Here is a 57,671-nt window from a genome sequence, read left to right as displayed (position 1 = left end):
ACTTTTATTTCTAGTCGTTTCAGTCATAAAAGGTGTCACGGTGACGACGGTTGCCTTCTCTTTCATCGTGACCCAACTGCCGATGCTCTATCAAGCGTGGCGGCGGATGAAGCTGTTGCGCACATTCAACGAAGAAGAGGAATACCAACGCCTCGTGCGCCGAGAATTTCTTATCATCGTCGCCATGTTTGGGTCACTTGGTATATTCACCTTCCTCACGAGGTTCGTACTCGATTCGATGCAAGAACTACTCGGTGTCGCATTGATTGGTGTCATCCCGCTGCTCATCTTGTACGTGCCGATGGATCGTAAACTACGTGAAGCGGACCCGGAGCACGTGACGAATCGAGAGTTACGACAAGCACATCGTAAACAGAAAATCAGCCCTGACAGACGTCAGAGCTGATTTTTTTATGAGAATATGGAAATAAGAAAGCAGCAGACGACCATACCGATTGTATAAAAGGTGAACCGGTGTCGTTCCCAAAACGAGTCATTCATCGTGTCACCGCCACATCATCAAGTGGCGTGTCGACCATTCGAACGAACGCTTCGTCCGGGTCGGACGTTCCAGACTCGTCGAGCCAGTCTTGGAAGTCCCCTTCATATAAAACGCGTCCACCATGCAGGAAGATGACATGGGCATCAAGTTGAACCAAGTCATGTAACTGATGTGTGGAGATGAGACATGTCTTGCCCTCATCGACGAGTCGCTGGAGGCGGCGCATGATTTGAATGCGTGACGCCGGGTCGACCCCACTCGTCGGCTCATCAAATAAATAGAGAGAACGTTTGATTGAAGACAAGAGCGTCACGAAGAGCCATTTCTTCTCCCCGACCGACATCTTCCCGAGCTTCATCGTCCATAGATGTTCGAACAGTTCTTGTTCGCGAGAAGTTGAAAGGTTATTCATATACGATTCGAGTTTCTTGAAGTCGGGACGTTGCGACAGACGTCCGATGAAATAGGCGAAGTCTTTCCCCGTCAACTCATGATGGTTATACATGAGTTGTGTCAAATACAACATGTCCGTCGTCGGAACGAGATCGAGTGATGCTTTGTCAACGGGAAGGGTACCCGTCATACAATCAAACAGTGTCGTCTTTCCGGCACCGTTCAGTCCGATTAAGACATTCAATTTATTCGTTTGTAGCGTGAACGAGACGCCGTCGAGTACAGGACGTGTCGCTTTCGGATAGCGATAAGTGAGTTGGTTTACGTGCATAAGAACCTCCTAGCGTGTCATGAGTGAGACGAGACTGAAGCGTTTCAACGCAATCACTCCGATGATGAAATATCCAAGTACGGAGAGGCTTGTCGCCCATACTCCGAACGAGAGATCGACGTGAGTCGTCAGATGCAACAATCCGAGCGCGAATTGATGGAGTGCATAGAACGGATTGAGGAAGCTGAACCAGTAATCGGGTGACTTTGTCGCCAATATGAAAAGTGGGAACATCAAGATGTTCGCAAATATCGTGAGACTCGTTATTTTGATCGGAAGTGCCGTCATGGCGACACTCGCGACCGCGAACGGGATACTTCCGAGTAAAATGAGTAAAGCTGACGCGAGTAACGTGAACGAGAAGAACCCGTGAACGAGCGTGACGACCGTTGTGAATAAAAGTAAGCTAATGGAAGCGAACAAGAGCTGTGCCAAGATAACGGCGATGACATATGTCAGTTTGTTGCCGGAAATCATCACGTACGTCTTCATCAATCCATATTCGCGCATGCGAGCGAGCTCCATGCCGACACCGTTCACATATGTAGCAAGGACGATGTATACCCAAAAATAAGCGATTTGTCCGTAATATTCTGCAGGTGTCGCTTGATGAACACCTGATAATGGTGTCGTCAAAGCGATGACGAGTGGAATTCCGAGTGTCCAAAAGAATGGAACTTTATCCGTGACGACAACTTTGGCATACATAAAGAAATAACTTGTGATTTGATGCATCCTGTTCCTCCGTTTGTATGTTTGATTGTTTGTATCGTAGCACAATATACGGAAGGTGATTGGAAAAAGTTTCAAAAAAATAATCCCTCATGTTGAATGAGGGATTGAAGAGTATCATTTCACTTTGTCGCGCTTCGCGATCTTGTCGCTCACTTGCTGACCGCTGAGCGTCACCATCGGCATGCCACCGCCCGGGTTGACGGTCCCGCCGACAAAATAGAGGTTGTGATAAAGTTCGCTCTGTTTCTTATGCTTGAAGCCACCGTTTCGTTTTTTATCCGAGACTGTCCCGTAGATGGCACCTCGGTCCGAACCATACGTCCGTTCGATATCGTGAGGCGTCCATACGTCACGCGTCACCGTATGTTCACGCAACCCATCGAGCCCCATCCGTTCTAACTTATCGAGCACACGTTCCTCAAAAGCGGCATATTCTTCTTCCGTAAACGGATTGTCTTGGATATACGGGATGTGAGGCAAGATTTTTATGTTCTCATGTCCCGTTGGCGCTTGAGTCGGATCGGTCTTGTTGACGTTGACGAGGTAAATCGTCGGGTCGTCCGGAAGTTCGTGTTTCTCAAAGATTTTGTCCATCTGCTCATGTAAGTTCTCAGAGAAGAAGAAGTTATGATGTGCCAGTTGTGGATAGGCTTTTTTCACCCCGAGATGGAGGACGAATCCGGAGCTCGCCGGTTCATATTGATCGACGAGTTTGTCGACGTACTGCTCGTCCGCATCGACCATCTTCTGATAGAACGGGATGACTTCCATATTCGAGACGAAATAATCGGCGGAGCGAAGACGTCCATCTTCAAGCTCGATGGCGGTCACCTTCTCATTCACCGTATGGACACGAACCACACCTTCTCCGGTATGTAGCTTCACACCAATCTCTTCGGCGAGCTTCGTCAACCCTTCCGCAAGTTTGTGAGTACCGCCTTCGACGTACCAACAGCCTTGGGCGTACTGCATGTAAATCATCATATTGAGGACGGCCGGTGCGTTATATGGAGAGGACCCAACATATTTGACGTAATACGACAGCATGTCTCGAAGATGCGGATTACTGATGCGCTTCTTGATAGCGCTATACATCGTCGACGTCAAATCGAACCCAAAGAGCGTTGGGAAGATTCCCGTCTTCATGACGGCTTCTAATGGGGATTCAAATCCTTCAGCCAAGTAGCCCTTCTCGGTCGTCTTATAAATGCGGGCTGCGTAATTCAACAGTTCACGATATTCTTGCATGTCTTTTCGAGAGAGGGAAGGATTCGCGCGTTGCATCTGTTCGAGGTCATGGTAGAGGTCGAGGACGGTATCGTCTGGGAAGAACGAGCGCCATTCGAGCTCTAATCGTTTGATGGAAACGTAGTCCTCCATCCGCTTTCCACTTCCACGGAATAGTTTGTCGAAGATGTGGGGCATCGTTAAAATCGAGGGTCCGAGGTCGAAACCGAATCCGTCTTGTTCGAGCCGATTCACTTTCCCTCCGATATGATCGTTCTTTTCATAGAGTGAGACGTCGTAACCTTTTTGAGCGAGCGAGATGGCCGCTGACAATCCACCGAGCCCTCCGCCGATGACGATGACCGACTTATCCACTGATGGCATATATTCGCCGCCTTTCCGAAGTGTTATTTTCAAAAAACAGAATGAGTGCTACCTCTTCTATTCCCGTTTCCAAATGAATCGAACATGCTTTTACGGATTTGCCACATCCACAAAGATGTCATCCCTGAACCGGGAAAAGTTTTGTATAGTAAGGGAACAGAGACTGAACGAAAGTAGGAATCTAAGATGATCGTAAAAACAATCACGCTTCACTTTGCGAACGGCGACGAGATCAGCATCCCGTTTGATGATATTGAATCGTGTCGGATGCATGATATTCAAGACGGGATGCGTCTTGCGGCGGATGGTCAGTTGATCAAAGAAAAAGTGATGCACGGGCTCGACCTCGTGCTAAAAAACTCAGCAAACCAACTGGAATGGGATGGTCCAGGTAGACCGTTTGACCGTATCCTAGGTATGTCGGATTTACAACATCTCGTCTTCGAATTTGAAGGGATGCGAGGAAAGTCATACCGCATCGCATGGCATGATCTAGAAGCGGTGCAAAATGCTTACCAGACGACAACTGAAGCAAATGGGAACTTACACGTGCACGTTCGGGTTTCGTAAAAATAGCCTCTCGCAATATGTGCGGGAGGCTTTATTCGTTTGACTTCACACCGCCTGCGACGAGTGGTCCTTCATAGGTGATCGTATAAATAATTCGGGCGATGTCTTCCGCTGTCTCTTCCGAAGACGGATTGTTCAACCACTCGTAGATGACGCCCATGTGAGCCGAAGACAGATAGGCGACGAGATATGGAGGCGGGACCATCATCTTGTTCGGGTCAAACAAGGTTACCGGGGAGCGCTGAAACAAGGCGGCCTGCATAAATTTTCGAAGCTTTGCCTGAAACGTCGGATCTCCGTTTGGTCCGAGGAGTGGCTTCATGATGATTTGGTTGTCTTCGATGAAACGGATGAACGGAACGAGATAATGATACGACTTGTCAGTTCGCTCGTCTCCAAAGATGTGCGGGAGATGGTGAATCAACTTTTGTTCAGCCTCTTCAAAGATTTCGTCGACGCATTTCTCCATCAATTCGAACTTATCCACATAGTGACTATAAAAGGTGCCCCGATTGATGCCGGCCCGCTCGGTCAATTGCTTGACGGTGACGGCTTCAAATCCCTGTTCTTCAATGAGACCGAAGAAGGCGTCTTTGATCAGTTTTTTCGTTCGGATGACGCGTAAGTCAGTTTGTTCCATGCTTTTTCTCCTTTTCCTCAACACATTCATTGCATCTGTCGGAAAACCGACACGATGACCGATATTGACGATTGTTGCCACCGTGAACGAGGACTATACTGAACTTATAAACCAACACGGTGTCGATTATCTTGAGTATACACGATGAGGCGCCGAAAAGGAGTGACAGAAATGAACATTCAACTGCAACACGTCGAGAAGTCATTCGGTGACCAACTCGCCATCGACAACATCGACTTCACCATCCCATCCGGAGAGATTTGCTGCTTACTCGGACCATCTGGATCGGGGAAGACGACCCTCATCCGACTCATGATTGGCGCCCTCGCACCGGACAAAGGAAGTGTCCATATCGGCGAAACGAAGATGCCAAACATGGACATGCTCCAACAAATCGGATTTATGCCGCAGAACGATGGCTTGTACGAAGACTTGTCGGCCGAGGCGAACCTCGCCTTCTTCGGGTCGATTTATAAGTTAGGGAAAAAGGCGCTCCAGGACCGCATCACTGAAGTACTCAATCTGGTCGATTTGGCGAACGACCGGCATAAGCTCGTCCGCAACTTTTCAGGCGGGATGAAGAAACGTCTGTCACTAGCCATCGCCATCTTGCATAAGCCGGATGTGTTGTTTCTTGATGAACCGACAGTCGGAATTGACCCGATTTTACGTCGTCAAATTTGGGATCAGTTTCAGGTGATTCGGAGGGAAGGGACGACCATCATCGTCTCGACGCACGTCATGGATGAAGTGCTCGAATGTGATCGGGCCGCGCTCGTCTACAATGGACGGTTGATTGCCTATGATCATGTGCAGGACTTGCTCGACCAGACCGAGAACGGTCGCGTCGAAGAACTGTTCTTGATTGCTGGGAAAGAGGAGGTGGGTGACCATGCGTAACTTAGCGAAGCGTGTCATCTTTCAGACGTTAAATGATAAGCGAAGCGTCGCCTTGATTTTGATTGCGCCACTTCTTATTTTGACCCTCGTCTACTTCCTACTCGGGGACTCGGATTACGTGCCGACTGTCGTCCTGGACGATAACGCCCCAGAACAGCTCGTCGATGCGTTTAAAGACGAGACGCTCGAGGTGGAACAGGCCACGTTCGATGATCCGAAAGCATATATCGAAGACAACGAACATGTCGATGCCGTGTTTGAAATGAATCAAGAAGGAACGACCATCACGTTACGTGAACCGTCGACGAAGTCATCGAAGGCGGTTGGCGAGATTCAAGATGCGTTGACGACACTCAATCCTGCAGCCGAAATTGATACGTCATTCGTCTATGGGGAAGAAGGACAGTCGACGTTCGATTCGTTCGGGTTTGTCTTCCTATCCCTCTTCTCGTTCTTCTTCGTGTTCATTCTCTCGGCGATGGCACTCGTCAAAGAACGTAGTGGCGGTACACTTGAACGACTTTTGATGACTCCGATCAAGCGAGGGCAAGTCATTTTAGGATATACGCTCGGGTACGGAACGTTTGCGGTCGTCCAATCGATTTTCATCGTGCTCTATTCGATTTATGTGCTCGGGCTATCTTCTCTTGGGAATATGGCGTGGGTCATGTTGACGATGCTACTCATGGCAGGTACGGCGGTACTCTTCGGGGCGACGATTTCAGTGTTTGCCCGATCGGAATTACAGGTTGTTCAGATGATTCCGTTCACCATCATCCCGCAAGTGTTCTTCTCGGGACTCATCCCACTCGACTTGATCCCATACGGTCTCGGGAACTTGAGTTACGTCATGCCAATCTACTACGGAGCGACAGCAATCAAGGAAGTCATGATTTACGGAAGTGGCTTCTCAGGAATTTGGATGTATTTACTCGGTTTGATTCTCTATGCAGGGGTCTTGTATCTCTTGAACATGCGGGCGCTCGAGAAATACAGAGGACACTGAGTTAAAACGACAACACCCAATCTTGAAACTGTTGAAACGCCGGGATTTGATTGGCCAGTCCGATGACGAGAAACCAAGCACCCGTATAGAAAAATGCAGAGATAGTCGTATAGAACGCATACGTGCGAAGCTTCAGTGAGGTGAACCCGGCGATATAGTGGAGCGGGTGCCGAAGGCCAGGGATAAAATAAGAAATCATAATGGTGCGTGCTCCATACTTTTGATAAAAGGTCTCGGCTCTCTTGAGATAACGAGATTCGCGTTGTCGCACGGGTAAGATGTGATGTAGTCCTTTCCCGACTAAGTAAAACCAGCTGAACGTGAGCGTGAAGAGAATCCAAGTGGAGACGAATAAAAGCCAACCTGGAATAAAGGCATCCGCGACCGTCAGATGGGTGATCATCAAGACGTCGTCAGATAATGGGGTAAACATGATGCCGATGGCGAGCATGCCATAATGTATGATCATTTCCATAATAATTCACTCCTTACCTTGTCTAGTATTCACTCGCAAGCGTAAGGAGTTTTTAGTATTCTCTTAAGAAATCTTAAGAAGTTCGTCAGAATGTGTTGCGATTCACTCGATACACTCAAGCTATCAACAACGAAAGAAGTGGAATCGAGATGATCCAATCATGGCTCAACAAATATAAGAACTACCTTGAAGAAATGAAGATGATTTCTCCAGAATCAACCTATGTGGCAGAGCGAATGACACGGAAAACAGTATTGAGCGAAGCGCATGTAATTGTTGAAATCAGACCTGGGATAATCGGTTGTACCGAAGAAATCCTTCGGAAAATGCGAAAAGATGCTACGCTCATATTGATTGAATCTGACATCGATCTGGTTCACTATTTAAAGACGCGATATGGAAGAGATCATCGAATCATTATTGTCGAAGCGGATGCTGTCGACTTGAAGAACATATTACGAGCATTGAACATCGAGGAAGTGGATGTCATCTTTTCTGGACTGCCGTTTTCAAGATTCGATGCTCAGCAAACAGAAACCGTCTTACGAAAAGCAAAGGCGGTTCTCTCCAAAACAGGCTGGTTTGTCACGTTTCAATATACAAAAGGTCGATACGAGCATTTTCAACGAGTGTTTAGTCGTGTGAAGGTGGAGCGAGAATTTCGTAATGTACCATCGGCATACTTATTTCATTGTGCTATGTGAGGAGGAAAGACATGCGTTCACAACCTGTTATCTGTATCGCGGACGATGACGAAGCGATACGAGAATTGCTTGCCATCTATTTAAAAAATGAAGGATATGCACTTCGGTTTGCGAAAAATGGGCAAGAAGTGCTCGACCTCGCGTCGACCGAAACGATTGATTTGCTCATTCTCGATTTGATGATGCCGATTATGGGCGGGATTGAGGCCTGTATCGAAATTCGAAAGACGCAGTTTATGCCAATTTTGATGCTGACAGCCAAAACGAGCGACTTGGATTTGATGCAAGGCATTTCCGTTGGAGCGGACGACTACATCAAAAAACCGTTCAACCCACTGGAAGTGACGCTTCGAGTCAAATCGTTACTCAGAAGGTATCGTGACTATGGGGCAGATCGAGCAGACCTCACGAGTACACTCGTCTTTGAAAATGTGACACTTGATTTACAGACGCGACAATGTCGAAAGGGTGAGATGTTGATTCGGCTTACACCGAAAGAGTTTGATATTCTCGCTTATTTTATGAGGCATCCAAATCAAGTCCTCACCGTCGAACAGATTTACGAGGCGGTGTGGGGAGAGGCAGCATTTGAGGTCGACAACACAGTGATGGTCCATATCACGAAAATTCGTGAAAAGTTAGAAGATATACCACGAAAACCAACCATTATCAAGACGGTGTGGGGCGTGGGGTATCGATTATGAGACGGAGACAATGGGATCGCTTGCTAGTGAAGTTGATTGGTATTATTTTAGTCAATGCATTGATTGCGACGATTGCTTTTCTAATCATGGGCTATTCGATTAGTCTATATTACATCGAAAACGAAATAACACCGGATCCGCTAACAGCCAACTTAGTATTTTTAGGGGTGACGTTCATTGTCATTCTGATCTTTATTATTGGGTTTTCACTAACGATGCGGAAAACACTTCGAAAAATCACGTATTTGTCGAGTGAGATTGAACAGATCGCAAATGGTGACCTCGGTCGTACGGTTGAGGTGGAAGGGCGAGATGAAATCGCCTCGCTTGGAGAGAGTGTAAATCGAATGTCACAGCAGTTAGGCGAATTGTTTGAGAAAGAGCGAGCGCACGAAGAAGAGCGGAACCAACTGTTCTCCAACCTGTCACACGATTTACGAACACCGCTCACGAGTATCAAAGGTTACACCCAACTACTGCAAATGAACCGCGAGCTGACAGCTGAAGAGAACAATCATTTTCGTATTTTAAATGAAAAAACGGCGCAGCTTGAACATCTTCTCGATCAGTTGATGGACGTGAACCGCCTCTATGCCCCACACATGCAACTAAAAAAACAGAAACTCAATCTGAGCTTATTGACGACCCAGCTGATCCACGAGATGGAGCCGTTGTTCAATGAGCGAGGCCATCGATTACACCTATCGATTCAACCTGACCGATGGATAGTAGCTGATCAAGAACAGCTTATTCGTGCTTTTGAGAATCTTTTCTCGAACGCATGGAAATATGCAGAGCAGAAGAGTCCGATCGAGATTAGACTTCAAACGAAAAATCAACAGATTGAATGGTCTATTTCAAATGCGACAACGGCTGAAACGATTGAAGCCATTCCTCATCTGTTTGATCGCACATATCGTGTCGATTCCTCAAGAGGGGTCACTCCAGGTGATGGATTGGGTCTATCGATTGCCCGCCAAATCATTCTGTTGCATGGAGGACAGTTGACAGCGGAACCGCTAGAGGGTCAGGTCATTTGTTTTCGGGTATCGTTTCCGACTCATCAACATATAGAACGTGAGTAAATAGCTGTCCTTCGTTTTGAAAGTCGTAGCTCATAAAAGGCTGCGACTTTTTGTGTCGAGCAAATAACCTCAAAAAAAAGCACTCGGACGATTGTCCGAAATGCTCATTAGCGTTTGAGTAACAACATCACGCCGGTCACGAATAATGCGATTCCGCTCGCGAGTCTAACTTGTTTGCACGTCACGTTCTTTCACCCCTACATTTCCTCATCTTTTTGCTTTAGCGACACGTTTTGGTGTTTTCGACATTTCTTGATAAATCGAAAGAATCTCGGTCCCGTAATTTCCTTTCGGCTGCATGGCCCATTTCTGGTGAAGAGATGGCCACGTTTTCGCAGAGCCTCGCTTGACGAGATGGAAGCGTGGATCGACTTGTTTCGTATTCAATGCATCGTTAGAGGCGTATGCCTTTAGATGCTGAATTTGAGCAGTCACTCCTTGGTGTGGGGAACGGAAAAAGTGTCCTTTCACGCCGTTCCCAGTCGTCCCGATTCCGGAGTAGTTATGCTGCTTCGGAAGGACATCGCCACCGTAACGAAAATAACCGGTCTCTTTCAATGCTTGTGCGAATGCAACATCCCCACGAACGCCTTCCTTCGCGCCGATGATGACGAAGAGTTTCGCCAAATTTTCGACAGAGGTGTTCGCGAGCCGTACATCACGAGGATTCTTTTGTTTTACGTAATCCGCCATTTGTTGCGGAGTCAAAGCCGATACTCCCATAATAGCATGATTCTGCTTCTTCGGGGCCGCCTCAACGATTGATCCAGTCGAGAGAAGAGAAGATGTGATCAGAAGAAATGCAATTATCAAATTAAACACTTTTTTCATCATATGTACCCTCCTAAACGAATCCTATCTATTGAGAAATAATACCATATTAGGATTAAATTTTAATTTCAGATTTATTTATGAAGGGAATGAGAAATTAAAAAAGCCGCTCTGAATTCAACATTCAAAGCGGCTTCTCAACATTTAATTAGCCTGTTTCAATTCTTCAACAGTCTCCACTTGGTCATCAAACTTACGAACGTCCACGCGTTGTACAAAGAACGCAAGGACGAGCGCTAAAAGGTTCATCCCGAGTGCAACGTAAAATGAATATTGAATCCCAGATAAGAGGGCTTGCTGAGTGATGGCACCCATCGAGCTCTCAGTGAGTGTCGCAGGATCGACTCCTGTCATCAATGATTCAGCTTCTGTACGTGTCACCGAGTTCATGATGGTCACGAGTACTGCCGTACCAATCGCACCAGATACTTGTTGTGCTGTGTTGTTGATTGCCGTTCCGTGCGGGTTGAGGCGAGTCGGCAATTGGTTCAGTCCATTCGTCATGATTGGCATCATGACCATCGACATCCCAAACATACGTAACGTGTACGTCAAGACGATGTACGTATACGTTGAATCAAGTTGAACGTTTGCAAGCATGTACGTCGATACGGCGGTGATCGTCAATCCGGTAAGTGCCAATAATTTTGGCCCGAATCGGTCAAACAGTTTACCTGTGATTGGCGACATGATTCCCATGATGATCGCACCAGGGAGAAGCATGAGCCCTGAATCGAGTGGGGAGATGCCACGTACGCTTTGGACGTAAGCCGGTGTCAAAATCATACCGGAGAACATCGCGACCGCATTGACCATCGCAATGACTGACGCGAGTGCGAACATCGGATGTTTGTAAGCACGCAAGTCGAGCAATGGTTTCTCCATATGGAGCTGGCGGTAGATGAAGGCAATCAATGAGATGGCACCGATAATCATCGTCGCTAAGACAATTGGGTTATCCCAGCCATCCGAGCTTGCTGAACTGACACCGTATAAAATCCCACCAAATCCGAGTGTCGATAAGACGAGTGACAAGTAATCGAGTGACTGATCTTTATTTTGGACCATGACGTTCTCTGCTTTCCAAACGGCGAGCGCGAGACCGATGATGGCAAGTGGTAAAATCATTTCGAATAAGACGCGCCAATCATAGTACTCGACGATGTAACCGGAAAGTGTCGGTCCAATCGCAGGTGCCGAGATCATGACGAGCCCGAAGATCCCCATCGCCATCCCCCGTTTTTCACGAGGGAAGCTGACGAGCATGACGTTCATCAGGAGTGGCCCCATTGTCGAGGCACCGACGGCTTGAATCATCCGACCGCTCAACAACCAGCCAAAGTTCGGCGAGAAGGCCGCGATAGCCGTACCGATGGCGAAGATGCTCATCGACGTAATGAACAAGCTTCGGTTTGAAAAACGAGTGATCAAATAGGCGGATGCCGGGACGAGTACACCTGTCACGAGCATAAAGCCGGTCGCGAGCCATTGTACGGTCGAGTAGTCTGCAATCTCGAGATCGACCATGATCGATGGGAGCGCGACGTTGAGTAATGAGTTGTTCAGGAATGCGATGAACGCACCCGCAAAGAGGACCGCCAACATGACGTAAGGCGGTTTCTTTTGGAATTCTGGTTTCATATGGATGGCTCCTTTATTTTCTAAATAGTTATGTGTTGGTAAGTGTCGATGAAATGATTTTATACCCGTTGTATAAATAAAGCAACCATTTTGTACTGTTAGTCTAAAATGGTTTTCGGTGCTATAGTAAAGGTACAAACTAGACAGAACGGAGCCATGTAAGAATGAAAGAGAAAAAAAGAAAAGTCGCCGATATTGCTATGTCTCTCTTCATCGAAAATGGGGTACAGCATACATCGGTGCAAGAGATTATCGATCGTGCCAACATCTCCAAAGGGACGTTTTATAACTACTTCTCATCTAAGACGGATTGTGTCGCCAGTATCCTCGAGAACTTACGATATGATGCAGGGCAACGCCGGATTGAGATGCAGATGGGGCGCGATAAACGAGATCGTGACGTCTTCATCGAGCAAATCTCGATATTGATTCAATTGAACGAAGAACGGAATTTGCATGCGTTATTTGAATCGATCATGTCGTCAAACGAGAATGAATTGAAGAAACTCGTACTTCAACACCGCATTTATGAGATTGAATGGATTGCGATGCGTTTGACGGAAATTATCGGGGAGGAAGTAAGACCGTATTCGATGGAATTGACGGTGCTCTTCAACGGAATGTTGCAACATATCTTGTTCACGAATCGAATCACAAATGCCGCTTACTCTCCTCAAAAAGTGGTGCGGAGTTTATACACATATGTCGAATTGATTGCCGCTCGGATGATGGAGACAGGAGAGCACGTTTTGAACCCGGTCACGGTCGATCAAATGCGTGGAACGACAGATAAACATCTCATTACGATCGAAGAATTGATTGAGATGGCTGCTCGTATCGAAGAGCATGTCGAGATGACAGAAGAACAGCGTGATTTGTTCGATGCGATTTCATTCGAGCTCAAACAAGAGCGTCTTCGAAAAATCGTGTTAGAGCAATTGTTGAAGCCGTTCCAGCGTCTATTTAAAGGCGTGACGGGCGAAACAGAAGTACAAAAATTTACGAATCTCGTGTGGTTGTACACGCGGACACACTAAGGACAAAAATTTCTCGATACAGTAATATAGAAGAAACAAGGAATGGAAAAAAGAATCAAAAAGTTTCCTCGAAAAAGAATTGATTCCTACAAATCCATACGCTACAATCAAATTACCGAAAGCGCTTTCGGGAAGAGGAGAATGACATGGGTACGATTTATGATTTAGCCAAAAAAACAGGATTCTCAATCACGACAGTGTCCAAAGCGTTGAACAATTATAAAGACGTGAGTGACAAGACGAGAGCGAAGATTCTTCAAGCCGCTGCTGAGATGGACTACTTGCCGAACGCACATGCCCAGTCGTTATCGACGAAAAAATCATGGGCGATCGGGGTCATGTTCTCAGAAGCGAATGAAGTCGGGATGAAACACCCGTTCTTCAACGGGATCATCGAAAGTTTTCGTCACGCGACAGAGGAGCAGGGCTACGATTTGATTTTCGCCTCGCGGAATCTGCGCAATCGTGACATGAGTTACCTCGAACATTTTAAACACCGTGCGGTCGACGGCATCGTCGTCATCTGCTCGGACCGAATGGATGAGCAAGTTCAAGAGCTCATGCGAAGCGACATCCCAATCGTCGTCGTCGATATGGACAGCGCTAACTGTAGCGTCGTCTATTCCGATAACATCGAAGGGGCGCGTCTCGCCGTGAATTATCTCTATGAACTCGGTCACCGGAAAATTGCCCACATCGCTGGGGATGAAACGATTGACGCCGGAGCGGCGCGAATCAAAGGATATGAACTTGCGATGCAAGAACTGGACCTTCCGATTCGACCAGGCTACCTCGTCAACGCCGGTTTCTTCTCGGTTGGGGAAGGCAAGCAAGCGATGGAACGATTGCTTGAACTAGACGATCAACCGACTGCAGTCTTTGTAGCAGGGGATCAAATGGCAATCGGTGTCATCGAAGCGATTCACGAACATGGTCTTCATGTCCCGAATGACATCTCAGTCATCGGATATGATGACATTGAAATGATTCAATATATCACGCCGAAACTGACCACGATTCGCCAAGATACGGACGAAATCGGGGAAGCGGCAGCAGAACTTTTACTTGAACAAATGACCGCGAAAGAGCGACTCACTGAACGTCGCGTCATTCCGGTACGCTTAGTCGAACGGGCATCTTGTGCACCGGTCAAACAGTGATTTATAGCCAATGATATTTCGAAGTCGCTCTCTTTTCTTCAGCAGATGGAGAAGGGAGCGCGATTTCGAAAGTCATTTTTAGAGAAAATCGAAACCGCTTTCGATATTTTATTTTTGGATAAACCGAAAGCGCTTTCGATAATTATTTACCTCTTCTTGCAAGCGCTTTCTAATACTACTTATAAAAGGATGGGAACAACACATGCGTAAACTTGTTAGCTTACTTACCATTGGAGCACTTTCAGTCGGTGTCTTGAGCGCTTGCTCTGACGGCAGCGAAGGATCATCTTCAGAAGGTTCAAAAGATGATGTCTTAAAAATTTGGTCATTCACGGATGAATTGAAAGAACCAATCAAAACATTCGAAGAGCGTAACGGCGTGAAAGTCGAATTGACAATCGTACCGACAGCTGACTACGCAACGAAGTTGAAGCCAGCTCTTGAAAGTGGCGTCGGCGCACCGGACGTCTTCACGGGTGAAATCGCGTTCCTTAAACAATGGATCGACGCTGGATACTGGGAAAACCTTTCGGAAGAACCATACAACGCAGAAGAAGTGTCGAAAGACATCGTTCCTTACGTATTCGACCTCGGGAAAGACAAAGACGGAAACGTTCGTGCCCTTTCATGGCAAACTACTCCGGGTGGGATTTACTACAAACGTAGCATCGCTAAAGAAGCACTCGGTACAGATGACCCGGCTGAAGTTGGCGAAATGATGAGCTCGATGGACGGACTCTTCGAAGTCGGTGAAAAACTTAAAGATAAAGGTTACAAACTTTTCCCGGACGAAGGTTCAATCCGTTGGTTCGCACAAGGCAATGACCCACAAGCTTGGGTAAACGAAGACAATGAACTTGTCTTGACTGAAGGAAAAGAAAACTACTTCGACTACGCGAAAGAACTTCGCGAAAATAACTTAACTGCTCTCGCACCAGAATGGTCACCATCTTGGTTCGAAGGAATGGACAAACCGATCAAAGTAAAAGAAGGCGGCAAAGAAACGGAAACAGAAGTCTTCTCTTACGTCCTCCCAACTTGGGGTCTTCACGCTGTCTTGAAAGAAAACGCGAAAGACACTGCTGGTGACTGGGCTGTAACAAGCGGACCGAGCCCATACTTCTGGGGCGGTACATGGGTCGGAATCTACAAAGACTCTAAACATAAAGAAGAAGCTTATGACTTCATCAAACTCATGACACAAGATGAAGAGTTCTTGACTGAATGGGCGAAAGAAACAGGTGACGTCCTTGCGTTCAACCCAGTTACAGACAAAATCAAAGATGACTTCAGCGATGAGTTCCTCGGTGGACAGAACAACTACGAGTTCTTCCTCGGCGAAGCAGAATCGATCAAACCAGGGATCGTTACGAAATACGACCAACAGCTCGACACGCTTTACGGAGCGGCAGTTAACTCTTACGTAGAAGGTAAGAAGACGAAAGACGAAGCATTGAAAGAATTCAAGAAACAAGTTAAAAACGCTTACCCAGACATCGTTGTTGACTGACGATGACCAACACGAGGGAGGAAACTCCTCCCTCGGTTCTTATGGAAGGAGAAATACACGTGAAAAAATTAGATCGTTACGGCTATCTGTTCATCGCCCCGTTCTGGGTCGTCTTCTTGACGTTTAGCATTTATCCGGTTTTTTTGACGCTTTACTATAGCTTCACGAACTACACCGGTAGCCCAGGAGAAGAGATTGTCGGATTTGCGAACTATACACGGTTGTTGACGGACACATACTTCATCGAAGCGTTTTTCAACACCATCAAGATTTGGGGAGTCAACTTCGCCTTGCAGATGGGAATGGCCCTTTTATTGGCGCTCTTATTCTCAGATCTCCGTTTGAAGCTAAAAGGATTAAACTTCTTCCGTTCATTCTTCTATCTTCCAAACTTGATCACAATCAGCTCGGTCGCGCTTTTGTTCGGTATTTTGCTCGACTGGCAGCATGGTTCACTCAACATGGTGTTGATGAAAATCGGTTTGATCTCCAATCCGATCGACTGGTTAGCAGAACCAGTGACGGCACAGTTATCCGTTTCGCTCATCTTGACATGGATGTGGTTCGGTCACTCCTTCATCATCGTCATGGCGGGTGTTTCAGGAATCTCAACAGATTACTTTGAAGCCGCTCACATTGACGGTGCGAACCGTTGGCAAATGTTTACGAAAGTGACGTTGCCGCTCTTGAAACCAATTCTTCTCTACATCATGATCACATCGCTCATCGGTGGACTTCAATTGTTCGACCTTCCGATGTTGATCACCGATGGAATCGGTTCGCCAGACGGTTCATTGAACACGATGGTGCTTTACTTGTATAACCAAGCCTTCAAGTACAACAACTACGGCTACGCATCTGCGGTCGCTTACGGCTTATTCTTGATCACGCTCATCTTCTCGGCGATCGTCTTCAAAGGTATGTTCCGCAACGAACGCGCAACACAGAAGAAGGGGGCGTAAGCGATGGAACAAAATGCAGAAACACGGCGAATGCTTCCTGATAGCGAAGCGCAGCCAAAGCGTAAAGAAGACCGTCCACTCAAAGTGGCGCCACCTAAAAAACAAAAGTCGAAGCATCGTGTTGTTCGAGGCTTGATCTATGCAAGCTTGGTTATTCTTGCGATTATCTGCTTCATCCCGTTCTTGATGATGATCATCAACGCGACTCGGACGAACGGAGAAGTCATTTCGGGCTTCACTTTAATCCCTGGTACAGCATTGCTCGATAACTACGCTACCTTGAGCGAGTACATCAACATCTGGACCGGCTTTAAAAACAGCTTGATCATCTCGGTATCGGTCACGGTGCTTTCGGGCTACTTCTCAGCCCTTACAGCGTATGGATTCACGTTCTACAACTTCAAAGGGAAGAATGCGATGTTCATCTTCATGCTCGTCATGATGATGGTGCCGGCTCAACTCGGACTCATCGGATTCTACGAAATCTCAAAGACGCTTAGAATTCTCGATACGTTCATTCCGTTGATCGTCCCTGCGATTGCGACACCGTTCACGGTCTTCTTCATCCGTCAGTATACGCAAGCGACCCTTCATATCAGTTTGATTGAAGCGGCACGGATTGACGGTGCGAGCGAGTTGCGCATTTTCCACACGATCGCCCTCCCGATGATGATGCCGGCGATTGCGACGATGTCGATCTTTACGTTCATCGGCTCGTGGAACAACTACTTGATGCCACTTGTCCTCTTATTCTCTCCTGAGAAATACACGTTGCCTGTCTTGATGGGCTTCTTGAAAGGATCACAAGTCGCAGAAAACCTTGGCGCGCTTTACCTAGGCATCGCGATCTCGGTCGTACCGATCATGATTGCCTTCTTGTTCCTCTCGAAGTACATCGTCAGCAGTATTTCGGCAGGTGCTGTCAAAGAATAAATATAGAGAAAAGAGGAAAACACTATGCATTTTAAGAAAGACTTCGTATTCGGGACAGCCACGTCCTCGTACCAAATTGAAGGCGCACATAATGAAGGGGGCCGTACCCCTTCCATCTGGGACATGTTCTGTGACATCGACGGGCGCGTGTTTGAAAAGCATAACGGCGATGTCGCATGTGACCACTACCATCGTTACGAAGAAGACATTCAGCACATCAAAAAGTTAGGTGTCGATACGTATCGATTCTCCATCGCGTGGCCACGCATCTTCCCTGCCAAGGGAGAGTACAACCCAGAAGGTATGGCGTTCTACAAAAACTTGGCGATGCGTCTCCGTGAAGAAGGAATCAAACCAGCCGTCACCATTTATCACTGGGACCTTCCGATGTGGGCTCACGAAGAAGGTGGCTGGGTCAACCGTGAATCGGTCGACTGGTTCCTCGATTATGCGAAAGTCTGTTTTGAAGAGCTCGATGACATCGTCGACTCTTGGATCACTCACAATGAGCCTTGGTGTGCCGGCTTCCTCGGCTACCATGTCGGTGTTCACGCACCGGGTCACCGTGACATGAACGAAGCGGTACGCGCCGTGCACCACATCTTGTTGTCGCACGGAAAAGCGGTCGAATTGTTGAAGCGAGAGATGACGTCCACGACCCCGATCGGCATCACGCTCAACTTGTCACCGATGTATGCGAAGACGGATTCGGCGAATGACCGCCTTGCGATGAACAATGCCGACGGGTATTCGAATCGCTGGTTCCTCGATCCGGTTTTCAAAGGTGAGTATCCGGTCGACATGATGAACTTGTTCTCCAAATATGTGCATAACTTCGATTTCATCCAACCGGGTGATATGGAGACGATCTCGACAGCTTGCGATTTCTTCGGTATCAATTTCTACAGCCGAGGCATTGTCGAGTTCAACGCAGCAAATGATTTCTTGAAGGCAGACGCTTACTCGGACTACGAAAAGACGGGCATGGGCTGGGATATCGCCCCGAACGAATTCAAAGACCTGATCCGTCGTTTACGCGCCGAGTATACTGACCTTCCAATCTACATCACAGAAAACGGCGCCGCATTTGACGACGTGCTGGAAAATGGCGAAGTCCATGACGATAACCGGATCGACTACGTCCGCCAGCACCTCGAAGCCGTCTCTGACTTGAACGATGAAGGCATGAACATTCAAGGCTACTACCTCTGGTCACTCATGGATAACTTCGAATGGAGCTTCGGATACGAGAAGCGCTTCGGAATCCTCTATATCGACTTTGAGACACAAGAGCGTATCTGGAAAGACAGCGCGAAGTGGTATGCCGATGTCATCGCTGACCATAAAGCCAAACACGCGGATAGCGTCGAGGCGTAACATGTATCCATCCCTGCCGCTACGGGGATGGATTTTTTGTGTGGAATCTTTCTGATTTGGGAACGGGGATAGGGGAGGGATATTCTATGAAACGAGAATTTTCAACATACGAAGTGACGGGCTATGACGACCAAGGAAAAATCAAGTTCGTTCATTTAAGAGAAGGGGAGTTCGTGTTGCCGGTTGAGATCAAGGGAGACGACTTACGAAAAATCAAGAAGATGATAGAGCTCAACCCGGGTGTGACCGTGATTGTCCATGCGGCGATTGACCAGAGACGGATGCGACTGCTTGAAGTGGACGGATACTCACTCCGGAAAGAAGATATGTAAAAACGCCAGCACCGAAAACGGGCTGGCGTTTGTTTATGGGATCAAGAGGATCTTCCCTTGGCTCTTCCGACTCTCTAAAAAGGCGTGGGCCGATGCCCCGTCTGACAAGGCGAACGTCGTCGGTGGTGGAATGACGAGTGAACCGTCCTCGATCCAGCTGAACAATTCGTGCGACCGGCGAATCCGTTCCTCTTTTGAGGTGAGGACGTTCCATAAGTCGCCACCCGTCAACGTCTTCGACGTATCCATGAGCATGCGTGGGTCTACTGGTGTTGGGTCACCGCCGGCCATGCCGTAGAAGACGACCGTCCCGCCAATCCGAGTCGCTTCGAAACTATCTTCTAATGTCGAACCGACCGAGTCATAAATGACATCGGCCCCATGACCGTCTGTAGCGTTACGAATCGCTTCGATCCATGCTTCGTCATAGCGATAAGCACGGGCACCATGCGCTTGGACAGTCGCCACTTTTTCGACTGTGGACGTGAGACCGATGACTTGTCCGCCGAGGCGTTGAATCATTTGCGTCAATAGTTGACCGACACCACCAGCGGCTGCGTGTACGACTGCGACATCATCAGGTTGAATCCGGTAGCTGTCATGAACGAGGTAATGGGCCGTCAATCCTTGAAGCATGGTCGATGCGGCCGTTTCGAATGAGATGGCATCTGGAAGAGGAATCGCCTTGTCGAGCGGGACGGCAACAAATTCTGCGTTGGCGTGCGGGACATCGGCAAAGGCGATGCGGTCCCCAACTTGAAGCGATGAGACGTTCGCCCCGACCGCCTCGATGACGCCGGCTCCTTCATATCCGAGAATGTATGGCGGTTCTCCGACAAGATGATAGTTGCCTTTCCGGCGATACACATCGGCATAGTTCAATCCGATTGCTTTTGTGCGGACCAATACTTCATCGACCTGTGGCATCGGTGTCGGGACTTCTTCATATGTTAGGACGTCCGGACCACCGAATTGATGAAAGACGAGTGCCTTCATGCTGATCACTTCCTTCGTTAGATTCATTCAAACTATAGCATATAAATCTTCTAATATTTGTAGCGATGCCCAAGAAAAAGCCTGAGTTCATTGTAGTGAACTCAGGCTTTGTTCGTCTCCATTTGCTTTCCTGCCTGATACCCGGCCACGAGAATGAATAGGGTACCTATGATGTAAGGAATGACGGACTGAAAGGCGAGACCTGCTGCAAATGAGGAAGATGCAAATAGCGTGAACATGACGGTAACTTTTCTTTTCATCCTAACCCAACTTTCCAATCTTTTCCTACATGATAACAGCCCTCCTCATTGCTGAGAAGGGCTGTCGTTTTTGTTTCAGGCTGATGCTTGATCTGAGCCTTCTTGTGCTTTCAATTCTTCACCGTACGAAACGCGGTCTTGAATGCGAACGAATGGAAGGTAAACCGCAACGGCCATAGCAATCGTTGCAATCTGTAAGAGTGCAGCACGCCATCCACCAATCAAGAAACCAGAGATGACTGGAGGGGTCGTCCATGGTACTTGAAGCGCGTTGAACGGCTCGACCCAACCCCAAAGGATGGCAAAGTACACCATGAATGAAGCGATAGCTGGCACGACAACGAATGGGACGAACATGATCGGGTTGAAGACGATCGGCATCCCGAAGATGACCGGCTCATTGATGTTGAAGATACTTGGTGCAAGTGACAACTTCCCAAGCTGCTTCAAGTGTGCCGAACGTGCGACAATCAGTGTCGCGATGATGAAACCGATTGTGATCCCTGATCCACCGAGTTTCGTGAACACATCGAGGAACTGGATTGTAACGATTTTTGCGTTCTCACCAGCGACAAGCGTACCACCTGCATCGATGATTGCTTGGTTTTGAAGCGCGTTCGCTGTGAGAAGTGGTCCCATGATTCCCATAAGGATTGCGGCACCGTGAATCCCACACCACCACATGACAGACATGAGCACCATGATGATAACGGCTCCAGCGAGTGTGTCAGTCAAGTTTTGAAGCGGTGCTTGAAGCACATCATAGATGACTTCTGTGAACGTACGCTCTGCAACCGCTTGGAAAATCGCAAACGTTGCAACGGCGAGCGAGATGATTGCCAAACCAGGAACAAGTGCAGAGAATGAGTTCGATACGCCTGGCGGTACACCGTCTGGCATTTTAATGCTGATCCCGCGTTTGATGAACTGCGAGTAGATGAATCCAACTGTCAATCCGACGATGATGGCAGCGAGGACACCTTGTCCACCTGTCCATACTTTTGGAATGACGCCACCGACGAATTCCCCAGATTCAGACAAGACAGAAGCTTGTGTGATGATGAGGAACGAGATGATTCCAAGGATACCAGCTGGTACGCCTTCAATTTTTTCGTTCTTGACGTACGAGTAAGCGATTCCAAAAACACCGATTAAAGCAAGGATGTCAAACGTCGCGCCGACGACTTGCGTGAGCGGGAGTGACCAGTCTGCTCCGAATAGACCTGACATGAAGTCAGCCCAACCTGGAATCGGTAATGCCAGGATGAGAAGGAACAGCGACCCGATGATGGTCATCGGCATCGTCAGGATGAACCCGTCCTTAATCGCAAGGACGGGCTTGGCGTTCGCAAAGCGAACAAAAGCAGGGGTGAACTTTTCAAATACTCTTTCTAAGCGGCTCATAGGGGAACCTCCTTATAGGTCTTCAGCGCGCGTGGCGATGATCTCTTTATACCAGTGGAACGACTGTTTCTTCTTCCGTGCGAGCCCATTGTTGTGGTCGACGTAGATGAAGCCGTATTGTTTCTTATAACCGTTCAACCAGCTGAGAAGGTCGATTGCAGACCAAGCATAGTAACCGGCAACGTTGATGCCTTGTTGAACAGCGTGTTTGACTGCACGAAGGTGACCTTCGATGTACTCGATTCGTGGCGTGTCCATGATTTCACCGTCGACGATCGGGTCGACATCACCGAGACCGTTCTCTGTGATATAGATTTTGACGTCGCCGTAACGATCTTTTAACATGTGCATCCCATCGAGGAACGCTTCCGGTGAGATTTCCCAATCCCATTTCGTGTACACTTTGTCGTCCATCTTGACTGTCTTGTAGACGCCATCAAACGATGGGTTACCCGGGCGACCTGTCGAGTTCTCACGTCCACCAGCCATGACGAGCGCTGAGTCATTTTTCATGACGCGCTGTGGGCTGTAGTAGTTGAGACCGATAAAGTCGTTCATCGGAGCGGTACGTTTCAAGACGTCGAGCTCTTCCTCCGTCATTTCAGGGAGAAGACCTTGTTCGTTCAGACCGTTCACGACGTACTCTGGGTATTCACCTTTCAAGATTGGATCGTAGAACCAATGTGTCGCATAAGCGTTCGCATGCATTTCAGCAAACTTGTTCTCTTCTGCGTCGTCGATACTGAACGCCGGGTTGAACACGTGTGTGATCCCGATTTCGCCAGTTTGACCGTTTTGTTTAAACAATTCGACTGCACGAGCGTGAGCGACGAAGACGTTATGTGTCGTTTGGAAATAGCCTTTGACGTCGCCCTCGATCCCTGGTGGGTGTGCGCCTGTTAAGTATCCAAGTGAGCAGAAGATGACCGCTTCGTTAAACGTGATCCAATGGTTAACACGGTCACCGAACGATTGGAAGCAAGTATCGGCGAAACGGACGAATGCGTCAACCGTCTCTTTGTTCTTCCAGCCGCCTTTTTCTTCAAGTGCTTGTGGGAGATCCCAATGGTAGAGCGTGACGAATGGGACGATGTCATGTTTCAAACATTCGTCGATCAAGTTGTTGTAGAACTCGAGTCCTTTTTCGTTCACTTCACCCGTACCGTTCGGGAAGATACGCGGCCATGAGATCGAGAAGCGATACGATTCGAGTCCCATCTCTGCCATGAGCGCGATGTCTTCCTTGTAACGATGGTAATGGTCGACTGCGACGTCGCCGTTTGTGTTTTCAAATGTTTTACCAGGAATTTTCGAGAAGACGTCCCAGTTCGAGAGGCCTTTCCCGTCCTCGTTCCACGCGCCTTCGACCTGATAAGAGGCCGAAGCAGCGCCAAACAAGAAATTGTTAGGCATTTTCAAAGTCATCACCTCAGTTTATTTATTTACAAGTTTCAATGAGTGGTCTAATACTTTCGCACCGTTCATCATGCCGTAGTCGACTGTGTTGATGACGTCGATTGGAACACCTTTTGGTTCGCAGATTTGCTTCCCTTTTGAAAGGAGGTACTTCACTTGTGGTCCGAGAAGTGCAACGTCGATGTTGTCGACGTAAGTTTCCATCTCCGATTCTGGGTAAGCAGCGATTTCAGCTTCGATGCCGCGTTCAGAGGCAACCGCTTTCATTTTTTCTACTAACATACTTGTTGACATACCTGCCGCACAGAAGAGTCCGATTTTAATCATTGTTGATCCATTCCTTTCAATTCGTTGATTTCGTTTTGCATGTTCATCATATATCCAAGCATTTCTTTGACGAGAATCGTGTTCATCAAGTGATCTTGCGCGTGCACCATGAGGACACCGACCGTTGCCGATTTACCTTGTGCTTCGAGCGTGACGAATTTTGTTTGAATCGCATGTGCTTCTTTTAATGTCGCGTCACCAGCAACGACTGCTACCTCGGCTTCTTCTTTCTTTCCTTCTTGCATGAGGAGCATCGCTTGATGGTAGCTCGCTTTGGCGTCACCCGAGAGGGCGATGAGACCGAAAATATCTTCCGGTGAGATGTCGATTGTTTCAGAAACCATAATATCTCTCCTTTTTGTATGGATAACTAAAATTCATAGGTACAAATATTTTCTACACGTTGATAGTAGCACGAAAGCGTTTTCGTGTAAACCCTTTCTTTTCGAAAAAATGGCATAAAAAATGCGCACGAGAAAAGCATCTCTCGGGCGCGTTTAGGACTTGATGTTCGAGACTTTGAGCATTTTAACATGTTTAAAATGATGGATGGAACGAGAGACGTCGAAGATTTGTCCATTCGTCAAATAGACTGTATTGTCGACGATTAGTGCAGGGTCATTCTCGTTCAGGTCGAGTAGGTCGGCGGACTCTGAATCTAAAAAGTCTGCGTAAATGACTCGGTCGGCGAATCCAATCGCAAGTTTTTGATCGCTTCGTAAATACGTATAGATCGACTTTTGGACGATGTTCTCATCCAAGTAGATGACGAGCTCTTTTCGGAAGTATGAATCCTCTACCGAGAACGGGTGGTCATCGACGAGACGTAGACGCTTCACGAAGTAGACAGGTGTCCCAATCGGGCACTTCATACGTTCGGCGACCTCATCGTTCGCCACCGTCTGTTCGAAATGTAAGACGCGTGTCTCGACTTTTCGACCGCTGAAGTCACTTGTTAAACCTTGGAGCTTTTCTAAATTGATGTAATCGCTATTGTAATGGTCACGGACGAAGACGCCGCTCCCTTGAACTTGATAGACGTACCCTTTGTTGACGAGGATCTCGATCGCTTTTCGGACCGTATTGCGGCTGACGCCATATTTATTGGCATACTCATCCTCGGTCAATAATTTATTCGTATGTTGGTAGACGTGATTGACGATGTCCGCTTCAATCTGACTCGCAACTTGCTTGTACTTCGGAGACATACAGTTCTACACCTTTCAAAAAAATTTGTGGGAATGAATTTGGTAACAGTATAGCAGATAACCTTTGTAAGCGGATACGTTTCATTTATCAATTGTTGAAAAAAGTCGAACGATTCAATGCTAGAATATTCGGAAAATGTGAAACAATGATGGCATAGAGTACGTATAGAGGATTAATGCACAGGAAAGAAAGGAAGTGCTCTAGTTGACTGAGACACATTGGTATACGGAAGAAACCACATGGCGCAAGTCACACCTTCGGCTAGGCTATACATTATTGGTATTTGTTTTGACGGCCATTATTTTATCCTTTTTCGGACGTTACGTCTGGTTGACGATCCCTTTCGTCTTGATTGGAATGGCCATGATTGGATTAGACGTGAAAAAGTATCGGATGCGTCGTGCGTATATGAAGGACAGAGATGCCGTACGATTACTGAAGTGGAACCTACTTTATGATTTGATCAGTTCAGGTGTGCTCGTCTCCTTGGTTTCGGCTTTGCTCATCTTTCAATATGACAGTTTGACGTTAGCGATCGGATTGCTCGTATGGGGAGCAGTCAGCGATCAGATGTCACGGATGCTTCAAAAGAAGTTAAATGAATGTGTTCCGCTGTTACATCAGTTAGATTTGGAGCGACGAAATCAATGATTGAACGGATGACACAAGAAAAAGTATGGAAACGTTTATTCGACCAATGGATTTTCGGTATATTTGGAACATTCGTAGTACTGATGTTACCAATCAGTTTATTAACAGATGACCTTACGTGGGGCGTGCTCTATATCGCCTGTACGCTCATTCCGCTGAACATCTTATATGTGAAGCGCTATCGAATGCGTCTGAGGTTTCAACCAGAACTGAAAGGGTTGTATCGTCGTCAACTCGTTCGGGACGGGATCAACAGTGCTGCCTTTTTCCTCGCGTTGAATCATCAACTATTGTTCACATCAAACGTGGCGTATATGTGTGTCACGGTATTCATCGGTTGTGCGATGCTATGGACGTTGAACGTGAACAAACAAACGAAGCAACAAGATATGGAGTATATACATTTTGACAAGGAGGCGATATAGGTGGAGCAAGGCGTAAAGTGGATGCGACGAATGCGAGGGTATGCCGTACCCATCTTGATTCTTTATGTCACGGCCATTATTGTCGCTCTCTTATTAGAGAAAATGTGGCTTATCCCTATCATGGCGTCCGTCTCCGTGATCATCGTCGTGACGGGCTATCAAGAGATGCGTATCATGTGGCGAATGACAAAACATCCGAAAGCTCATCGAATGCTTATATTCCAATACGTATTCGAATGGGTGGATGCGATTTTGTTGACGGCTCTTATGGTGACGCTGCTGACAGCAGAAGACTTTGGTCTCATGGTTGGTCTCTTTTTCGGGATATGGGGAGTACTTAGTCCGCTTCGGCAGAAGTGGTTCACAAAGCAACTTAAGCAAATTGATTCGGAATTACCGACGTTTGAAGAAGTGTTGGAAGGAGGAGAGGACATATGGAATTATCACCAAAAGTGAAATCGCAAATCGACACCATTTTAAAAGTAGACCGTTTGACGAAATGGGGTGTCGGCATCATTGGAATCGGACTCGTCGTCAGTTTTTTGATTTACGCCTCATATTGGACACTCTCGGACGGTGTCGTCACGGGAACGTTATATGCGGTGCTCGCCGCAGTCTTGACGGGTATTTTTATCCAATATCGAATGTGGCTACGCTTTGTGACAAATCAGACGGCACGTAACCTCTTATCGTTCAAGATGATGGCACATACGCTCGCTTTGACGGGGGTCGGGATTTACGGACTCTTTTACTTCACGAGTGAAACGACAGGTCCACAATCGTTCCGTGTGTTCCTCCTTTCTCAGCTTACGTTTTTCGGGATTGAATATTTGGCGAAGCGCTTTGACCGCGTCATTCAATCTTATGACGAGAACTATTTGACGGATCAAGATTTAAAAGAAATTCGTGAAGTCCGCGAATACGAGAAGGAGCAACGTCGTGAACAAACGTGATCAGATGAGAGAGCTCGCCAGGGTTGAGTCTGAGAAGAATGGAGTCTTCACTTTTCTGTCGTGGATGATTTGTATTGCGCTGTTTGTTGCGACTGAAAAAGGATGGGTGTCAGCAGGAACTGTTCTTTTAATTGGTCAATTTGCGGGCTTATTTGCGATTAAAAAATCTTGGAAGAAAGAAACGATTCAATTGAAATATTTAACGAATCGAGACGCCAAACGTCACATACACTTGATGTCGATTTTTAATTTTTTGACGTTCCCGATTTTGCTAATCCTCATGTTCGGATGGGTAACGAAACAAATTGAGACACCTTACTTTATCGGATTGATGGTGACTGGAGGTTTCATATCCGTCATCGGACATAAATGGTACGAGCGATATATGGTTCGTCTCGACGAGAACTATGTCACGGAACGAGAGTTAAAAGAAGAACAAAAATGGGGGAGCGCGTGACTCACTCGAGAAAGTAGGAACATGAAGTGAGGATTGCGACATATAACATCTGGAACCATGACACGTCATGGCAAGAGCGAATCGAAGCGATTTGCCAAGAAATGAATCGAATCGACGCGGACGTGATTGCACTACAAGAAGTCCGTTCTTACGAAGAAGGTAGTGTGGCTCATGACATTTCGGAAGCGACGGGTTATCCGTTCTGCGTCTTTCATCCTTATCCTGATTCACCGGACGAAGGACTCGCTTTTTTGAGTAAATTTCCTTTGTCATCAGTTGAAGCGATTTGGGAAGAGGATGTGGAAGAGTCAAACTTTTGTGCGACCCGAGTGACGTTTACGCTCGGTGGTCAGGAATGGGGACTCACGAACGTACATCTGAATTGGCGTTCCGTGTCGATTCGAGAACGTCAGATGGCAGCGGTGCGAGGTTGGTTACACAAAGGACGCCAAAAATCGGTCGAGGTGTTATGTGGAGATTTCAATGACAATCCTCAATCCTCTATCTATCAAGATTTATCGGATGGGGGATGGTCGGACGTGATTATGTTTGTTGGCGAAGAGGCACGCCCGACGTTAGACGTAAAGCACAATCCATACTTGCAATCTTCTCATCTCGAGCAACCTGAACGATATGATTGGATTCTGTTTCGTTCGGAATGTAGTGAACTCGAGGTTCAGCATATCGATGTATTCGGCGACATGCGGACGAGTAGGGATGTTGTACCGAGTGATCACTACGGTGTGCTGGTCGACTTTACCGTGAATTAACAAAGAGGATGTGCGATTGCGCATCCTCCTTTTATTTGAATAATCGAGCGATGAACCCCACACATGCCGCAAAAGGAAGAAGGAGAAGAAGTCCAAGCCATTGATCGCGCCAAACGACAAACCAGAAAGCGGCTTGCACACAAAGAATGCCGACTGCGGCAAAAATCACAAATAACAATGCTTTCTTACGGGTGGAGTGGTCTTCCCACCACTCTTTGAAGTAAGGAAAACTACAGAAAAATGCCATCGCCATGAAGAAGATCGCAGGAAACAACATGACGTCCCCTAACGTGTCATTCCCTTCAAATTCGAGCCACCTGGATAAGACGGATAATAGGATGCCGATCAATAGGAAGATACCACCCATGTGTGTCCCCTCATTTCTTTACTCGTTACTTGTATCATGCCCGTTCTCTCCCTACTCGAAAACCTGATACATTGATGGCTTTTTAGTGAAAGTGGTGACTTTTACATGAACGGTAAAAAAGTATTGAATGACGATTTTTACGATTTCTCTATCCAACACGTCTTGTACTCGATAGCATGAAAGCGTATCTGGAGAAACGGCTAGATGTGAAGTGAAAGCGCCAGAACTCTGCGGAGTTGACGAGGACGAAGGTGATCGAGATTTCGGCGGATGCCTTCCAGTCGCGTGTCACGACTGAGAGAGTCTTGATAAAACGTTCGGGTGACCGGGCGGACAAAACGAGACTTGATGACATCACTCAAAAAAGCCCGTTTCCTTTTTCGAGAAATCGAAGCAAAGAGGAGAGTTTTGTATGTGTGGAATCGTAGGGATGATCGGACAAGTGGGAACGAAAGAGATTTTATTGAAAGGGCTTGAAAAGCTCGAGTATCGTGGCTATGATTCAGCAGGAATTGCATTAGTCGGTGAGGACGTTCGTACGTTCAAAGAAGTAGGACGAATTCAAGCACTCCGTGACATCGTACCGGCGGACGCTGAAGGGACAATCGGAATCGGCCACACACGTTGGGCGACACACGGGGTACCGAGCGTACCGAACGCCCACCCGCATCAGAGTACGACAGGACGCTTCACGCTCGTGCATAACGGCGTGATCGAGAACGATGAGCAATTAAAAGCCACGCTCGACGCTCCGTTCCTTTCGGAGACGGACACGGAAGTCATCGTCCAGCTCATGGAGAAGCACTTCGTCGAACTCGGCGATGTCGAGGCGGCGTTCCGCAAGACGCTTTCGGACCTCCACGGTTCGTACGCGATCGCGATGATCGACTCAGAGGACAAAGAGCGCCTCTATATCGGGAAGAACAAGTCACCGCTCCTCGTCGGACTCGGTGACGGCACGTTCAACGTCGTCGCATCAGACGCGATGGCGATGCTCCAGGTGACGGACCAGTACCTCGAGCTCCACGACGGTGAGATCGTCATCCTCACACGTGAGTCAGCGACGATCAAGACGCTCGACGGTGAAGTGCTCGAACGCGCACCATACACGGCCGAAATCGACGCATCAGACATCGAGAAGGGCACGTACGCGCACTATATGTTGAAGGAGATGGACGAGCAACCGGCCGTCATCCGCAACATCATCCAGCATTACCAGAACGAGAACGGCGACATCGAACTCACAGAAGGCGTGCGCGAGCTCGTTTCGGAAGCGGACCGGATTTATATCGTTGCATGTGGGACGAGCTATAACGCCGGACTCGTCGGAAAAGATATTTTGGAGCGCATCGCCGGCATTCCGACAGAAGTGCACGTTTCTTCTGAATTTGGCTACAACATGCCACTCTTAAGTGAACGCCCATTGTTCGTCTTCTTATCACAATCCGGCGAGACAGCGGACAGCCGTGCTGTCCTCGTCGAAGTGAAGAAACGCGGATACAAAGCACTTACCATGACGAACGTACCGGGATCGACATTGTCGCGTGAAGCGAACGAAACGATGCTCCTCCACGCCGGACCGGAGATTGCCGTCGCCTCGACGAAAGCGTACACGGCACAGATCGCAGTCCTTGCGATTCTTGCGTATGACATCGCCCGTACGATCGGGAAAGAGTTGCCGTTCAATCTAATGCCGGAACTCGCTCGTGTTGCGACGATCATGGATTCGATCATGGCACAAAAAGAACTGTTTGAGGATCTCGCGGAACGTTATTTGAAGACGACACCAAACACGTTCTTCATCGGTCGTGGGCTTGACGCTTCTGTTTGTCTCGAAGGAGCGCTCAAAGTAAAAGAGATTTCGTATATCCAAGCGGAAGGGTACCCAGGTGGGGAACTGAAGCATGGGTCGATTGCCTTGATTGAAGACGGGACACCGGTCATCGCGCTCATCTCGCAACCGAAGACGAACTTGAATATTCGCGGGAATGTCAAAGAGGTCGTGGCCCGTGGCGCGAACGCCTGTATCATCTCCATGCAAGGCGTCGAACATGAGAACGATGACTTCATCTTGCCGCATGTCGAGCCACTCTTGGCACCGCTCATCAACGTCTTACCGGTTCAGTTGATGGCATATTATGCGGCGCTCGCTCGTGGATGTGACGTCGATAAGCCACGTAACTTGGCGAAATCGGTGACGGTGGAATAAACGGATAAAAGATTGAGTTAATAAAAAACTGCGCTTTGTTTGTTGGACATTTTCAACATACAGAGTGCAGTTTTTTAACTGGTTCCTTCGGATTGTTTTAAAATAAAGGATTGAATCATTGTATCGAATCGATAGTGTTCAAGTAAGGATTGGTTCTTTTTTGAAAGATTTAATCCGTACTCTGGTTTACTCTTTTGTCCGGGTTTGTCATAGTCCCGATCAACAAATAATTCATTGGGGGCTAACCAAGCGCTGTTGGGGATTAGATAAAGTTCAGGATGTGCGGCTTGATTGAATAGCAGAAGTATCAAATAAAGATTTGGAGTCGTGAGATCGAATTTACTTTTTTGCATAAAAACATATCCTGAATTACGAATTGCTTTTACTTGAATCTCACAAAAGCGATTATTAGAATCTTTGATGACAAAATCAACCCCGTGATCGTCTACCTCTGATGTATAGACGTCACATCCGTAAGATGCGAATTCCATTTTTGCATAGTATTCTGCATATCTTCCAAGCTGTAAGTGGTTTAAATGTTCCCAATTGAAGTTAGGCAATTCTGTCCATCCCTCTCTGTAAATACAAGATGTAATAAATTATAATACAATTCATTACAAGAATAGATGTTTTAATCTAAAAGTATATCTTTAATGAACTGTCGATTAAACCATAGATGAATACTTTCACGAAGACTTTAGCTCCTTATAAAGGAGTGAGTCTAGTGACGTAGACATAACCTTTTTACTCCTTGCCGATATCTTTGCCAACAAGCAAAATAGTAGGAGAAGTAAGCGGTTCCAACTTATGATTAGATAAAGATAAGCGACGAAAGAAGGGCTGACATGAACGTATACATTGCTTGCCATAGCGGGTTTGTGACAAGTGCAATGGCAGCGAAGTTGTTCGCACAGGCAAGCGAGGGGCGCTTGTCATGTACGATTACGCACGGAACGATTCAAAACATCCCAAACGAGGTGGATTTGATTCTCTATCAGGAAGGGGCGACCTCGGTCACCCATCCAACCGCACGTGTCCGGTCAGTCCGACAACTCCTGTCGCTCGAGGAATACCGACTACTTGTCGAAGAATGGATGGATGAGCATGAGACATGAGTGGAGCGCACGAGAGCGTTCGATTTTACTACACTTATTGGCAACCGAGACATCGACACCGCTCGCCGAAATCGCGCAGGCGGTGAATTTGTCTGAGCGAACGATTCAACGGGAACGACAATTACTTGAAGGCATCTTAAAAGAGTTCGAGCTCGAGCTCGCTTGGCAACGTGGGCATGGACTGAGCCTGGTTGGCAAACCGTCTGCGAAGCAGCAATTACGAGAAGACCTCATTTTATCCGCAGAAGCGATCCCGACGAGTGAGGACCGCTTATTTGAGCTCGCGTGGCGTCTCTTATTTGAGAACGATACGCTCAAATTACAGGCGGTCGCCAAACAGATGCACGTCTCGCCGAGCACGTTGACACAAGACTTGGAGAAGTTAGATCGATGGTTTGAAGAGTATCACTTAGAAGTTGAGCGAAAAAAAGGAGTCGGAGCTAGAGTGCTCGGCTATGAGTCCGAGAAGCGTAAGTTACTCATCAACGCGCTGCTTGCCCATTGGGACACGCTCGCATTCTATCGCTTCGTCCGTGGGGAAGATGACTATATTCCAGCCTTTTTGAAGACTGTACCATGTGAAGAAATGCTAGAAGGGCTTCGAGACGGCTATGATTATTTAAAATCGCACTCGTTTGAGCGGATGGATGACCGCACCATCATGCGGGTCACGTTCGCTTACGGGGTGCAACAAGAACGGTTAGCGGCCGGATTCTTTTTAGAAATGTATACAAAAGGACGGTCCGAGGACTATTTGAAAGTCGCCACAGATATGGAAAAGGCACTCGGTATCACTTACTCGATGGCGGAACGAGTCTGGTTCGCTGAGGAAGCGAACCGTCTGCGCTCGATTAAAGATCAGATGAAAGAAGACGAGGAAGAACGCTGGATCATGCAGATTCGCGTGCATAAATTGATTCATCACGTCTCCCTCATCTATGGGTTTACGTTTACGGATGACGCGGCTCTCGAACGAGGACTGCTCGCACACATTCTCTCGAGTATGAATACGCAGGCGCTTCCGGAAACAAGTACGGTCAAGCCGCATATCGACCGCGACTACCCGGGACTTCGTTCGGCCATTCAACAGGCCGCCGACATCGTCTTTGGGACGAGTACGTTCTCTGAGGAAGAGACAGTCTTTTGGGCGATGCACTTCGCGGCAGCACTCGTCAAACCGGTACGGCGCCGTGAGTATCGGGCGCTCGTCGTTTGTTCGGCCGGACTCGGTTCGTCGAAGATGCTTGTCAACCGCGTACGTCAAGAATTCCCAGAGATGCAAGATGTCATCAACTCATCCCTTTTTGGACTCGAACAACATCGACTAGAAGAATATGATGTCATCTTGTCGACCGTACCATTACCACCCCTCTCGGTGCCGACGTTAATCGTCAATCCGCTCTTGACGAGTGAAGAAGTGCAACGCGTCCGCCATCTCTTGTTGTCATTACCGCAATCATTCCAAACGCTCGCAACGAAGCCTCGTTCAACGATGCTTGATTTTGCCGAACTTGGGGAACTCGTGGAGACGTTTGAACGTATGGATGAACAGTTTGATTTGGTCACACTTAACAATACGGACCGTTTAGAAGATATCTTGCTTGATATCGGTACACATTTAGAAGAACGTGATCTCGTACAAAGCGGGATTCAGCTCTCTGCCCAACTGCTTCGTCGTCACGAAGTCGCGGGTCTTGGGGTGCCGGGTACGAAACTGGCATTGTTCCACGGACGACATGCCTCGATTGAGAAGGCGAGTGTGTTCGCGTTTGATTTAACGACATCGATTCCGCTCCTTATGATGGATCAGTCGACCGAACCCGTAACACGTCTTCTTGTGCTTCTGGCACCGGAAGAGGCACGGGATGTCGAGCTTCAGTTCTTGAGTGCGATCAGTGGATCACTCATTGAGAGTGAGGAGCATATGCGTCTATACAGCACGGGAACAAAAGAAGACCTTCGTCTACTGCTTCACGAATGCATGAAGAAAATGATTCACGAGACGTTGTACGAAAAATGACCGAACCATGGTCATTTTTTTATTTGGCACAAAATGTTGCCAAAGTGTGAACTGGATTGAATTGAGAAAGCGCTTACTCCGGGCATACAATATGGGTGTAGAGCACAAACCGGTTAGCTACACTACACATTCAACCTTTCACATTTAAACGACTGGAGGTTTTATACATGGCGAATACGCAAGCGAGCTCGGGCGGGGTCCGAGTCAAAGTTCAACGATTCGGTAGTTTCCTCAGTGGAATGGTCATGCCGAACATCGGTGCCTTCATTGCCTGGGGGATTATCACAGCACTCTTCATTCCGACAGGATGGTGGCCGAACGAAAACTTAGCAGAACTCGTTGGTCCAACAATCACATATCTCTTGCCATTACTCATCGGTTTCACAGGTGGTAAATTACTTCACGACGTTCGAGGCGGTGTCGTCGGGGCACTCGCCACGATGGGGGTTATCGTCGGAACAGACATTCCGATGTTCCTCGGTGCGATGATCATGGGTCCACTCGGTGGTTATGTTATCCGCCAAGTCGACCGTGCTCTTGAAGGCAAAGTTAAAGCAGGATTTGAAATGCTCGTCAACAACTTCTCAGTTGGAATCATCGGTGGACTTCTCATGCTTGGAGGATTCGAAATCTTCGGTCCAATCATGAGTGCCCTCGATAAAGTGATGGCGGCAGGTGTTGACTGGATCGTCGGCGCGAAATTGCTTCCTGTAGCAAGTCTTTTCATCGAACCAGCAAAAGTTCTCTTCTTAAACAACGCCATCAACCACGGGATCTTAAGCCCGCTTGGTGTCGATCAAGTCGCAGACGCTGGAAAGTCAGTTCTCTTCTTACTTGAAGCCAACCCAGGACCAGGTCTTGGATTACTTCTTGCATATATGTTCTTCGCCAAAGGTGCAGCGAAACGTACGGCACCAGGTGCAGCTATCATTCACTTCCTCGGTGGGATTCACGAGATTTACTTCCCATACGTGTTGATGAAGCCAGTCTTAATTCTTGCGATGATCGCAGGGGGCGCAACAGGGATCTTCACGTTCGTACTCTTTGATGTCGGTCTCGTCGCACCGGCTTCACCAGGTAGTATCTTCGCCATTCTCGCGATGGCGTCACGCGGTTCGTACCTCGGTCTCGTGGCAGGGATTCTGTTGTCAGCAACGGTCACATTCGCTGTGGCGAGCGTCATCTTGAAATCGAGCGCAGCAGAGGACGTATCACTCGAAGAAGCGACACAAAACGTCAGTGCGATGAAAGGCAAGCAGTCTTACGCATCAGCTCTCGTGACAGATCGTCTTGATAAAGTGGACCACATCATCTTCGCTTGTGATGCAGGGATGGGATCAAGTGCTATGGGGGCATCGGTTCTCCGAAACAAGGTCAACAAAGCGAACTTACCGATCAAGGTAACGAACACGTCCATCAGCAACTTGCCGAAAGATGCTCAGTTTGTCATCACACACGAAGACTTAACAGAGCGTGCGGAAGCACAAGCGCCGAATGCGATTCATCGTTCGGTCACAAACTTCTTGAACGCCGACTACTACGACCAATTGGTAGAAGAAATTAAAGCGGAACGCAGCAAAATTTCTTGAACGCAGAACAGATAGAGACATGGTTTAGCCATTAGGAGGAAATTAAAATGCCATTCATTCAAACAGAGATGATTCGACTTAACCAATCATTTGCAACGACAGAGGAAGCGATCACAGCAGCCGGGGCCGTCCTACAAGACGCCGGCTGTGTGACGCCGGAGTATGTTGAAGCGATGCATGAACGTCAAGCACTCGCGAACGTCTATATCGGAAATCACGTCGCCATTCCACACGGTACAGAAGCAGCGAAATCAGCGGTTCAAAAGACGGGAATCTCGTTCCTGCAAGTACCAGACGGTGTCGACTTTGGGGGTCAGACGGCCAAACTTGTCATCGGAATTGCAGGCGTGAATGATGAACATTTAGAGCTCCTTTCGCAAATCGCGATTCTCTGCTCGGACGAAAGCAATGTAGAGCGTCTTGTTCAGGCGAAGACGAAAGAAGAAATCTTGGCGCTCTTCATGGAAGAGGTGGCATAAATGAAAGCTGTTCATTTTGGAGCCGGAAATATCGGACGAGGCTTTATCGGATTGTTGCTCAACCAAAGCGGTTACGAGGTGACGTTTGTCGACATCAATGATACGGTCATCGAGGCACTTGAGGCAAAACGTCATTATGAAGTCGGGTTCGCGGAAGACGGTGTCGATCGTGTCGTCGTCGACCGAGTTCGCGGTGTCAACAGTTTGAAAGAACCAGCTCGGGTCGTGGACTTGATCGCAGAAGCAGATCTCGTGACGACGGCAGTCGGACCATCACTTCTTTCAAAAGTAGCGCCATTGATCAGTGAAGGTCTCCGTGCGCGTGAAGTTGAGAACGCACCGGTCTATGTCATCGCATGTGAGAACATGATCGGCGGTAGTGCGATTCTTCGTCAAGAAGTAGAGTCATGTGGCGGTGTCGGAGAGGCGAATGTCTTCTTCCCGAACGCGGCTGTCGACCGTATCGTCCCGCTACAACAACATGAAGACCCGCTTTACGTAGAAGTCGAGACGTTCCATGAATGGGTCATCGAGACACAAGGGCTGAACGAACAACCACCGATTCAAGGTGTGACATGGGTTGAAGAGATTGGACCGTATATCGAACGAAAATTATTCACGGTCAATACGGGACACGCCATCGCCTCTTATATCGGCTCGTTGTTCGGAAAGGCGACGATTGACGAGGCGTTACAAGATCGCCGTGTGCGTCAAGTCGTCCAAGGCGCCTTATATGAGACAGGTTGGTTATTGCTTGAGAAATACGGATTCGAGGCGAAAGAGCATAGCCGATACATTCAAAAGATCATCAAGCGATTTGAAAACCCGAAATTGAAGGATGAAGTGTCGCGTGTGGCACGTTCACCGATTCGTAAACTCGGACCGAGCGACCGTCTCGTCAAGCCGGCACGTGAATTGATGGATAACGGCATCGAGCCGAACGAACTCGCTTACGGGATTGCAGCAGCCCTTCATTACTACAACCCGGAGGATTCGGAATCGTCAGAACTCAACTTGTCGATCGAGGAGCACGGGATTTCCTCAACGATTGAAAAATATTTGCAGCTCCATGAGAGCGATACATTGACGCAATTGATTCTCGATCAATATCATTTGATTCGTGAAGAAGAGAAAGAACGTGTGTCATAACCAAAAACCGCTTCTGTCAATTTGACAGAAGCGGTTTTTTTAGTGCTTCCCGAACTCGAGATAGGTAGTCGTCTCTTTTACATGAAACGGCACGTCTGTCTCATGCAAGGGGTGACTGAAATAGAAACCTTGTACGTAATCACAGGATTCATTGAGTAACCATTCGAGTTGAGCGGACGTTTCCACGCCTTCCATGAGAACTTTCATGCCAAGGTTGTGACCGAGTTGAATCATCGAGCGGACGATGGCCTCTTGATTGCGGTCGGTGAATAAGTTCACGATAAACGAACGATCGATTTTTAATACTTGCACAGGAAGTTCCCGAAGTTGACTGAACGAAGAATAACCTGTCCCGAAATCATCGAGAGCGATGAGAATCCCGAGTTGATGCAACTGTGTCAGTTTGTTACGAGTCGAGGCCTCATATGATAGCTTCGATGACTCCGTCACTTCCAACTCGAGAAACATCGGGTTCATCCCTGTCTCTAATAGAATGGACTGGAGCTTATCGACAAAGTCTTCTCGCGCGAATTGGAGCGGGGAGACGTTTAGGGATAGCGTAAAAGGACGAATTCCGCTACGTTGCCAACGTACCCAAGTACGACAGCCTTCCCGAATGACCCAATTGCCGATTAAATGAATCAATCCAGTGTTTTCTGCAATCGGAATAAAGTCAGACGGGGCAATCTTTCCGATTTTCGGATGTTGCCATCGCAGTAACGCTTCCACGCCTTCTAATCGATTCCGCTTCAAATCGATTTTCGGTTGATAGACGAGTGTGAGTTCATCTTTACTCAATGCGGTAACGAGCGCTTTTTCTATCTCGATATGACGTAAAATTTGAGGACGAGACGACTCTTCAAACGTCTTAATTTTGTTCTTCCCGTCACGTTTGGACTCATGGGCAGCCAAACGAGCGAATTGAATCAATTCATTCGGGGAATGTGTATCTTTCGGGTAATGACTGATTCCCGCACTCATCGTCAATTCGAGTGTCGTTCCATCTACATCGAACGTAGATGAAATCTCCTTGATACATTTCTCTGCTTTTTGGTGAGCCAGTGAACTACGTTGCGCGAACAGTAAGATGATAAACTCGGATGGGCCGATTCGTGTCAACACGTCGTCCGTATGAATCGTGTATTTGAGACGTTCGGCGACTTGAATAATTAACTCATCCGCTCCGTGGTGCCCAAGGATATCGCTTAGGAAACGCCAACGGTTCACATCGATGTATAAACAGGCGACCGAGCGCTCCTGTGAGATGCTCTCCTGTAAGAGGGAATCGAGTTTATGACGATTCGGTAAATCGGTCAACGCATCGTGAAAGGCCATATGTTCAATCAGACGCTGGGAAGCGACCGTTTTGGTCACATCCCGGATGAACCAGAGGATTTGGTTGTTCGAGTCATTTTGAAGTGGATAAGACGTCACTTCTAACGTGCGTTGATGCGTTTCAATCTGTATTGGCTGGTGGAACGGCTGTTGAACCGATAATAAAGGGTGATAATCTTGAAAAAAAGGTTCTGTCGCATATCCCTCGAATAAGTGAGCGAACGCTTGATTTTGATATTGGATTTCACCGTCACTTGTCGTCGTCACCACTGCATCCGTTGTCGACTCTAAAATCGTCGTTTGGAAGAGATCTCGTTTTTGAATTTGGCGGTCTAGCGTATAGGCGATCAAGTACATCCCGAACAAAAGAAACACGATGCTTGTGACGAGCCATGCGAGTAAGGTCGGGTCAATCGGGACTCGGCTCACGGGTGAAGCATCCGGAATAATGGTTGTTGCTTGCATTCCGGTAAGATGCATACTGAAGATGGCTGTTCCCATCAAAAGAGAGAACATCAGTTTCACGGGCAAGGATGTCCGTGCCGTAGCGTAGGACGAAAAGAAACCAACCCATAAGGCGAGGAAGGAAGCGCCCCATGCGATGCCGATGGATACCAATACCCATGAGGGATCAAAGTCCAATTGAACACCTTGGATGGATTTCATGCCAATATAATGCATGCTGACGATTCCAAACCCCATCAAACCGGAAGATTGCAGTAAGGACATCCATTTCGTCTTGCGAGAAATCAAACCAAACGACAGAATGCATCCAGCGATTGCCGGAATCATCGATCCGATAATGAGCCAGATGGAATAGGTGCTTTCATGTAAGGAAGCGTGACCGAGCATGGCTACAAAATGCATGGACCAAATCCCAAGACCTAACGTGGTACCTCCAAACAAAATCCAAATACGATGAGACGATGTCAAACCTCCTTTGACCCGTTTCGCTAATTCAAGCGCCATCAAGGCAGAAACGCTGGCAATGAGAAAGGCGAGCATCATCAAAAATACATTGTGACTCGTTGCATGCGTGCTAATCTGTTCCATAGTGTCGATACCTCATAAGGTTATTTAATCCATTCATCACTTCATTATATGCGGAACACTTAAAATTACATATAAAAAATTCAAATGTTATTCTTCGCATCAAATAACGGGTACTAGATTGCTGAAGGGGTGCTGACAATGTATAAAAACAGATTCATTCTTTTCTTTTTATTGATTGCATTCGGCTATTCATGGGTAGTTTGGATGAGTCTTTATTGGTGGACCGATTTACCCATCATGGCCATCGTCATCTTGGGGGCGTTTGGACCTAGCATTTCCGGTATTTTGACGATGTATCGACTTCGAGGTGGGGCGGGAGTCAAACACCTGCTTCGAAAGAGCATTCAGTTTAAAATGAGTTGGAAAACATATGCGATTCCATTCGTATTGATTCCGTTCTTATTTCTTGTTGCCTACTGGTGGACAGATCGAAGTGGTGCCTTAATCGTTCGCGAACCATGGTGGGTTGTCCCTTATTTCCTCTACATGTTGTTTCTCGGTGGGACGTTGCAAGAAGAGTATGGATGGCGCGGCTACTTACTCGATGCGTTGCAGTCAAGACTCGCCCCGCTCTGGGCCAGTTTGACATTAGGCATCGTTTGGACACTTTGGCACGTTCCGCTCTTCTTTATGATTGGAACAGGACAGAGAAACTTGCCGTTTTGGGCGTACGGGTTAGCCGTGATGGCCTATACGATCCTCATCACTTGGGTATACAATGGCTCGTCGCGTAATTTGTGGTCTGCTTTTTTGATGCACACGATGTTCAATGTGATGCTCGTGATGGTCGGATTTGAAGCGGAAGGTGGTTATCCGATCGGGTTTATTCACTTGACGATTATCTTATGGACGGCAGCGATTATCGTCATATGGAAGACGTACGGGAAGTTAAATTATGAGCCACTTGAAGAAATGCTTCCCTCGTATCCGAGTGTTACGCGACGTTTGCGCGAGGGTAAAGAGTAGAACAAAAAAAGAAAAGGAAGTGGACGTCTTGAATTTTCGTGCACTCGAACAATCAGACGTGAAATCTTTGCAGCGCTTATTCATGGAGAGTTTGAGTGAGTTGATTCGACGAGAGCGTTTTGAAGATGCTGATTTACTCGATGAAGAAGTGGCGCGTCTGAATACGACGATCCAGGATCATTTCGATGATGATACGGTTCACCTGTACGTCGTGGAAGAGGATGGTACCATTGTCGGAGCGGGAGCGTTATTACCTCCGAATGAGATTATCTCGGGACATCTGGAGCTAGAACGTGATGCGATTGAATTAGGGAGTGTGTACGTGACTCCGGGCATGCAGCGACAAGGCGTGGGGCAGTATGTATTATCCGAAATGCGACGTGAAATGCTTGCACGAAAAAGACATGTCTTCTATTTAGATGCAGGATTTCCAAGTGCGCAAACGTATTGGCAAAAACGATTGGGGGCACCGACCCTTGTCCTCGAACATTATTGGGGACCCGGTGCACCGCACATGATTTGGCGAATCGATCTAAAAGACATGAAATAAGGAACTTAGCCTGAGTGCTAAGTTCCTTATTTTTAGTAGTATGCACGCATGAATTGATGAATACCAGAAGCAGTCGCTTCAGCCATGCGCTGACGATATGTCGTACTTAACAAGTAAGAACGGTCACTAGAGTTACTAATAAATCCATACTCCACGAGTGTAGACGGGGCGATGTTTTTCCCGACTACGTATACGTTCTGATATTTCACGCCACGATTTTGAATCGTCGAGATTCGCGAAGCAATCTCTTTATTGATGGTTGAGCCAAGGGTACGGCTAGCAGAGACGTAAGGGTTAGTCGTATAACTCTCTGACGTTGGTACGAGTACCTCATGTCCATTTGCAGTGTTATATACAGAGGAGTTCGCATGAAGACTGACAAAGACATCAGACTTGTAGGATTTACTCAGAGAAACGCGATCGGCTAACGAAATATAAGTATCGTTTGAACGTGTCAATTTCACATTATAATCATACGTATTCGATAATACGCTCGCAAGTCGCTGGGCGATATCAAGTACAATCACTTTCTCGTAAACGGAACCGTACGTGGCACCGGAGTCATTTCCGCCATGCCCAGCATCGATGACAACCGTTTTGCCAGTTCCGTTCGTATCGGTCGGTGTTGTGACTGTCGTCGGTTTGAGGTATTCGGAGGCGACATAACCGGTTTTTCCGTTATAGGTGACTTTGTACCAAGAATCGTAACGGCTGACATATTTGACAACCGATCCAGCCGGAATGACCGTCAAGACATCGCTCCAAGAAGCGGCGCTGAGTCTCATGTTTAGGTTGACTGTCGTCTCATAATAAGATGATGGTGTCACCGGAGCTGAAGTAGCCGATAAATAATCTGATGCGACATAACCGGTTTTCCCGTTATAAGTGACTTTATACCATGAGCCGTAGCGGCTCACATACTGAACGGTTGCGCCAGAAGGAATCGTCGTGACGACATCACTCCAAGAAGCGGCACTTAAACGCATATTTAAGTTTGCTGTCGTTTTATAATAGTCTGACGGTGGGACGGGGGCGCTAGTCGGTGTTAAATAGTCCGATGCGACATAACCGGTCTTCCCGTTAAACGTGACCTTATACCATGAGCCATAGCGACTGACATATTTGACGGTAGCATCGGCAGGAATGACGGTGACGACATCACTCCAGGAAGCAGCAGTGAGTCTCATGTTTAACCGATCTGTTGTTTTATAATAATTTGAAGTACTCGAGACGTTCACGTATTGAGAGGAAACATAACCGGTTTTTCCTCCGTAACTGACTTTATACCATGAACCATATGTACTGACATAAGTCACGCTAGAGCCGGACGGGATTGTTAAGAGAACAGGGCTCCATGTTGCGGCACTTAATCGGAGGTTTAAGTTGGCGGTTGTCGTGTAAGTTGAAGCGGCCTCAGCGACGGTTGATTGGATTCCAGATGAATCCAAGTGGAATGGGACGATCGCTGTCCCGGATAATACAAGCGAAGAACTTAAAAAAAGTTTTAAGCTCCATGAAGATTTTGATTCATTCAATGTTCAAGCTCCTTTATTCATTAAACTAGCGACAAGGGCGGCATATGAGAGTGCATCTAAGTTGTCCCTGTTTATTATATAAGTAAAAAGGAAAAAATGGAGGGAAATATATAATTCATTTATCTTTTTTTCAAAAACAAAAAAAGACGCACGAGGCGTCTTTTTAAAAATGGGTTATACAATGCGGGGCATATCATCAACAAATAGCTTAATTGGTTCGTCTACTTTAACGATGCGAGGCATATCATCGACGAATAGTTTGGTAGGCTCATCTACTTTAACAATGCGAGGCATATCATCAACAAATAGTTTGATAGGTTCATTCACTTTGACGATACGAGGCATATCATCAACCTGAAGTTTGACGGGCTCATTTATTTTGACGATACGAGGCATATCGTCAACTAATGGTCTGACAGAACTTCCTAAAAGTAAAACTGCTGTAGCGATAAATAATACTCCTGTTACTTTCTTCATTAATAAAACCTCCATCATATAGTGAATTTATGTGTTCAATACGTAAATCATTTACCAATGGCTTGTTTATTCTTTAGTGTTTAATGAATCATACAAGCAATAAAGCGTTTCGGATTGTTGATGAATTTTTGTTTCAATATCGCCTGAGTATGAATCGGGTGTGTCTGCTGGAAAAATAGTCACCTTTCCAGATTCATTCTCTAAAGCGGTTGCTAAAATTGACACACCTACTTGTTGACTTAATAATGTGCTACAGAAAGAATGAGACATTTTATCTGATTCGCCCAGTAAACTTGGCTTCCAGCAAACAGATGTCTCCGGAAGGATATATAGAATATGTCCTTCTTCTAGCAAGGTAATGCATTGACTTGTGACAAATTCAGGATTTTGTTCTACATTAATATATTCATAATCAAGCAAGTGCTTTTCATATGCGGTTTTGGTACTTCGTTTCAAAATAGAAAGAGAGAGCTCAGGACCTAGAATGTAAAGTTTTTTAAAAGAATGGCTCTGCTGTAACGATCTAGCGATAAGTCTTGGTAAGGATTGATAGTAATCAATTTGAAAAGCGTTTACAATGAAACCTTTAGGAGAACATAACAACTGAGTTAGGTGTTCCAAGCCTACAAAATTCTTATAATCTTCAGATGTGTATTTTGTATTTAAGGTTGGAGCTTGCTTTGACTTGAAATAAATTTTAGGCTTAATGTAGTCTTCAGCAAGTAAGAAACTTAGTTTTCCCATTTGTCATTTCCACCCCCGTGTTTACGATAAAAAATGAAAGTACGATTTAGTAAAAATTAACTAGGTAATTTGTAGAAGTTCTTTTTACTAGTTCAATATTATCATGTCATCATTTATAAAAGGGGATGATTCAGTTGGGAAACTTCCTTCAAAAAGTGCCTATTTAGACAGATTATTTGAGGTTAGTTTCCTATATGCGTGACAAAAAGACTAATTTTTTTTAAAAAAATCGACCATTTTAGTTCGAAGGGGCTACTGCTTGATATGGAATATAATTTTGGGAACTTGATAAAAGTAGAACGTATGCGGAAAAATATGAAGCAGTCTGTGCTTGCAAGAGGAATTTGTTCGATTTCATATTTAAGTAAAATTGAAAATAATCAAACGACACCTAGTGATGAAGTTTTAGAATTGATTTTTGACAGACTGGAATTAGATGTTCCGCTTTACTACGATTTTAGTGAAAAAATCGATCAAACGAAGAAGGAGATACGAGATACTTTGAAGGAAGCATTGTTATCTCGGCAAGAAGAGAAGTATTTTAAACGAATTGAAAAGTTTCAAACAAATCCTGTCGTCCTACAATCAAAAGAGTTGTATATTACGTTGTTAATCACATTGGCTCGATTCGGAATCACGCCAGGTGGCAATGTTCAATATTTAATTGAAGTGGGTTGGATTAAAGATCAACTATCGAGTGATGATCGTTTGCGATACGATTTGATACAGTGTATTTATATGTTCTTATATCAGTCTGCTGATCGCGAAACAACCGTTAATTTGTTAGAAAAAGTAGGGAAAGACATGATGAATTCAGGTCTTCCTGATTGGGAAAAAGCAGATATGCGTTATGTAATGGGTGCGTTGTATCATCGATTCACAGATTATTCGCAAGCAATTGATTATGTAAAGCCGGCACTTGAATATTTTCAAGAGAATTTTTGCCTTGAACGAATCATCGAATCACACATGATTATTGGTTTATCATTCAAACGACGAAAACGATACACAATTGCATTAGAACATTATGAAAAAGCAGCCAAAGTAGCGGATAAAGCGAATTTAAACGATTACTATGGAATGCTTTATAACAACATGGGAGATATCTATTTTTTAATTGGTGACCAAGAAAAAGCTCAAAAATATTTTCTTGATAGCTTCAACGTTAAAGAAGGAGCGAAAAGTAAACTCTATAGTGTCATGTCTTTACTTGAAGTGAGTGTCGCTCAAAATAATGTTGAAGGTATTATGGAGTGGTTAGAGGTTGGTTATGAACTAAAAGGGAGTAAAGATGAATTAATTGAGTTCGACTATCATTTCGATATTTATGTAAGTAAGTATAAAAAGTTTAATCAAAATGAATTGATCAACAGTTTGAAAAGAGCAGTGGATTATTTCGAAGCTTATGATGAATACTACACACATAAATATGCACTATGGTTATCTAGAGAATTAAGGAACACAGGGAAATACAAACTTGCAACGGAATATTATGAAAAAACGATCTCAATGATGTCTCGTTGGGAGTAAATAAAAAAGAACTCGAGATAAGTGAAGGAACTTAAATCGAGTTCTTTTTTATGGTGTCGTAAAATAGTGCACAGTCCAGACGTGCTCTTGAGTCAGGCGTTCATCTTCTATATGACCGTTCAGGACTTGCTGCAATAAATGAATCAAGTGTTTTTGAAGATTTCCATCGTGTGAGCCGCTGTGCAAAATTTCTTCCTCGCTCGCTATGATGTAAAATCCCCCAAGCCGTAATGGAATATGTTTTCGAATCAAAGAAGCGGCGGCCTGAAACTTTGCTTGTTCGCCTATTTGAGGAACGTCAATCTCAAAACGTCCCCATTGATTAAAATCTCCAATTTCTGAAAAGGGTGGGTCACGATAATCCAATGGCAAGACCTCCGATCCTAGCATCTCTTTATATTCAGTATATCTTGTTTTCAGTTTAATACGCGCAAAAATAAATGAATAGGTATATCCCCATTGTTTCAGATAAATCGCTCTCTTTCCTTTCTATATTTTGTAAAGTGATTCCTGCTTACCTTGTTAAAAAGAGTCAAAAATAACACGGTCGTGAAGACCGTGTTATTGCATGATGTGTTCTTTCGAAGTTGGCAGTTCACAGATGAATGTACTTCCTTCCCCGTAAACGGACTCTACATGGAGTTGTCCATCATGTGCTTTGGCAATCTCTTTACAAATGGCGAGACCGAGACCGGTTCCTCCGATTTTTCGGCGGTCTGAATTATCGACGCGATAAAATTTACCGAAAAGGTGTGGGAGCGAGGCGCTTGGGATTCCCATACCATGGTCTCTCACTTTCATGACGACTTCTTCATCTACGCGCTCGAGCGATACAAGGATATTCCCACCATCCGGCGAATATTTAATGGCATTGCTCAATAGGTTGCCAAGCAATTGCCGCATCCCTTCTAAATCTGCATCAATGATGAAATCTTGTTCAGAATCAGCATCGATGAATAACTCGTGTTGGTCGGTCGTTTCTTGATAAAAGGTAACGCTATCGGACACGAGTTGATACAAATCGACAGGTTCCCATTCGAATGTTTGTTTTCCTGACTCCATTTTTTGTAGATCCAAGAAATCATTGACGAGATAAGACAGTCGTTTCGCCTCGTCATGAATCGTTTTTAAATAGAGCTCTCGTCGATTTTCTTTCAAATCACGCGACAGCATGAGCTCGGTAAATCCATAGATAGACGAAAGGGGTGTTCGGAGTTCGTGAGAAACGGTCGATACGAGTTCGGATTTCATACGATCTACTTCCGTCTCGGCTGTGACGTCACGTAAGACGAGCATCGTTCCGCGAAGTCGACGGTCACGATAGACGCTTTCCGCATAGAGCTGGATGAAGCAGTCTCCTTGGTCAATCGAAATGGTGAGTCCGTCTTCCGGTGTGTCTTGTGCGAAAACACGTTCGAAGTAACGAACGAATTGCTCTTGTTGATCGACCCGCTCTGCTAGCTGTTCGATATTGATGTCGATGGCTGATAGTTCTTCATATCCTTTGTAATCAAAGTGAAGGTCATCAAACATACGGATGAAGGCGCGGTTACCTACAATCGTGTCGTCCTCATAGTTGACGTATAAAATCGCCTCACGCACCGAGTTAATCAATTGTGCGGTCTCTTTTCGATCCTGTTTCATCTGACGATAAAGCTGCATCCGAAGAAGCGAGATGGCAAGTTGACTCGCGAACGCGTTCAACTCTGACTTTTCACTTGCATCATACTGCTCATCGTAACGAGCCAAATACAAACAACCGATGAGACTATTGTCTGACGGGTCCATAATCGGAATGACCGTTTCATAGATATAGTACGGATACGTGTGTAACGCATCGACGACGCGTTTAGAAGTTGCTGCAGGTAATTTTGAAATCATCACTCGTTTTAACAAGAGTGACTCCTTCTTTAAACTTTCTTGTTGGTCTTCTGTCATCTCCTTTGGTACGACTGATGTGATTTCACCGTCTTTAGTGAGGAGAAGGGCGCCAAATTCAGATTTTGTGAGTAAGACAATTTTTTCAATCACAGAAGAGTAGTCGAAGAGTGATTCTTTCGAAGCTAACACTTCAATCAACTCATTTCGGTGTTGAAGATTCATTTCATTTAGCTTTGATTCATTTAATACATATTCAAGTTTTTCTTTCTTCGCTTTCAGTCTGCTGTTCTGGTTTGCCATCCGATTGATGAGCGGACGACCAATCAATAAAATGGCGCTGATGAACATGACTAGTCCAATCATCCAAATCCATCGGAGGGCCGTGAGCTCGGCAGTTGAGACATTCCCATCTCTCACGAACCAAGCTCCAATCAAGGTCAAAACGAGACTGAATCCACATACACTATATAAAATACTGAGTATTTGACGACTGTTCAGTTGTTCAATCCACTTGCTGATCATTCTTTCTACTTCCTTCCTTGAACATAAAAAACCGATCGGCTACCTCTTCCTTGCCCTGCATTTTATGAAAAGGGGAAAGGAAAATGAAACAATTTGCTTATGCGATGTGCCAATATGACACATAAAGCGATTTACCCGTATTTGCTAAAATATATACGTGTCAATCTTCTCGACGTTGACATTATTCATGAAAGATATTATCTTGAATTTAAGATAAAAATGAGGAGTGTGAGTACATGTTATCCATCGAACCGTCGGCTTTGACCGAACGTGATACGTATAAATTTTTGATTGGGAGCATTGTACCAAGGCCGATTGCCTTCGTGACGACACAACATGGCGACGTGATTAATGCAGCCCCGTTCAGTTATTTTAATGTAGTGGCTTCGAACCCACCGCTCGTCTCCATCTCCGTCCAACGAAAAAATGGTGTGATGAAAGACACTGCACGAAACGCGTTGCATACGAATGAGTTGGTGATTCATGTGGTGGATGAGACAAACGTTCTTGACGTGAATGAGACCGCTGCGAATTTGGCAGAAGATGAGAGTGAATTAGCACGAACGAACTTCACGCTTCAACCGAGTGACGTGATTGCGACACCCGGGATTAAAGAAGCGAAGATCCGATTCGAGTGCGTGCTTCATCACCATTTACCAATCGAACACGATGGAGAAGTGACTGCAGATTTACTGATTGCGCGGATCGTGCGTTTTCATATCGATCGGGAATTATATGTGCATGGACGTATCGATGCGAAACGGTTGGCTCCAGTCAGTCGGATGGCTGGTAACAGCTATGCGACACTCGGTGAACTTTTCGATGTGAAACGTCCGGAATAATCGATAAACGTGTCCGTTCTTTCTAAAGAATGGACACGTTTTTTGGGTAAAGAAAGAGGGAGCGTATTTGTGTGCGGTATTTCTTTCATTCCGCTACTCGCTTATGTCACAATAAAGTCAGAACATTCTAACTTTCAGTCATCCTAGATCAGAGAAAAAGGGGAGTCCGTCATGTACCGTCCAACTGTCCAATCGATTATCACCGCTATTGAAACCGTCATTGTCGGAAAAGAAGAAGTCATCGCCAAAAGTCTCACTGCCTTATTGGCAGGAGGGCATATCTTACTTGAGGATGTACCGGGTGTGGGGAAAACCATGCTCGTTCGTACGTTTAGTCGAGCCATCGACTTAGATTTTAAACGTATTCAATTTACCCCTGACATGTTGCCATCTGACTTGACTGGGATTTCGATGTATAACCAAAAAACGAGAGAGTTTGAATATCGTCCTGGTCCACTCATGGGGAATATCATCTTGGCAGATGAAATCAACCGGACTTCACCAAAGACACAGTCGGCATTATTAGAAGCGATGGCTGAGCGAAGTGTGACAGTGGACGGAGAGTTGAAGGTGCTACCGTCACCATTTTTCGTCATGGCGACACAGAACCCGATTGAACATGAAGGAACATACCCGTTGCCGGAAGCGCAGCTAGACCGTTTCTTACTCAAAATCGAAATGGGCTATCCAACTTTCAATGAAGAGATTGCACTCTTATCACGCTTTGAAAAAGAGGAGCCACTCGAAACACTTCATAGCGTCATCACGAAACAAGAAGTCGAACTGATGCAGCGTGAAGTAAGGGAGGTTCATGTATCGAGTGCGGTCAAACAATATATCGTACGTTTGGTACATGAGTCGCGGAAAGACCCACATACGTATTTAGGAGGAAGTCCAAGGGCTACTCTGGCATTGATGAAAGCCTCACAAGCGTGGGCCTATATTCACAATCGTGATTTTGTGTTGCCGGATGATGTCAAAGCGATGGCGACGAGTGTTCTCGGACATCGTGTCTTGTTGACGGCGGAAGCACGGTATAAAGGAAAGACGCCAAATCAATTGATTCAAGATTGGCTCGACACGTTACCTGTCCCGATGGATCGAGAGGTCAATGAAGTATGAAAAACTGGATGAAGCTGTTCGTTGTATGGGCGGCGGCATTCGGATTGTACGCATTTGCCCGAATTGAAGGTAGTATCGTCGCATCCACGTTATGGTGGTCGTTCGTCGTGCTGACCGTCTACTGGACGCTCTTCATGATTTATCCCGTGACGGCCGCAAACGTATCGCGTCGTGTGACAACGAAACGACTTGTGTCCGGTCAATCGATGGATGTCGAGTTACGAATCGAACGAAAATATCCCTTCTTGATCGGAATGGTCACATTAGAAGAACGATTGCCGCAGCGGCTAATTAATGAGCACAAAACCATAATCGTTCCGGTTGACCGTTTCTTTCGACGTGCCGAAGTCGTTCACTATGATGTCGATGCGATCAAGCGGGGGATTCATGTCTTTGACCGGACGATTCTCCACGTGCGTGATGTATTTGGTTTGTTCGACCGTAAAAGGACGTTACGGATCGAAACCGTTGTCGAAGTGTCTCCCGCAGAACTTCCTTTTGACTTACCACGGGATGAACACATCGGTGGACGTGGTGAACAATATCGTCAAACACGCACGTATACGGAAGTGGCGAATACGACGAGTGGAGTTCGAGAATATGCGGCGGGAGATCGAATCGGACGGATTGACTGGAAAGCATCCGCACGCCGGGGGAATTTGATGACAAAAACGTTTGACCAAGAACAAGAGAAGAAACTCTCTCTCGTGTTTGTCCCTGCCGCTTCGGCAGAGTATGAAGAAGCGTTCGAACGTTCCTTGTCCTTGCTTGTTGGGGCGATTCGTCAGTTAGAACGAAAAAATTTACCATTTGAGTTATACGTGATTGAAGAACAAGTGCGCTTGTTCCATCTTCCGGATCAAAGTGCAGAGGTTGGTCATTACCTGCTCACCGCAACACCGGAAGCGGAAGGGCGTCTCGTGGAGCGGGTCAAGCGGAATCTACCGCAACAGACCGGGGATATTATTTTAATCAGCCCGTTTGAAACGAACTCAATTCGTGAACTCATGCATGAGACGCAAGGAAGTTATCATCTGTATACGGCAGTAAGAGAGGTGACGGCATGAAGACATGGGTGACACGAATCCTCTATACAGCGCTCGCTGCCTATCTTTTGTCTTTCTGGATTGAGCCGATTGTCGGTAGTACGACGTTTGATTCCGATTGGCCGTTTTATTTTTTATTGATTGTGCCAATGTTCGCTAGTCTTCTGACATGGAGTGCTTTTCTTGGAATTTCTCTTTTGAACTTCTTGATCGTCCTGTACTTCTATCACGGAAGTATCGTCGACTGGTTTGGGATTTGGATGCAGGATTTGATGGGGGTGGTGAGCGGGAACTTACCGAACGAGGCCATTTTCTTTTCTGCTATGGCACTCATTGGTCTTCTATTCGCCGTACTAGTCGGAAGAACCTATCCGAGTTATGGATTTGCACTCGGCATGATTGTGTCGACACTTGGTGTCATGGCTTACTTTGACACCTGGACGCTTTATGACGGAGAACGGAACATCTTGTATGCGATCATCACATCGCTCTTGTTGTTGTTTGTCACCGATTTAGCGAAACGACCGAGTCAATCACTAGTACGGTTCGTCAGTATCGGTTTGCTTCTTAGCGTAGTTGTTGCGCTCGCAAGTGCATCCCCAACGCTCGAAGGTGATTGGTCTGACCGAATAACGACGAGTTTCCGGAATGCGACGACGGAAGGAGAGGGGAGTGGACCGGGGCGAGTCGGATACGGTGTGAACGATGAGGCGTTAGGTGGTCCGTTTGAACAGGACGATGGAATTGTCTTTATCGCACGAGGGGTTCCGGCCCGTTATTGGCGCATCGAGTCCAAAGCCATCTACACAGGAAAAGGGTGGGTCGAGGCACCGGTGTTGGACTCTAATTATAATCGCGGACAGTTAGTTGACTCGGATGTGGATACGACCCCTGAACAGGCGCTGTTACGTTTTGATCGCCGCCAGACTTTTGTGCCATACGGTGGTGAATATCCGCAAGCGACAGAAACAGAATCAGGAACCGAATTCCGTGTCGGTGATATCGAGCAGGCATTCCCGAATGAAACGATCACGATGCAACCTTCCGGGAAAATTGTCTTTGAAAATGAGGGGCAGGCGACACCTCGAACGATTCAACTTCGATACAGTGTTCCTGCATTTTCTGAAGAACAGCTCGCATTAAATGAAGAAGTGAGCTCCCTCACAGATGAGGAAAAGCAAGTCTATTTACAACTCCCGGACGCATTACCAGATCGGGTACGTGACTTGGCAACGGAAATCACGGCGGACAGTGAAACGCCGAATGAAAAAGCAAATGCCGTGGAAGCATATTTCCGAAACGGAGAATTTCAATACGACACGGAAAATGTTGCCCAACCAGAAGGGGATACAGATTACGTCGACCAATTCCTATTCGATACACAAATCGGATATTGTGATAACTTCTCCACATCTGCTGCCGTGTTGCTACGGGCAAACGGGATTCCGACACGCTGGGTGAAAGGATTTACGATGGGGGATGCACGTGGAGTCGTTCAAGGTGAAGAAGAATACACGATTCGAAATCGCCACGCTCACTCATGGGTCGAATATTTCATAGAGGGTGCGGGTTGGGTACCATTAGAGGCAACGATCAGTTTCTCGGATGCTAACTTACTTCAAATGGAGCGGGAGACGGATACGGAAGATAACACGCCAGCTACGAACGACCCGCAAGCAAATTCGGATGGCAACACGCAAAACCGTCTTCAAGAAGATTTGTTGATTGATGACGTCACAACAGGCGATGTCCAGGAAGAAAGTCGGAGTATCCCAGTATGGGGCTGGATCGTCATTCTTTTCCTTGTGGCGATTCTGATTTGGAATCGGAAGGTGATTGAACGGCAAGTCATGTATGTATGGTGGATGAGTCGCCCGCTCACGGATGGAAGTCTCGTCTCGATGCATCGATACTTGATGAAGCGACTGCGCGCGAACGGATTTAAAATCGATGGTCGGACGCCTTCGGAACTTGCCAAAGAAGTGGATGCCTATTATGAAACAAATGACATGACCCGCTTAACAGCTCTGTTTGAACAAGCAGTGTATGCGGAACAAGAGCCGAATTCAAAATATAAAGAATATTGGAAAATCATGATTCGTCGAATTATGAGTTGAAGTGACGGGGTGCATCAAGTAAGATAGACGCATTAGTTAGATAATTGAACATGGCATTCCTTCGTATATACTCGTGAATTGGCGCGAGAGTCTCTACCGGACCACCGTAAATGGACCGACTATGAAGGAGCACGTTTCGTATACAAAGAAAAGGGCGTGCTTCTTCTTCGGTTTGGGTGAATCTGGGGGAGAGGCGCGTCCTTTTTTTGAGGAGAAGGCAGAAAGGTGGAGATTTCGTGAAGGTAGAACAAGAAATGATTTTGGTGCTTGATTTTGGTGGTCAGTATAACCAGTTGATCACACGTCGTGTCCGTGACCTTGGCGTATACAGTGAGTTGCATTCACATAAGATGACGGCAGCGGAGATTCGCGAATTGAACCCGATCGGCATCATCTTCTCGGGTGGACCGAACAGCGTATACGCGGAAGGTGCATATCGTTGTGATCCAGAGATTTTTGAACTAGGTATTCCAATCTTCGGAATTTGCTACGGGATGCAACTCATGACACATCACTTCGGTGGTCGTGTAGAACGTGCCGCTCATCGTGAATACGGAAAAGCGACATTGTTCTCGACGCCGGAAGCATCAGCGATTTACAACGGGCTTCCAGTCGAACATACAGTATGGATGAGCCACGGTGACCTCGTCATGGAAGCACCGGAAGGATTTATCGTCGATGGGACGAACCCATCTTGCCCGGTCGCTTCAATCAAAAACGATGAGTTGAAAATGTATGGCGTCCAGTACCATCCAGAGGTTCGTCACTCGGAGTACGGAAACGACATCTTGAAAAACTTCATCTATGAAGTATGTGGTGCCAAAGGCGAATGGTCGATGGAAAACTTTATCGATCTCGAAGTGGAGAAAATTCGTGAAATCGTTGGCGACAAGCAAGTGCTCTGTGCCCTTTCAGGTGGCGTAGATTCTTCTGTCGTGGCGGCACTCGTTCATCGCGCGATTGGTGATCAATTGACTTGTATGTTCGTGGATCATGGTCTCCTTCGTAAAGGAGAAGCGGATAGCGTCATGAAGACGTTCGCAGACGGATTCAACATGAAGGTCATTAAAATTGATGCACAAGAGCGTTTCTTGACGAAATTGGCTGGTGTCTCAGACCCTGAGCAAAAACGTAAGATTATCGGAAACGAGTTTATCTACGTATTTGATGAAGAAGCATCGAAACTCGTCGATATGGACTTCCTCGCACAGGGGACGCTCTACACAGACATCATCGAGAGTGGGACAGACACAGCACAAACAATCAAATCACACCATAACGTCGGTGGATTGCCAGAAGATATGAATTTCACGTTGATCGAACCACTCAACACGCTCTTTAAAGACGAAGTCCGTGCACTCGGTACAGAGCTCGGTCTTCCTGACTATATCGTTTGGCGCCAACCGTTCCCAGGTCCAGGTCTCGGAATTCGTGTCCTCGGTGAAATCACGGAAGAGAAGTTAGAAATCGTGCGTGAATCCGATGCGATTTTACGCGACGAAGTGAAGAAGGCGGGTCTTGAACGAGACATCTGGCAATACTTCACGGTGCTCACACCGATTCGCTCGGTCGGAGTCATGGGTGACGAGCGTACGTACGACTATGCAGTTGGCGTTCGTGCCGTTACATCAATTGATGGGATGACGTCTGATTGGGCGCGCATTCCATGGGATGTACTTGAGAAAATCTCTGTCCGAATTGTAAATGAAGTCAGCCACGTCAACCGTGTGCTGTATGACATTACGTCTAAGCCGCCTGCAACAATCGAATGGGAATAAGTTGAACAGAGGGAAACCCCCTCTGTTTTGCTTTAAATCCGAACATTAACGATTTTTATCGATTTAAAATCCGTAAATTTAGTTGACATTCTATTTTCACGCTGATACGATAAGAACGTTCTTATTATAACCGAACAATTATAAAATATTTTGCCGTATAATGTCGGGGATATGGCCCGAGAGTCTCTACGAAATCACCTTAAATGATTTCACTACGGCGAGACATAGATGAGGGTGTATACCCTCGTATGTTTCGCGTGGGGTCCTCGGTCATTTGCCGGGGGCCTTTTCTCGTTTTACGGCGAGTACAAGGAGGAAAACAAATGAGCACACAGCTCAAGCAAGAACAGCAACAACCATCAACAACGAGTCGGATCGATCGTTACTTCCAACTCACGGCACTCGGGACGAGTGTTCGCACGGAACTGATCGCGGGATTCACAACATTCCTCGCAATGGCGTACATTCTGTTCGTTAACCCGAACATCCTTGGGGCAGCGGGTATGGATACAGGGGCGGTCTTCGTGGCGACAGGTCTTGTCGCGGTAGTCGGTTCATTGACGATGGGGCTTCTCGCGAACTATCCAATTGCGATTGCGCCGGGCATGGGCCTCAACGCGTTCTTCGCATATAGTGTCGTCATCGGGATGGGTATCCCATGGCAAACGGCTTTATCGGGTGTACTCGTATCAGGTCTCTTCTTTATCGTATTGACGCTCTCAGGAATTCGCGAAACGATTGTCAACGCGATTCCAGCTCCGCTCAAAATGGCGGTTGCTGCAGGGATTGGTTTCTTCATCGCGTTCATCGGTTTGAAAAATGCAGGCATCGTTGTTGCGAACGAAGCGACACTCGTCAGTCTTGGTTCACTTGGAACGGGTACGACATTACTTGCGGTATTTGGTCTTGTGGTCAGCGCCTTGCTCATGGCACGCGACGTAAAAGGTGGTATTTTCATCGGGATGCTGTTGACGGCGATCGTCGGAATGATTTTCGGTCTCGTGCCGACTCCGACAGCAATCTCAGACGTTGTATCCATGCCACCAAGTATGTCATCAACGTTCGGTCAAGCATTCATCAACTTCGGTGATGTCTTCACGCTTCAAATGCTCGTTGTCATCTTGACGTTCTTCTTCATCGATTTCTTTGATACAGCGGGAACGCTCGTCGCGGTAGCGCGTCAAGCAGGAATTATGAAAGAAAACAAAGTACCACGTGCAAGTAAAGCGTTGTTAGCTGACTCGACTGCAACGGTAGCAGGTGCAATCTTCGGAACATCTACAGCGACTTCATATGTTGAGTCATCAGCAGGTGTCGCTGCTGGTGGACGCACAGGTTTGACTGCCGTCTTCGCAGGATTGTTCTTCGGGTTAGCGTTGTTCTTCTCGCCATTATTGGCAGTCGTGACGGCGCCAGTCACAGCGCCTGCACTCATCATCGTTGGAGTGCTCATGGCTTCGGCACTTCTTGATATCGATTGGAAAAAGATTGAGATTGCAGTTCCTGCATTCTTGACGATTATCATGATGCCATTGACGTCATCAATCGCAACGGGAATTGGGCTTGGGTTTATCCTTTACCCACTCATGATGATTGCGAAAGGGAAGACGAAGGAGATTCATCCAATCATGTATGGAATGCTAGTCATCTTCTTGGCATACTTCATGTTCTTGCCACACGCATAAGTTCATTTGAAAAGCCGGCTCTTTTATGAAGAGTCGGCTTTTTTGTATACGGTATTTTCAGGAAGGAATGGGTCGTACATCGTGATTGCATGATTTTCTGTAATGAACTCGTTTCGAAGATGTGTGCCATTCATTGAAGTGACTTCTCTAAAAATCTGGTTATGTCGGATCGTCCCGCCCCACCATTCACGAGTGAAGTGATGATTTTCTTCGTATATACGATACTGTTCTTTATTTGGGATGTTCGAACGCCACTCACCGACTAAATGATCTCCTTCTATATATAGAAGAAGTTGATACGTTTGTGACGTTTGGTTTGTAATTTGTAAGTCGAGATAATTGTAAGAACACGTCGCACCACTTCCGAATGGTTGGTCTCGACGGTAATCAGGGAACACATCGTAGCTGTGTCGATAACGTTCCGTCACGGTCAACGGACTATGTAATGTAATCCAATACATCAAGTTTGATAGTTGGCATAGACCACCACCGATTCCTGAGGTGACTTTTCCGTAATGAAGAATCATTCCGTCAACGTATCCTTTACGTTTCGTCGGCTTACCGATCATCTTCCAATAAGAGAGGACATCGTTTGGAGTTAAAATAGAACCGTTCAGTTTGGCGATGGCGATCTTCAGATTTGTTACCTTGTTATGCTGAACTTCCATGTCGACATCTCGGAGTTGGCGATATAGAGGAGTGCGGTGTGTATGGATCAGATATGGCATCGGGTCAGGATTTCGTTTTGAAACATATTTTCGTTTATCCGTCATCCATTCAAGTCGTCTCTTTAACGTATATACTTGGGTACCGGACCATATTCTGAGCGGTGAACGTTTCTTAGGACGCTGTAGATCAGATTGCATCATGAAGGGCTCCTTATAGGTTTATAGTCGTTATTAGATATAGGTGTATTCTTTATAGTGATTTATTCTTCCTTCAAGAAGTTGGGATTTGAACTTTGGATGATGCGAAAAAAGAATTAAAAGTTTTTTTAGAATAATGCTTGCAAGATTAAAATGCAGGTGATATAGTTATCTCTGTTGCCAGCGACAAACGTTGAACAAACAAAAAAGTTGTTGACATCAAAAAGAATTAAGTGTTATTATCATTTAGTCGCCAAGAGCGGCAGACGAACTTTGAAAACTGAACGATGAGGCAAAAAAGTTTTACAATTTTTGAATGAAGCGCAAGCTTCGTCAATTTAAGAGCTATATCAAATTCTTTGGAGAGTTTGATCCTGGCTCAGGACG

The 57,671-nt window shown here is 46.5% G+C and carries 58 protein-coding genes and 2 riboswitches (1 of these 60 running past the window's edge); of the genes, 35 read left to right on the top strand and 23 right to left on the bottom strand.

Annotation, left to right across the window (positions count from 1 at the left end):
• Positions 1-406, top strand: partial view of a hypothetical protein gene (locus KNO66_RS13410; protein ID WP_214742950.1) — the 3' portion only. It extends 86 nt beyond the left edge of the window; the window shows 406 of its 492 coding nt (coding positions 87-492); the start codon falls outside the window, past its left edge; it ends in the stop codon at positions 404-406.
• Between the two features lie 91 nt (positions 407-497).
• On the opposite strand, the gene KNO66_RS13405 is transcribed toward KNO66_RS13410, so the two are convergent.
• From KNO66_RS13405 to KNO66_RS13395, 3 genes are all read right to left on the bottom strand, one after another.
• Positions 498-1,226, bottom strand: coding sequence for an AAA family ATPase (locus tag KNO66_RS13405; RefSeq protein WP_214742949.1), 729 nt, complete (start codon positions 1,224-1,226; stop codon positions 498-500).
• A gap of 9 nt (positions 1,227-1,235) precedes the next feature.
• On the bottom strand, positions 1,236-1,961 hold the full coding sequence (locus tag KNO66_RS13400; RefSeq protein ID WP_214742948.1) for a hypothetical protein: 726 nt from the start codon (positions 1,959-1,961) through the stop codon (positions 1,236-1,238).
• A 114-nt stretch (positions 1,962-2,075) separates the two neighbouring features.
• Positions 2,076-3,572 (bottom strand): phytoene desaturase family protein, encoded by a 1,497-nt coding sequence (locus KNO66_RS13395; RefSeq protein ID WP_214742947.1) that lies wholly within the window; start codon positions 3,570-3,572, stop codon positions 2,076-2,078.
• A 186-nt stretch (positions 3,573-3,758) separates the two neighbouring features.
• On the opposite strand from KNO66_RS13395, the gene KNO66_RS13390 reads away from it, so the two are divergent.
• Positions 3,759-4,142 carry a hypothetical protein gene (locus KNO66_RS13390; RefSeq protein ID WP_214742946.1) on the top strand — a complete coding sequence of 128 codons (384 nt, stop codon included), beginning with the start codon at positions 3,759-3,761 and terminating at the stop codon, positions 4,140-4,142.
• 31 nt (positions 4,143-4,173) lie between these two features.
• Here the strand turns inward: KNO66_RS13390 and KNO66_RS13385 are convergent, their stop codons facing one another.
• A complete protein-coding gene (locus KNO66_RS13385) occupies positions 4,174-4,782 on the bottom strand; it encodes a TetR/AcrR family transcriptional regulator (RefSeq protein WP_214742945.1) in 609 nt (202 codons plus the stop codon).
• Between the two features lie 171 nt (positions 4,783-4,953).
• Between KNO66_RS13385 and KNO66_RS13380 the strand changes: the two genes are divergently transcribed.
• Both KNO66_RS13380 and KNO66_RS13375 read left to right on the top strand, forming a co-directional pair.
• On the top strand, positions 4,954-5,682 hold the full coding sequence (locus tag KNO66_RS13380) for an ABC transporter ATP-binding protein (RefSeq protein WP_214742944.1): 729 nt from the start codon (positions 4,954-4,956) through the stop codon (positions 5,680-5,682).
• Positions 5,675-6,688, top strand: coding sequence for an ABC transporter permease (locus KNO66_RS13375; protein WP_214742943.1), 1,014 nt, complete (start codon positions 5,675-5,677; stop codon positions 6,686-6,688). Before KNO66_RS13380 ends, KNO66_RS13375 begins: the two co-directional genes overlap by 8 nt.
• A gap of 1 nt (position 6,689) precedes the next feature.
• On the opposite strand, the gene KNO66_RS13370 is transcribed toward KNO66_RS13375, so the two are convergent.
• The gene (locus tag KNO66_RS13370) at positions 6,690-7,163 is read right to left on the bottom strand and encodes a DedA family protein (RefSeq protein ID WP_214742942.1); all 474 of its coding nucleotides are present in this window, start codon (positions 7,161-7,163) and stop codon (positions 6,690-6,692) included.
• A 149-nt stretch (positions 7,164-7,312) separates the two neighbouring features.
• On the opposite strand from KNO66_RS13370, the gene KNO66_RS13365 reads away from it, so the two are divergent.
• From KNO66_RS13365 to KNO66_RS13355, 3 genes are read left to right on the top strand one after another with little or no spacing between them, the layout of a single operon-like run.
• The gene (locus KNO66_RS13365; RefSeq protein ID WP_214742941.1) at positions 7,313-7,867 is read left to right on the top strand and encodes a class I SAM-dependent methyltransferase; all 555 of its coding nucleotides are present in this window, start codon (positions 7,313-7,315) and stop codon (positions 7,865-7,867) included.
• An 11-nt stretch (positions 7,868-7,878) separates the two neighbouring features.
• Complete coding sequence (locus KNO66_RS13360; protein WP_214742940.1) at positions 7,879-8,571, top strand: response regulator transcription factor; 693 nt, start codon at positions 7,879-7,881, stop codon at positions 8,569-8,571.
• Positions 8,568-9,656: a HAMP domain-containing sensor histidine kinase gene (locus KNO66_RS13355; protein ID WP_214742939.1), complete on the top strand. Its 1,089-nt coding sequence runs from the start codon at positions 8,568-8,570 to the stop codon at positions 9,654-9,656. The genes KNO66_RS13360 and KNO66_RS13355 overlap by 4 nt, the downstream gene beginning before the upstream one ends.
• A gap of 207 nt (positions 9,657-9,863) precedes the next feature.
• On the opposite strand, the gene KNO66_RS13350 is transcribed toward KNO66_RS13355, so the two are convergent.
• Positions 9,864-10,487, bottom strand: a complete 624-nt coding sequence (locus KNO66_RS13350) for a glucosaminidase domain-containing protein (RefSeq protein WP_251128156.1) — start codon at positions 10,485-10,487, stop codon at positions 9,864-9,866.
• Positions 10,488-10,631: 144 nt separating this feature from the next.
• Positions 10,632-12,128: a DHA2 family efflux MFS transporter permease subunit gene (locus KNO66_RS13345; protein WP_214742937.1), complete on the bottom strand. Its 1,497-nt coding sequence runs from the start codon at positions 12,126-12,128 to the stop codon at positions 10,632-10,634.
• A 164-nt stretch (positions 12,129-12,292) separates the two neighbouring features.
• On the opposite strand from KNO66_RS13345, the gene KNO66_RS13340 reads away from it, so the two are divergent.
• The 7 genes from KNO66_RS13340 to KNO66_RS13310 all read left to right on the top strand — a co-directional run bounded on the left by KNO66_RS13340 (position 12,293) and on the right by KNO66_RS13310 (position 19,439).
• Positions 12,293-13,165, top strand: coding sequence for a TetR/AcrR family transcriptional regulator (locus KNO66_RS13340; RefSeq protein WP_214742936.1), 873 nt, complete (start codon positions 12,293-12,295; stop codon positions 13,163-13,165).
• Positions 13,166-13,311: 146 nt separating this feature from the next.
• Positions 13,312-14,325, top strand: a complete 1,014-nt coding sequence (locus KNO66_RS13335) for a LacI family DNA-binding transcriptional regulator (RefSeq protein ID WP_214742935.1) — start codon at positions 13,312-13,314, stop codon at positions 14,323-14,325.
• Positions 14,326-14,527: 202 nt separating this feature from the next.
• On the top strand, positions 14,528-15,835 hold the full coding sequence (locus tag KNO66_RS13330; RefSeq protein ID WP_214742934.1) for an ABC transporter substrate-binding protein: 1,308 nt from the start codon (positions 14,528-14,530) through the stop codon (positions 15,833-15,835).
• Between the two features lie 59 nt (positions 15,836-15,894).
• A complete protein-coding gene (locus KNO66_RS13325) occupies positions 15,895-16,797 on the top strand; it encodes a carbohydrate ABC transporter permease (protein WP_214696921.1) in 903 nt (300 codons plus the stop codon).
• A gap of 3 nt (positions 16,798-16,800) precedes the next feature.
• Positions 16,801-17,730: a carbohydrate ABC transporter permease gene (locus KNO66_RS13320; RefSeq protein ID WP_214742933.1), complete on the top strand. Its 930-nt coding sequence runs from the start codon at positions 16,801-16,803 to the stop codon at positions 17,728-17,730.
• Positions 17,731-17,754: 24 nt separating this feature from the next.
• Positions 17,755-19,107, top strand: coding sequence for a GH1 family beta-glucosidase (locus KNO66_RS13315; protein ID WP_214742932.1), 1,353 nt, complete (start codon positions 17,755-17,757; stop codon positions 19,105-19,107).
• Between the two features lie 86 nt (positions 19,108-19,193).
• Positions 19,194-19,439 carry a hypothetical protein gene (locus KNO66_RS13310; RefSeq protein WP_214742931.1) on the top strand — a complete coding sequence of 82 codons (246 nt, stop codon included), beginning with the start codon at positions 19,194-19,196 and terminating at the stop codon, positions 19,437-19,439.
• A gap of 33 nt (positions 19,440-19,472) precedes the next feature.
• Here the strand turns inward: KNO66_RS13310 and KNO66_RS13305 are convergent, their stop codons facing one another.
• From KNO66_RS13305 to KNO66_RS13275, 7 genes are all read right to left on the bottom strand, one after another.
• Positions 19,473-20,435 carry a quinone oxidoreductase family protein gene (locus tag KNO66_RS13305; protein WP_214743010.1) on the bottom strand — a complete coding sequence of 321 codons (963 nt, stop codon included), beginning with the start codon at positions 20,433-20,435 and terminating at the stop codon, positions 19,473-19,475.
• Between the two features lie 101 nt (positions 20,436-20,536).
• Positions 20,537-20,695: a hypothetical protein gene (locus tag KNO66_RS13300; RefSeq protein WP_214742930.1), complete on the bottom strand. Its 159-nt coding sequence runs from the start codon at positions 20,693-20,695 to the stop codon at positions 20,537-20,539.
• Positions 20,696-20,770: 75 nt separating this feature from the next.
• On the bottom strand, positions 20,771-22,099 hold the full coding sequence (locus KNO66_RS13295; protein WP_214742929.1) for a PTS sugar transporter subunit IIC: 1,329 nt from the start codon (positions 22,097-22,099) through the stop codon (positions 20,771-20,773).
• A gap of 12 nt (positions 22,100-22,111) precedes the next feature.
• Positions 22,112-23,518 (bottom strand): GH1 family beta-glucosidase, encoded by a 1,407-nt coding sequence (locus KNO66_RS13290; RefSeq protein WP_214742928.1) that lies wholly within the window; start codon positions 23,516-23,518, stop codon positions 22,112-22,114.
• A gap of 15 nt (positions 23,519-23,533) precedes the next feature.
• The gene (locus KNO66_RS13285; RefSeq protein ID WP_015880671.1) at positions 23,534-23,842 is read right to left on the bottom strand and encodes a PTS sugar transporter subunit IIB; all 309 of its coding nucleotides are present in this window, start codon (positions 23,840-23,842) and stop codon (positions 23,534-23,536) included.
• A complete protein-coding gene (locus KNO66_RS13280) occupies positions 23,839-24,186 on the bottom strand; it encodes a PTS lactose/cellobiose transporter subunit IIA (protein WP_214742927.1) in 348 nt (115 codons plus the stop codon). The genes KNO66_RS13285 and KNO66_RS13280 overlap by 4 nt, the downstream gene beginning before the upstream one ends.
• Before the next feature lie 153 nt (positions 24,187-24,339).
• Positions 24,340-25,050 carry a GntR family transcriptional regulator gene (locus tag KNO66_RS13275; RefSeq protein WP_015880673.1) on the bottom strand — a complete coding sequence of 237 codons (711 nt, stop codon included), beginning with the start codon at positions 25,048-25,050 and terminating at the stop codon, positions 24,340-24,342.
• 205 nt (positions 25,051-25,255) lie between these two features.
• Here KNO66_RS13275 and KNO66_RS13270 point away from each other — a divergent pair, with 205 nt between their 5' ends.
• From KNO66_RS13270 to KNO66_RS13245, 6 genes are all read left to right on the top strand, one after another.
• Positions 25,256-25,702, top strand: coding sequence for a hypothetical protein (locus KNO66_RS13270; protein ID WP_214742926.1), 447 nt, complete (start codon positions 25,256-25,258; stop codon positions 25,700-25,702).
• Entirely contained in the window at positions 25,699-26,127 is a 429-nt protein-coding gene (locus KNO66_RS13265; RefSeq protein WP_214742925.1) for a hypothetical protein, read from the top strand. Before KNO66_RS13270 ends, KNO66_RS13265 begins: the two co-directional genes overlap by 4 nt.
• Entirely contained in the window at positions 26,128-26,583 is a 456-nt protein-coding gene (locus KNO66_RS13260) for a hypothetical protein (RefSeq protein ID WP_214742924.1), read from the top strand.
• Positions 26,562-27,080: a hypothetical protein gene (locus tag KNO66_RS13255; RefSeq protein WP_214742923.1), complete on the top strand. Its 519-nt coding sequence runs from the start codon at positions 26,562-26,564 to the stop codon at positions 27,078-27,080. The genes KNO66_RS13260 and KNO66_RS13255 overlap by 22 nt, the downstream gene beginning before the upstream one ends.
• A gap of 64 nt (positions 27,081-27,144) precedes the next feature.
• Positions 27,145-27,537: a hypothetical protein gene (locus tag KNO66_RS13250; RefSeq protein ID WP_214742922.1), complete on the top strand. Its 393-nt coding sequence runs from the start codon at positions 27,145-27,147 to the stop codon at positions 27,535-27,537.
• Positions 27,538-27,563: 26 nt separating this feature from the next.
• Positions 27,564-28,307, top strand: coding sequence for an endonuclease/exonuclease/phosphatase family protein (locus KNO66_RS13245; RefSeq protein ID WP_214742921.1), 744 nt, complete (start codon positions 27,564-27,566; stop codon positions 28,305-28,307).
• Positions 28,308-28,338: 31 nt separating this feature from the next.
• Here the strand turns inward: KNO66_RS13245 and KNO66_RS13240 are convergent, their stop codons facing one another.
• Complete coding sequence (locus KNO66_RS13240) at positions 28,339-28,674, bottom strand: hypothetical protein (RefSeq protein ID WP_214742920.1); 336 nt, start codon at positions 28,672-28,674, stop codon at positions 28,339-28,341.
• 412 nt (positions 28,675-29,086) lie between these two features.
• On the opposite strand from KNO66_RS13240, the gene glmS reads away from it, so the two are divergent.
• Complete coding sequence (gene glmS, locus KNO66_RS13235; RefSeq protein WP_214742919.1) at positions 29,087-30,883, top strand: glutamine--fructose-6-phosphate transaminase (isomerizing); 1,797 nt, start codon at positions 29,087-29,089, stop codon at positions 30,881-30,883.
• Positions 30,884-30,957: 74 nt separating this feature from the next.
• Here glmS and KNO66_RS13230 read toward each other — a convergent pair whose 3' ends face one another.
• A complete protein-coding gene (locus KNO66_RS13230) occupies positions 30,958-31,443 on the bottom strand; it encodes a DUF4365 domain-containing protein (RefSeq protein WP_214742918.1) in 486 nt (161 codons plus the stop codon).
• A gap of 285 nt (positions 31,444-31,728) precedes the next feature.
• On the opposite strand from KNO66_RS13230, the gene KNO66_RS13225 reads away from it, so the two are divergent.
• The 5 genes from KNO66_RS13225 (at position 31,729) to KNO66_RS13205 (ending at position 37,235) form a co-directional block, all read left to right on the top strand.
• Positions 31,729-31,998, top strand: a complete 270-nt coding sequence (locus KNO66_RS13225) for a PTS sugar transporter subunit IIB (RefSeq protein WP_214742917.1) — start codon at positions 31,729-31,731, stop codon at positions 31,996-31,998.
• Positions 31,988-34,018: a BglG family transcription antiterminator gene (locus KNO66_RS13220; protein ID WP_214742916.1), complete on the top strand. Its 2,031-nt coding sequence runs from the start codon at positions 31,988-31,990 to the stop codon at positions 34,016-34,018. The genes KNO66_RS13225 and KNO66_RS13220 overlap by 11 nt, the downstream gene beginning before the upstream one ends.
• A 167-nt stretch (positions 34,019-34,185) precedes the next feature.
• Positions 34,186-35,607 (top strand): PTS mannitol transporter subunit IIBC, encoded by a 1,422-nt coding sequence (locus KNO66_RS13215; RefSeq protein ID WP_214742915.1) that lies wholly within the window; start codon positions 34,186-34,188, stop codon positions 35,605-35,607.
• 47 nt (positions 35,608-35,654) lie between these two features.
• Positions 35,655-36,086, top strand: a complete 432-nt coding sequence (locus tag KNO66_RS13210; RefSeq protein WP_214742914.1) for a PTS mannitol transporter subunit IIA — start codon at positions 35,655-35,657, stop codon at positions 36,084-36,086.
• Complete coding sequence (locus KNO66_RS13205; RefSeq protein WP_214742913.1) at positions 36,087-37,235, top strand: mannitol-1-phosphate 5-dehydrogenase; 1,149 nt, start codon at positions 36,087-36,089, stop codon at positions 37,233-37,235.
• Between the two features lie 39 nt (positions 37,236-37,274).
• Here the strand turns inward: KNO66_RS13205 and KNO66_RS13200 are convergent, their stop codons facing one another.
• Positions 37,275-39,623: a bifunctional diguanylate cyclase/phosphodiesterase gene (locus KNO66_RS13200; protein ID WP_214742912.1), complete on the bottom strand. Its 2,349-nt coding sequence runs from the start codon at positions 39,621-39,623 to the stop codon at positions 37,275-37,277.
• Between the two features lie 138 nt (positions 39,624-39,761).
• Between KNO66_RS13200 and KNO66_RS13195 the strand changes: the two genes are divergently transcribed.
• A complete protein-coding gene (locus KNO66_RS13195) occupies positions 39,762-40,589 on the top strand; it encodes a type II CAAX endopeptidase family protein (protein ID WP_214742911.1) in 828 nt (275 codons plus the stop codon).
• A gap of 28 nt (positions 40,590-40,617) precedes the next feature.
• The gene (locus KNO66_RS13190) at positions 40,618-41,139 is read left to right on the top strand and encodes a GNAT family N-acetyltransferase (RefSeq protein ID WP_214742910.1); all 522 of its coding nucleotides are present in this window, start codon (positions 40,618-40,620) and stop codon (positions 41,137-41,139) included.
• 32 nt (positions 41,140-41,171) lie between these two features.
• On the opposite strand, the gene KNO66_RS13185 is transcribed toward KNO66_RS13190, so the two are convergent.
• The 3 genes from KNO66_RS13185 to KNO66_RS13175 form a co-directional block, all read right to left on the bottom strand.
• Positions 41,172-42,674 (bottom strand): N-acetylmuramoyl-L-alanine amidase family protein, encoded by a 1,503-nt coding sequence (locus tag KNO66_RS13185; protein WP_214742909.1) that lies wholly within the window; start codon positions 42,672-42,674, stop codon positions 41,172-41,174.
• A gap of 174 nt (positions 42,675-42,848) precedes the next feature.
• Entirely contained in the window at positions 42,849-43,151 is a 303-nt protein-coding gene (locus KNO66_RS13180) for a hypothetical protein (RefSeq protein WP_214742908.1), read from the bottom strand.
• Positions 43,152-43,217: 66 nt separating this feature from the next.
• Positions 43,218-43,895, bottom strand: coding sequence for a hypothetical protein (locus KNO66_RS13175; protein WP_214742907.1), 678 nt, complete (start codon positions 43,893-43,895; stop codon positions 43,218-43,220).
• 285 nt (positions 43,896-44,180) lie between these two features.
• Here KNO66_RS13175 and KNO66_RS13170 point away from each other — a divergent pair, with 285 nt between their 5' ends.
• Entirely contained in the window at positions 44,181-45,425 is a 1,245-nt protein-coding gene (locus KNO66_RS13170) for a tetratricopeptide repeat protein (protein ID WP_251128155.1), read from the top strand.
• A 48-nt stretch (positions 45,426-45,473) separates the two neighbouring features.
• Here the strand turns inward: KNO66_RS13170 and KNO66_RS13165 are convergent, their stop codons facing one another.
• Both KNO66_RS13165 and KNO66_RS13160 read right to left on the bottom strand, forming a co-directional pair.
• On the bottom strand, positions 45,474-45,791 hold the full coding sequence (locus KNO66_RS13165; RefSeq protein WP_214742905.1) for a hypothetical protein: 318 nt from the start codon (positions 45,789-45,791) through the stop codon (positions 45,474-45,476).
• 195 nt (positions 45,792-45,986) lie between these two features.
• Positions 45,987-47,828, bottom strand: a complete 1,842-nt coding sequence (locus tag KNO66_RS13160; RefSeq protein ID WP_214742904.1) for an ATP-binding protein — start codon at positions 47,826-47,828, stop codon at positions 45,987-45,989.
• A 236-nt stretch (positions 47,829-48,064) separates the two neighbouring features.
• Between KNO66_RS13160 and KNO66_RS13155 the strand changes: the two genes are divergently transcribed.
• The 6 genes from KNO66_RS13155 (at position 48,065) to KNO66_RS13130 (ending at position 56,418) form a co-directional block, all read left to right on the top strand.
• Complete coding sequence (locus tag KNO66_RS13155; protein ID WP_214742903.1) at positions 48,065-48,670, top strand: flavin reductase family protein; 606 nt, start codon at positions 48,065-48,067, stop codon at positions 48,668-48,670.
• Positions 48,671-48,841: 171 nt separating this feature from the next.
• Positions 48,842-49,792, top strand: coding sequence for an AAA family ATPase (locus KNO66_RS13150; protein WP_214742902.1), 951 nt, complete (start codon positions 48,842-48,844; stop codon positions 49,790-49,792).
• Positions 49,789-50,859 (top strand): DUF58 domain-containing protein, encoded by a 1,071-nt coding sequence (locus KNO66_RS13145; protein WP_214742901.1) that lies wholly within the window; start codon positions 49,789-49,791, stop codon positions 50,857-50,859. The genes KNO66_RS13150 and KNO66_RS13145 overlap by 4 nt, the downstream gene beginning before the upstream one ends.
• Positions 50,856-52,955, top strand: coding sequence for a transglutaminase domain-containing protein (locus tag KNO66_RS13140; protein WP_214742900.1), 2,100 nt, complete (start codon positions 50,856-50,858; stop codon positions 52,953-52,955). Before KNO66_RS13145 ends, KNO66_RS13140 begins: the two co-directional genes overlap by 4 nt.
• A gap of 41 nt (positions 52,956-52,996) precedes the next feature.
• Positions 52,997-53,097, top strand: a riboswitch (purine riboswitch).
• Between the two features lie 112 nt (positions 53,098-53,209).
• Positions 53,210-54,733: a glutamine-hydrolyzing GMP synthase gene (gene guaA / locus KNO66_RS13135; RefSeq protein ID WP_251127488.1), complete on the top strand. Its 1,524-nt coding sequence runs from the start codon at positions 53,210-53,212 to the stop codon at positions 54,731-54,733.
• 133 nt (positions 54,734-54,866) lie between these two features.
• Positions 54,867-54,968: riboswitch (purine riboswitch) on the top strand.
• Positions 54,969-55,056: 88 nt separating this feature from the next.
• Positions 55,057-56,418 carry an NCS2 family permease gene (locus tag KNO66_RS13130; RefSeq protein ID WP_251125965.1) on the top strand — a complete coding sequence of 454 codons (1,362 nt, stop codon included), beginning with the start codon at positions 55,057-55,059 and terminating at the stop codon, positions 56,416-56,418.
• A gap of 23 nt (positions 56,419-56,441) precedes the next feature.
• Here the strand turns inward: KNO66_RS13130 and KNO66_RS13125 are convergent, their stop codons facing one another.
• A complete protein-coding gene (locus KNO66_RS13125) occupies positions 56,442-57,287 on the bottom strand; it encodes a VanW family protein (RefSeq protein ID WP_214742898.1) in 846 nt (281 codons plus the stop codon).
• Between the last annotated feature and the right edge of the window lie 384 nt (positions 57,288-57,671).

The organism is Exiguobacterium sp. s48 (genome assembly GCF_018617395.1).
In the GTDB taxonomy this organism is placed as follows: Bacteria; Bacillota; Bacilli; order Exiguobacteriales; family Exiguobacteriaceae; genus Exiguobacterium.
The sequence above is the reverse complement of the archived record's forward strand: the minus strand, read 5'-3'. Positions and strand labels throughout refer to the sequence as shown.

Coding starts and splice junctions, on each gene's coding strand:
- KNO66_RS13405 (WP_214742949.1), bottom strand. CDS start 1,226: ATGCACGTAAACCAACTCACTTATCGCTATCCGAAAGCGACACGTCCT.
- KNO66_RS13400 (WP_214742948.1), bottom strand. CDS start 1,961: ATGCATCAAATCACAAGTTATTTCTTTATGTATGCCAAAGTTGTCGTC.
- KNO66_RS13395 (WP_214742947.1), bottom strand. CDS start 3,572: ATGCCATCAGTGGATAAGTCGGTCATCGTCATCGGCGGAGGGCTCGGT.
- KNO66_RS13390 (WP_214742946.1), top strand. CDS start 3,759: ATGATCGTAAAAACAATCACGCTTCACTTTGCGAACGGCGACGAGATC.
- KNO66_RS13385 (WP_214742945.1), bottom strand. CDS start 4,782: ATGGAACAAACTGACTTACGCGTCATCCGAACGAAAAAACTGATCAAA.
- KNO66_RS13380 (WP_214742944.1), top strand. CDS start 4,954: ATGAACATTCAACTGCAACACGTCGAGAAGTCATTCGGTGACCAACTC.
- KNO66_RS13375 (WP_214742943.1), top strand. CDS start 5,675: ATGCGTAACTTAGCGAAGCGTGTCATCTTTCAGACGTTAAATGATAAG.
- KNO66_RS13370 (WP_214742942.1), bottom strand. CDS start 7,163: ATGGAAATGATCATACATTATGGCATGCTCGCCATCGGCATCATGTTT.
- KNO66_RS13365 (WP_214742941.1), top strand. CDS start 7,313: ATGATCCAATCATGGCTCAACAAATATAAGAACTACCTTGAAGAAATG.
- KNO66_RS13360 (WP_214742940.1), top strand. CDS start 7,879: ATGCGTTCACAACCTGTTATCTGTATCGCGGACGATGACGAAGCGATA.
- KNO66_RS13355 (WP_214742939.1), top strand. CDS start 8,568: ATGAGACGGAGACAATGGGATCGCTTGCTAGTGAAGTTGATTGGTATT.
- KNO66_RS13350 (WP_251128156.1), bottom strand. CDS start 10,487: ATGAAAAAAGTGTTTAATTTGATAATTGCATTTCTTCTGATCACATCT.
- KNO66_RS13345 (WP_214742937.1), bottom strand. CDS start 12,128: ATGAAACCAGAATTCCAAAAGAAACCGCCTTACGTCATGTTGGCGGTC.
- KNO66_RS13340 (WP_214742936.1), top strand. CDS start 12,293: ATGAAAGAGAAAAAAAGAAAAGTCGCCGATATTGCTATGTCTCTCTTC.
- KNO66_RS13335 (WP_214742935.1), top strand. CDS start 13,312: ATGGGTACGATTTATGATTTAGCCAAAAAAACAGGATTCTCAATCACG.
- KNO66_RS13330 (WP_214742934.1), top strand. CDS start 14,528: ATGCGTAAACTTGTTAGCTTACTTACCATTGGAGCACTTTCAGTCGGT.
- KNO66_RS13320 (WP_214742933.1), top strand. CDS start 16,801: ATGGAACAAAATGCAGAAACACGGCGAATGCTTCCTGATAGCGAAGCG.
- KNO66_RS13315 (WP_214742932.1), top strand. CDS start 17,755: ATGCATTTTAAGAAAGACTTCGTATTCGGGACAGCCACGTCCTCGTAC.
- KNO66_RS13310 (WP_214742931.1), top strand. CDS start 19,194: ATGAAACGAGAATTTTCAACATACGAAGTGACGGGCTATGACGACCAA.
- KNO66_RS13305 (WP_214743010.1), bottom strand. CDS start 20,435: ATGAAGGCACTCGTCTTTCATCAATTCGGTGGTCCGGACGTCCTAACA.
- KNO66_RS13300 (WP_214742930.1), bottom strand. CDS start 20,695: ATGAAAAGAAAAGTTACCGTCATGTTCACGCTATTTGCATCTTCCTCA.
- KNO66_RS13295 (WP_214742929.1), bottom strand. CDS start 22,099: ATGAGCCGCTTAGAAAGAGTATTTGAAAAGTTCACCCCTGCTTTTGTT.
- KNO66_RS13285 (WP_015880671.1), bottom strand. CDS start 23,842: ATGATTAAAATCGGACTCTTCTGTGCGGCAGGTATGTCAACAAGTATG.
- KNO66_RS13280 (WP_214742927.1), bottom strand. CDS start 24,186: ATGGTTTCTGAAACAATCGACATCTCACCGGAAGATATTTTCGGTCTC.
- KNO66_RS13275 (WP_015880673.1), bottom strand. CDS start 25,050: ATGTCTCCGAAGTACAAGCAAGTTGCGAGTCAGATTGAAGCGGACATC.
- KNO66_RS13265 (WP_214742925.1), top strand. CDS start 25,699: ATGATTGAACGGATGACACAAGAAAAAGTATGGAAACGTTTATTCGAC.
- KNO66_RS13255 (WP_214742923.1), top strand. CDS start 26,562: ATGGAATTATCACCAAAAGTGAAATCGCAAATCGACACCATTTTAAAA.
- KNO66_RS13250 (WP_214742922.1), top strand. CDS start 27,145: ATGATTTGTATTGCGCTGTTTGTTGCGACTGAAAAAGGATGGGTGTCA.
- KNO66_RS13240 (WP_214742920.1), bottom strand. CDS start 28,674: ATGGGTGGTATCTTCCTATTGATCGGCATCCTATTATCCGTCTTATCC.
- glmS (WP_214742919.1), top strand. CDS start 29,087: ATGTGTGGAATCGTAGGGATGATCGGACAAGTGGGAACGAAAGAGATT.
- KNO66_RS13225 (WP_214742917.1), top strand. CDS start 31,729: ATGAACGTATACATTGCTTGCCATAGCGGGTTTGTGACAAGTGCAATG.
- KNO66_RS13220 (WP_214742916.1), top strand. CDS start 31,988: ATGAGACATGAGTGGAGCGCACGAGAGCGTTCGATTTTACTACACTTA.
- KNO66_RS13215 (WP_214742915.1), top strand. CDS start 34,186: ATGGCGAATACGCAAGCGAGCTCGGGCGGGGTCCGAGTCAAAGTTCAA.
- KNO66_RS13210 (WP_214742914.1), top strand. CDS start 35,655: ATGCCATTCATTCAAACAGAGATGATTCGACTTAACCAATCATTTGCA.
- KNO66_RS13205 (WP_214742913.1), top strand. CDS start 36,087: ATGAAAGCTGTTCATTTTGGAGCCGGAAATATCGGACGAGGCTTTATC.
- KNO66_RS13200 (WP_214742912.1), bottom strand. CDS start 39,623: ATGGAACAGATTAGCACGCATGCAACGAGTCACAATGTATTTTTGATG.
- KNO66_RS13195 (WP_214742911.1), top strand. CDS start 39,762: ATGTATAAAAACAGATTCATTCTTTTCTTTTTATTGATTGCATTCGGC.
- KNO66_RS13180 (WP_214742908.1), bottom strand. CDS start 43,151: ATGAAGAAAGTAACAGGAGTATTATTTATCGCTACAGCAGTTTTACTT.
- KNO66_RS13175 (WP_214742907.1), bottom strand. CDS start 43,895: ATGGGAAAACTAAGTTTCTTACTTGCTGAAGACTACATTAAGCCTAAA.
- KNO66_RS13160 (WP_214742904.1), bottom strand. CDS start 47,828: ATGATCAGCAAGTGGATTGAACAACTGAACAGTCGTCAAATACTCAGT.
- KNO66_RS13155 (WP_214742903.1), top strand. CDS start 48,065: ATGTTATCCATCGAACCGTCGGCTTTGACCGAACGTGATACGTATAAA.
- KNO66_RS13150 (WP_214742902.1), top strand. CDS start 48,842: ATGTACCGTCCAACTGTCCAATCGATTATCACCGCTATTGAAACCGTC.
- KNO66_RS13145 (WP_214742901.1), top strand. CDS start 49,789: ATGAAAAACTGGATGAAGCTGTTCGTTGTATGGGCGGCGGCATTCGGA.
- KNO66_RS13140 (WP_214742900.1), top strand. CDS start 50,856: ATGAAGACATGGGTGACACGAATCCTCTATACAGCGCTCGCTGCCTAT.
- guaA (WP_251127488.1), top strand. CDS start 53,210: ATGATTTTGGTGCTTGATTTTGGTGGTCAGTATAACCAGTTGATCACA.
- KNO66_RS13130 (WP_251125965.1), top strand. CDS start 55,057: ATGAGCACACAGCTCAAGCAAGAACAGCAACAACCATCAACAACGAGT.
- KNO66_RS13125 (WP_214742898.1), bottom strand. CDS start 57,287: ATGATGCAATCTGATCTACAGCGTCCTAAGAAACGTTCACCGCTCAGA.